At 73.2% G+C, this 57,671-nt stretch carries 42 protein-coding genes (1 of these 42 running past the window's edge); 31 read left to right on the top strand and 11 right to left on the bottom strand.

All coding sequences use genetic code 11. The annotated features are described in order from the left end of the window. From BMW99_RS13075 to BMW99_RS13030, 10 genes are all read left to right on the top strand, one after another. On the top strand, positions 1-248 hold the 3' portion of the coding sequence (locus BMW99_RS13075) for a hypothetical protein (protein ID WP_069466132.1). It extends 712 nt beyond the left edge of the window; only the last 248 of its 960 coding nucleotides appear in the window; its start codon lies off the left edge, out of view; its stop codon occupies positions 246-248. 40 nt (positions 249-288) lie between these two features. Beyond that, complete coding sequence (locus BMW99_RS13070; protein WP_069466131.1) at positions 289-1,851, top strand: APC family permease; 1,563 nt, start codon at positions 289-291, stop codon at positions 1,849-1,851. A 345-nt stretch (positions 1,852-2,196) separates the two neighbouring features. After that, entirely contained in the window at positions 2,197-3,339 is a 1,143-nt protein-coding gene (locus BMW99_RS13065; RefSeq protein ID WP_069466130.1) for a CaiB/BaiF CoA transferase family protein, read from the top strand. 34 nt (positions 3,340-3,373) lie between these two features. Continuing rightward, positions 3,374-4,588, top strand: a complete 1,215-nt coding sequence (locus BMW99_RS13060; RefSeq protein ID WP_069466129.1) for an acetyl-CoA C-acetyltransferase — start codon at positions 3,374-3,376, stop codon at positions 4,586-4,588. A 25-nt stretch (positions 4,589-4,613) separates the two neighbouring features. Next, a complete protein-coding gene (locus tag BMW99_RS13055) occupies positions 4,614-6,794 on the top strand; it encodes a 3-hydroxyacyl-CoA dehydrogenase NAD-binding domain-containing protein (protein WP_069466128.1) in 2,181 nt (726 codons plus the stop codon). A 317-nt stretch (positions 6,795-7,111) separates the two neighbouring features. Beyond that, positions 7,112-11,488, top strand: a complete 4,377-nt coding sequence (locus BMW99_RS13050; RefSeq protein WP_079176034.1) for a LamG-like jellyroll fold domain-containing protein — start codon at positions 7,112-7,114, stop codon at positions 11,486-11,488. 240 nt (positions 11,489-11,728) lie between these two features. Continuing rightward, positions 11,729-18,655, top strand: a complete 6,927-nt coding sequence (locus tag BMW99_RS13045) for an RHS repeat-associated core domain-containing protein (protein ID WP_075016837.1) — start codon at positions 11,729-11,731, stop codon at positions 18,653-18,655. 34 nt (positions 18,656-18,689) lie between these two features. Beyond that, complete coding sequence (locus BMW99_RS13040; protein WP_143080531.1) at positions 18,690-18,992, top strand: hypothetical protein; 303 nt, start codon at positions 18,690-18,692, stop codon at positions 18,990-18,992. A gap of 179 nt (positions 18,993-19,171) precedes the next feature. Then, positions 19,172-20,584, top strand: coding sequence for a M1 family metallopeptidase (locus tag BMW99_RS13035; protein WP_245791417.1), 1,413 nt, complete (start codon positions 19,172-19,174; stop codon positions 20,582-20,584). A 45-nt stretch (positions 20,585-20,629) separates the two neighbouring features. Further along, the gene (locus BMW99_RS13030) at positions 20,630-21,109 is read left to right on the top strand and encodes a macro domain-containing protein (RefSeq protein ID WP_075016836.1); all 480 of its coding nucleotides are present in this window, start codon (positions 20,630-20,632) and stop codon (positions 21,107-21,109) included. Between the two features lie 27 nt (positions 21,110-21,136). Here BMW99_RS13030 and BMW99_RS13025 read toward each other — a convergent pair whose 3' ends face one another. Next, a complete protein-coding gene (locus tag BMW99_RS13025) occupies positions 21,137-22,207 on the bottom strand; it encodes a fatty acid desaturase family protein (protein ID WP_075016835.1) in 1,071 nt (356 codons plus the stop codon). A gap of 200 nt (positions 22,208-22,407) precedes the next feature. Between BMW99_RS13025 and BMW99_RS13020 the strand changes: the two genes are divergently transcribed. From BMW99_RS13020 to BMW99_RS12985, 8 genes are all read left to right on the top strand, one after another. After that, the gene (locus tag BMW99_RS13020) at positions 22,408-22,914 is read left to right on the top strand and encodes a GNAT family N-acetyltransferase (RefSeq protein WP_245791416.1); all 507 of its coding nucleotides are present in this window, start codon (positions 22,408-22,410) and stop codon (positions 22,912-22,914) included. A gap of 188 nt (positions 22,915-23,102) precedes the next feature. Beyond that, positions 23,103-25,475: a Tex family protein gene (locus BMW99_RS13015; protein ID WP_407640288.1), complete on the top strand. Its 2,373-nt coding sequence runs from the start codon at positions 23,103-23,105 to the stop codon at positions 25,473-25,475. A gap of 103 nt (positions 25,476-25,578) precedes the next feature. After that, entirely contained in the window at positions 25,579-27,552 is a 1,974-nt protein-coding gene (locus BMW99_RS13010) for a Xaa-Pro dipeptidyl-peptidase (RefSeq protein WP_075016834.1), read from the top strand. Positions 27,553-27,653: 101 nt separating this feature from the next. After that, positions 27,654-27,836, top strand: a complete 183-nt coding sequence (locus tag BMW99_RS13005; RefSeq protein ID WP_069463527.1) for a hypothetical protein — start codon at positions 27,654-27,656, stop codon at positions 27,834-27,836. A gap of 66 nt (positions 27,837-27,902) precedes the next feature. After that, positions 27,903-28,448 (top strand): MOSC domain-containing protein, encoded by a 546-nt coding sequence (locus tag BMW99_RS13000; protein WP_069463528.1) that lies wholly within the window; start codon positions 27,903-27,905, stop codon positions 28,446-28,448. A gap of 131 nt (positions 28,449-28,579) precedes the next feature. Continuing rightward, positions 28,580-29,143, top strand: a complete 564-nt coding sequence (locus tag BMW99_RS12995; protein ID WP_245791431.1) for an NADAR family protein — start codon at positions 28,580-28,582, stop codon at positions 29,141-29,143. A 140-nt stretch (positions 29,144-29,283) separates the two neighbouring features. Beyond that, positions 29,284-30,339 carry an isopenicillin N synthase family dioxygenase gene (locus BMW99_RS12990; RefSeq protein WP_075016832.1) on the top strand — a complete coding sequence of 352 codons (1,056 nt, stop codon included), beginning with the start codon at positions 29,284-29,286 and terminating at the stop codon, positions 30,337-30,339. Positions 30,340-30,600: 261 nt separating this feature from the next. Then, positions 30,601-31,980, top strand: coding sequence for an FAD-dependent oxidoreductase (locus BMW99_RS12985; RefSeq protein ID WP_069465784.1), 1,380 nt, complete (start codon positions 30,601-30,603; stop codon positions 31,978-31,980). A 54-nt stretch (positions 31,981-32,034) separates the two neighbouring features. Here the strand turns inward: BMW99_RS12985 and BMW99_RS12980 are convergent, their stop codons facing one another. Next, positions 32,035-33,027: a hypothetical protein gene (locus tag BMW99_RS12980; RefSeq protein WP_069465785.1), complete on the bottom strand. Its 993-nt coding sequence runs from the start codon at positions 33,025-33,027 to the stop codon at positions 32,035-32,037. Between the two features lie 459 nt (positions 33,028-33,486). Further along, positions 33,487-34,017 carry a PadR family transcriptional regulator gene (locus BMW99_RS12970; protein WP_069465786.1) on the bottom strand — a complete coding sequence of 177 codons (531 nt, stop codon included), beginning with the start codon at positions 34,015-34,017 and terminating at the stop codon, positions 33,487-33,489. Between the two features lie 135 nt (positions 34,018-34,152). Here BMW99_RS12970 and BMW99_RS12965 point away from each other — a divergent pair, with 135 nt between their 5' ends. Next, positions 34,153-34,938, top strand: a complete 786-nt coding sequence (locus BMW99_RS12965) for an alpha/beta fold hydrolase (protein WP_075016831.1) — start codon at positions 34,153-34,155, stop codon at positions 34,936-34,938. 183 nt (positions 34,939-35,121) lie between these two features. Here the strand turns inward: BMW99_RS12965 and BMW99_RS12960 are convergent, their stop codons facing one another. Beyond that, positions 35,122-35,730 (bottom strand): class I SAM-dependent methyltransferase, encoded by a 609-nt coding sequence (locus BMW99_RS12960; protein ID WP_069466510.1) that lies wholly within the window; start codon positions 35,728-35,730, stop codon positions 35,122-35,124. A 13-nt stretch (positions 35,731-35,743) separates the two neighbouring features. On the opposite strand from BMW99_RS12960, the gene BMW99_RS12955 reads away from it, so the two are divergent. The 3 genes from BMW99_RS12955 to BMW99_RS12945 all read left to right on the top strand — a co-directional run bounded on the left by BMW99_RS12955 (position 35,744) and on the right by BMW99_RS12945 (position 37,902). Further along, complete coding sequence (locus BMW99_RS12955) at positions 35,744-36,079, top strand: YnfA family protein (RefSeq protein WP_069466511.1); 336 nt, start codon at positions 35,744-35,746, stop codon at positions 36,077-36,079. A gap of 119 nt (positions 36,080-36,198) precedes the next feature. After that, on the top strand, positions 36,199-36,585 hold the full coding sequence (locus BMW99_RS12950) for a roadblock/LC7 domain-containing protein (protein WP_069466512.1): 387 nt from the start codon (positions 36,199-36,201) through the stop codon (positions 36,583-36,585). Positions 36,586-36,699: 114 nt separating this feature from the next. After that, on the top strand, positions 36,700-37,902 hold the full coding sequence (locus tag BMW99_RS12945) for a DUF6397 family protein (protein ID WP_069466513.1): 1,203 nt from the start codon (positions 36,700-36,702) through the stop codon (positions 37,900-37,902). On the opposite strand, the gene BMW99_RS12940 is transcribed toward BMW99_RS12945, so the two are convergent. Next, positions 37,809-40,322 carry a DEAD/DEAH box helicase gene (locus BMW99_RS12940; protein WP_069466514.1) on the bottom strand — a complete coding sequence of 838 codons (2,514 nt, stop codon included), beginning with the start codon at positions 40,320-40,322 and terminating at the stop codon, positions 37,809-37,811. The genes BMW99_RS12945 and BMW99_RS12940 overlap by 94 nt on opposite strands. Positions 40,323-40,457: 135 nt before the next feature. Between BMW99_RS12940 and BMW99_RS12935 the strand changes: the two genes are divergently transcribed. From BMW99_RS12935 to BMW99_RS12920, 4 genes are all read left to right on the top strand, one after another. Continuing rightward, positions 40,458-41,252 carry a metal-dependent hydrolase gene (locus tag BMW99_RS12935; protein WP_069466515.1) on the top strand — a complete coding sequence of 265 codons (795 nt, stop codon included), beginning with the start codon at positions 40,458-40,460 and terminating at the stop codon, positions 41,250-41,252. Between the two features lie 584 nt (positions 41,253-41,836). Next, positions 41,837-42,910 carry a cytochrome P450 gene (locus BMW99_RS12930; protein ID WP_079138915.1) on the top strand — a complete coding sequence of 358 codons (1,074 nt, stop codon included), beginning with the start codon at positions 41,837-41,839 and terminating at the stop codon, positions 42,908-42,910. A 98-nt stretch (positions 42,911-43,008) separates the two neighbouring features. Beyond that, positions 43,009-44,016 (top strand): JmjC domain-containing protein, encoded by a 1,008-nt coding sequence (locus BMW99_RS12925; protein WP_079176033.1) that lies wholly within the window; start codon positions 43,009-43,011, stop codon positions 44,014-44,016. 86 nt (positions 44,017-44,102) lie between these two features. Then, positions 44,103-44,984: a GNAT family N-acetyltransferase gene (locus tag BMW99_RS12920; protein ID WP_075016829.1), complete on the top strand. Its 882-nt coding sequence runs from the start codon at positions 44,103-44,105 to the stop codon at positions 44,982-44,984. Between the two features lie 75 nt (positions 44,985-45,059). Here BMW99_RS12920 and BMW99_RS12915 read toward each other — a convergent pair whose 3' ends face one another. Continuing rightward, a complete protein-coding gene (locus BMW99_RS12915) occupies positions 45,060-46,841 on the bottom strand; it encodes an ABC transporter ATP-binding protein (RefSeq protein WP_075016828.1) in 1,782 nt (593 codons plus the stop codon). Beyond that, entirely contained in the window at positions 46,838-48,760 is a 1,923-nt protein-coding gene (locus BMW99_RS12910; protein ID WP_079176032.1) for an ABC transporter transmembrane domain-containing protein, read from the bottom strand. Before BMW99_RS12910 ends, BMW99_RS12915 begins: the two co-directional genes overlap by 4 nt. Before the next feature lie 346 nt (positions 48,761-49,106). Between BMW99_RS12910 and BMW99_RS12905 the strand changes: the two genes are divergently transcribed. The 3 genes from BMW99_RS12905 to mscL all read left to right on the top strand — a co-directional run bounded on the left by BMW99_RS12905 (position 49,107) and on the right by mscL (position 52,352). Beyond that, positions 49,107-49,847 (top strand): hypothetical protein, encoded by a 741-nt coding sequence (locus BMW99_RS12905; RefSeq protein WP_069464111.1) that lies wholly within the window; start codon positions 49,107-49,109, stop codon positions 49,845-49,847. Between the two features lie 216 nt (positions 49,848-50,063). Continuing rightward, positions 50,064-51,788, top strand: a complete 1,725-nt coding sequence (locus tag BMW99_RS12900) for a carbohydrate-binding module family 20 domain-containing protein (RefSeq protein ID WP_069464110.1) — start codon at positions 50,064-50,066, stop codon at positions 51,786-51,788. A gap of 111 nt (positions 51,789-51,899) precedes the next feature. Next, positions 51,900-52,352 carry a large conductance mechanosensitive channel protein MscL gene (gene mscL / locus BMW99_RS12895; protein WP_069464109.1) on the top strand — a complete coding sequence of 151 codons (453 nt, stop codon included), beginning with the start codon at positions 51,900-51,902 and terminating at the stop codon, positions 52,350-52,352. A gap of 36 nt (positions 52,353-52,388) precedes the next feature. Here mscL and BMW99_RS12890 read toward each other — a convergent pair whose 3' ends face one another. Beyond that, a complete protein-coding gene (locus tag BMW99_RS12890; protein WP_079138505.1) occupies positions 52,389-52,901 on the bottom strand; it encodes a MarR family winged helix-turn-helix transcriptional regulator in 513 nt (170 codons plus the stop codon). 129 nt (positions 52,902-53,030) lie between these two features. Between BMW99_RS12890 and BMW99_RS12885 the strand changes: the two genes are divergently transcribed. Beyond that, entirely contained in the window at positions 53,031-54,851 is a 1,821-nt protein-coding gene (locus BMW99_RS12885; protein WP_069464108.1) for an ABC transporter ATP-binding protein, read from the top strand. 106 nt (positions 54,852-54,957) lie between these two features. Next, positions 54,958-55,338, top strand: coding sequence for a DoxX family protein (locus BMW99_RS12880; protein ID WP_079138504.1), 381 nt, complete (start codon positions 54,958-54,960; stop codon positions 55,336-55,338). Here BMW99_RS12880 and BMW99_RS12875 read toward each other — a convergent pair. The 3 genes from BMW99_RS12875 to BMW99_RS12865 form a co-directional block, all read right to left on the bottom strand. After that, positions 55,304-55,996, bottom strand: a complete 693-nt coding sequence (locus BMW99_RS12875) for a LutC/YkgG family protein (protein ID WP_075016827.1) — start codon at positions 55,994-55,996, stop codon at positions 55,304-55,306. The two genes, BMW99_RS12880 and BMW99_RS12875, sit on opposite strands and share 35 nt — an antisense overlap. After that, positions 55,993-57,465, bottom strand: coding sequence for a LutB/LldF family L-lactate oxidation iron-sulfur protein (locus BMW99_RS12870; protein ID WP_075016826.1), 1,473 nt, complete (start codon positions 57,463-57,465; stop codon positions 55,993-55,995). The genes BMW99_RS12875 and BMW99_RS12870 overlap by 4 nt, the downstream gene beginning before the upstream one ends. After that, positions 57,462-57,671 (bottom strand): heterodisulfide reductase-related iron-sulfur binding cluster (locus BMW99_RS12865; RefSeq protein WP_141726127.1); only part of this gene is annotated, 210 nt, incomplete at its 5' end. The genes BMW99_RS12865 and BMW99_RS12870, both read right to left, overlap by 4 nt.

Raw genomic sequence — 57,671 nt, 5'->3', positions numbered from 1 at the left:
CCAGCGTGCGGGCCGGGTTCGGCTGGTGGCTGGAGTGGCAGGGCGGCAGCAGCCATCCACGGCTGGCGCTCGACCTGAACTACCTGGCCTTCGGCAAGTTCCACTCCGGGGACACCGTCGAGGCCGCCGCCCTCTTCAACCGGATCGGCTCGCAGGTCACCCGCGTCCCCTGGACGTACCCCGACCGCGACCCCAAGAAGGCGTTCCGGGCCGCGCGCAACTACGCGCTCGGCTTCGGTTCTTCATGACACCCGACACCTGCATCATCTCCTGGGAAGGACCGCAGCCATGCTGACGGGGAGTTCGAACGAGATCAGCACGTTCAAGGGGGAGCAACGCGCGCTGCGCGCCAACCGCATCGGGGCCCCGGCCCTCCTGCTCTCCGTCCTGGCCGCCACCGCCCCCCTGATGGTGGTCGCCGGTGTCATCCCGACCACGTTCGGCACCATGGGCATCGTCGGCGTGCCCCTGCTGTTCGTGATCGTCGGCGCCGTGCTGGCCCTGTTCAGTTTCGGCTACGCCGAGATGAGCCGGCACGTGCACAACGCCGGTGCGCTGTACGCGTACATCTCCCGCGGCCTGGGCGGCACGGCCGGCGCCGGCGCCTCCTACGTGGCGCTGTTCGCGTACAGCATCATGCAGATCGGCACCTACGGGATCTTCGGCTTCGAGATCTCCGGGCAGATATTCCAGCACTGGCACCACAACGTCGACTGGTGGATCCCGGCGCTCGCCGGCGTCGTCCTCACCGCGGTGTTCGGTGCGCTGAAGATCGACCTCAACGCCCGGACGCTGGGCGTGCTGCTGCTCATCGAGACGGTGCTGACGCTGGTCTTCGACTTCAGCTTCGTCACCGACCCGGGCCCGCAGGGCGTGTCCCTGCACGCGTTCGACCCGGGCACGCTCAGCGGCGCCGGCCTCGGCACCGCCCTGTGCTTCGTGATCGCCGGCTTCGTCGGCTTCGAACAGGCCCCGGTCTACGCCGAGGAGACCAGCGACCCGCAGCGCGTCGTGTCCAAGGTGATGTTCCTGGCGATCGGCTTCGCCACGGTCTTCTTCGCGTTCAGCTCCTGGGCGATCACCGTGGCGACCGGTCCCTCGCACGTGGTGGGCCAGTCGCAGCAGCAGTCCGCGAACCTCATCTTCGCCCTGAACCAGGACCGGTTGGGCAACGGGTTCACCGACCTGCTGAACGTCTTCTTCATCACCGGCATCTTCGCCTCGATGCTGAGCTTCCACAACGTGGTCGCCCGGTACGCGTTCGCGATGGGCCGTGACGGCCTGCTGCCGTCCGCGGTCGGCCGCACCTCCAAGACCAGCGGCGCGCCGGCGGTCGGCTCCTTCCTGCAGTCGGCCGTGTCGCTGATCGTCGTCGTGGGCTTCGCCGTCACCGACAACGGGCACTTCGACAAGCAGATGGGGCCGGACCCGACGGCGCCGGTGCTGCGCCTGTTCACCTGGGCCGGCAACGTCGGCGCGCTCGGCGTGGTGCTGCTGATGGCCACCGCGGCGGTGGCGGTCATCGTGTTCTTCGTCAAGCGCGGTGCCGCCGGGGTGCAGGCGTGGCGGCTGGTGACCTCCGGGCTCGCCGCGGTCGCCCTGATGGTGATCTTCGTGTACTCCGTCAAGGACTTCGCGGTCCTGCTCGGCGCCAACCCCGGTCACGGCCTGCGCTGGGTCCTGCCCGGCATCATCGCGCTGGCCGCGGTGATCGGCCTCGTCGTCGGCCTGGTGCTGCACTCCAGGAAGCCCGAGGTGCACGCCAGGATCGGGCAGGGCAACGAGGCGTTCCAGCTGCAGAAGGCCGCGGACGCGGCGGACGCCGCCCGCGCCGGGGACGCCACGGCCTGACCGCCCGCACCGCACGACGGCCCGCCTCCGCCCGTCCGGGCGGGGAGCGGGCCGTCCGGCATTTCCCCCGGGGCGTGGTGCGGGCGCGGCTTCGGCGGCGGCCGGCCGCCGGCCGGCCGGGGTGGTCGGTGGCGTGCCCGGTCCACCGGCCGGTGGCGGGTTGCCCGCGCGGTTCCTCGCGCCCTGAGGGGCTGGTGTGGCTGGTCGAGTGACGGCGCCCCGCGGCGGGGCCGGAGTGCGGCGTTCCAGGGGCAGGCGTGAGGGGCGCGGGGAGACCGCGGTGGAGCTGAGCGAGCGCTCAGTCAGCTCTTGCCAAAACTGGAACACGTTCCTACGATCCATGATGTGACCTCAGACGCGGCGAAGCACGAGGGCGGGGCCGGGCCGCTCGACGGAGTGCGGGTCGTCGAGCTGGCGGGCATCGGCCCCGGGCCGTTCGCCGCCATGGTGCTGGCCGACCTCGGCGCCGACGTCGTCCGCGTCGACCGGCCCGGCGGCCCGGGCCTCGGCGTGGACCCCGCCGTCGACCTGACCAACCGCAACAAGCGGTCCGTCGTGGTCGACCTCAAGGACGACGCGGGCCGCGCCGCCGTCCTGGACCTCGCCGCCCGCGCCGACGTCCTCATCGAGGGCTACCGCCCCGGCGTGGCCGAGCGGCTCGGCGTCGGCCCCGACGCGTGCCTGGCCCGCAACCCCCGTCTGGTCTACGGGCGGATGACCGGCTGGGGCCAGGACGGCCCCCTCGCGGCCACCGCGGGCCACGACATCGGCTACATCGCCGTCACCGGCGCCCTCGACCTCACCGGACCGGCCGCGGGACCGCCCGCCGCCCCCGCGAACCTCCTCGGCGACTACGCGGGCGGCTCGCTCTACCTGGTCACCGGCGTCCTCGCGGCCCTGCACCACGCCCGTGCGCACGGCCGCGGCCAGGTCGTCGACGCCGCGATCGTCGACGGCACCGCCCACCTCACCACGATGATCCACGCGCTGCGCGCGGCCGGCGCCTGGCAGGACCGCCGCGAGGGCAACCTGCTCGACGGCGGCGCCCCGTTCTACGGCGTGTACGCCACCTCCGACGGCGCCCACATGGCCGTCGGCGCGCTGGAGCAGCGCTTCTACGACTCCTTCGCCGCGCTGCTGGGCCTCGCCCCGGACGAGGCCGCGCTGCGCGCCGACCCGGCCCGCTGGCCCGAGCTGCGCGCGGCCGTCGCCGCCCGGTTCCGCACCCGCACCCGCGAGGAGTGGACGGCCGTGTTCGACGGCACCGACGCCTGCGTCTCCCCGGTCCTCACCCTCGGCGAGGCACCCGACCACCCCCACCTGGCGGCCCGCGGCACGTTCACCGAGGACGCCGGGATCGTGCAGCCCGCACCCGCTCCCAGGTTCAGCGCCACGCCCACCGCGGTGCGGCGCCCGCCGGCCCGTCCTGGCGCGCACACCGCGGATGTCGCAGCAGACTGGGACGTACCCGCGCTCGCCACCGACTGACCGCCCGCCCCCACCCTCACCGAAAGGCACGACGTTGAGCACCGACGCCTACGTCTACGACGCCGTACGCACCCCGCGCGGGCGCGGAAAGGCGAACGGGTCGCTGCACGCGACCAAGCCGATCGACCTCGTCGTCGGCCTCATCCACGAGCTCCGCCGCCGCTTCCCCGGCCTGGACCCCGCCGCGATCGACGACATCGTGCTCGGCGTCGTCAGCCCGATCGGCGACCAGGGCTCGGACATCGCGCGGATCGCCGCCGTCGCGGCCGGACTGCCCGACACCGTCGCCGGCGTGCAGGAGAACCGCTTCTGTGCCTCCGGCCTCGAGGCCGTCAACCTCGCCGCGGCCAAGATCCGCTCCGGCTGGGAGGACCTGGTCCTGGCCGGCGGCGTGGAGTCCATGTCGCGTGTCGCCATGGGCTCCGACGGCGGCGCCTGGGCGATGGACCCGATGACGTCCTTCCAGGTCGGCTTCGTGCCGCAGGGCATCGGCGCCGACCTGATCGCCACCCTCGGCGGCTGGACGCGGCACGACGTCGACGCGTACGCCTCGCTCTCCCAGGAGCGCGCCGCCGAGGCGTGGAAGGACGGCCGGTTCGCCCGCTCGGTGGTCCCGGTCCTGGACCGCAACGGCCTGACCGTCCTCGACCACGACGAGCACATGCGGCCCGGCACCACGCCCGACTCGCTCGCCAAGCTCAAGCCGTCCTTCGCCGACATCGGCGACCTCGGCGGCTTCGACGCGGTCGCGCTGCAGAAGTACCACTGGGTGGAGAGGATCGACCACGTCCACCACGCCGGCAACTCCTCCGGCATCGTGGACGGCGCTGCCCTGGTGGCCGTCGGCAGCCGCGAGGTCGGCGAGCGCTACGGCATGACCCCGCGGGCCCGGATCGTCTCCGCCGCGGTCTCCGGCTCCGAGCCGACCATCATGCTCACCGGCCCCGCGCCCGCCTCCCGCAAGGCCCTGGCCAAGGCCGGGCTGACCATCGACGACATCGACCTCATCGAGATGAACGAGGCGTTCGCCGCGGTCGTGCTGCGGTTCGCCTCCGACATGGGCGTCAGCATCGACAAGGTCAACGTCAACGGCGGCGCCATCGCCCTCGGCCACCCCCTGGGCGCGACCGGGGCCATGCTGATCGGCACCCTCGTCGACGAACTGGAGCGCCGCGACCTGCGGTACGGACTCGCCACCCTCTGCGTCGGCGGCGGCATGGGCGTCGCCACCGTCGTCGAACGCATCTGACCCCGCCACCCTGGAGCCCACCGACATGAGCGAGTCCACCACCATCCGCTGGGAGCAGGACGGCGACGGCATCGTCACCCTCGTCCTCGACGACCCGAACCAGTCCGCCAACACCATGAACGCGGCGTTCGCCGACTCCCTCGACGCGGTCCTGGACCGCCTGGAGGCCGAGGTCGAGCAGGTCCGCGGCGTCATCATCACCTCGGCGAAGAAGACCTTCTTCGCCGGCGGCGACCTGCGCGACCTGATCCGCGCCACGCCCGAGACCGCCGAGCAGGTGTACTCCGGCTCGCTGCGCATCAAGCGCCGGCTGCGCCGCTTGGAGACCCTCGGCCGTCCCGTCGTCGCCGCGATCAACGGCGCGGCGCTGGGCGGCGGTTACGAGATCGCGCTGGCCTGCCACCACCGCGTCGCCCTCGACGCGCCCGGCAGCAAGATCGGCCTGCCCGAGGTGACCCTCGGCCTGCTGCCCGGCGGCGGAGGCGTGGTGCGCACCGTGCGGCTGCTGGGCATCGCCGACGCGCTGCTGAAGGTGCTGCTGCAGGGCCGCCAGTACACCCCGGACCGGGCCCTGGCGGCGGGCCTGATCCACGAGGTCGTCGCCGACCGCGAGGCCATGACGGCCGCCGCCCGCGCCTTCATCGAGGCCAACCCGGACGCCCGGCAGCCCTGGGACGTGCCGGGCTACAAGATCCCCGGTGGCACGCCCAAGAGCCCGGCGTTCGCCGCGAACCTGCCGGCGTTCCCCGCGAACCTCGCCAAGCAGCTGGCCGGCGCCCCGTACCCGGCGCCGCGCAGCATCCTCGCCGCGGCCGTCGAGGGCTCGCAGGTCGACATCGACAACGCGGCGGTCATCGAGGCCCGTTACTTCACGGAGCTGGCCTGCGGCCCGATCTCGAAGAACATGACGCAGGCGTTCTTCTTCGACATGCAGGCCGTCAACTCCGGTGCCAGCCGCCCCAAGGACGTGCCCGCCCGGCAGGTCGCGAAGGTCGCGGTGCTGGGCGCCGGCATGATGGGCGCCGGCATCGCCTACTCGTGCGCCCGGGCCGGGATCGACGTGGTCCTCAAGGACGTCTCGCAGGAGGCCGCGGAGCGCGGCAAGGCGTACTCGGCGGGGCTGCTGGACAAGGCGCTCGCCAAGGGCCGCACCACGCCGGAGAAGCGCGACGCGCTGCTGGCCCGGATCACGCCGACCGCCGACCCGGCCGACCTGGCAGGCTGCGACGCCGTGATCGAGGCGGTGTTCGAGGACGCCGCGCTCAAGCACAAGGTCTTCCAGGAGATCCAGGACGTCGTGGCTCCGGACGCGCTGCTGTGCTCCAACACCTCGACGCTGCCGATCGGCCTGCTCGCCGAAGGCGTGGAGCGCCAGGCCGACTTCGTGGGGCTGCACTTCTTCTCGCCGGTGGACCGCATGCCGCTCGTGGAGATCATCCGCGGCGAGCGCACCGGTGACGAGGCGCTGGCCCGCGCCTTCGACCTGGTCCGGCAGATCCGCAAGACCCCGATCGTCGTCAACGACTCGCGCGGCTTCTTCACCTCGCGGGTGATCGGCCACTTCATCAACGAGGGTGTCGCGATGGTCGGCGAGGGCCTGCCCGCGGCGTCCGTCGAGCAGGCCGCGGCCCAGGCCGGCTATCCCGCGAAGGTGCTGTCGCTGCTGGACGAGCTGACGCTCACCCTGCCGCGCAAGATCCGCCGCGAGGCGCGGGCGGCCGTCGAGACGGCCGGCGGGACCTGGCAGGAGCACCCGGCGGAGCGGGTGATCGACCGCATGGTCGACGAGTTCGAGCGCCCCGGCCGCAGCGGCGGCGCCGGCTTCTACGACTACGAGGACGGCCGCAGGACCGTGCTGTGGCCCGGCCTCGCCGAGCACTTCGCCAAGCCCGGCGCTCAGATCCCGTTCCGCGACATGCGGGAGCGGATGCTGTTCGCCGAGTCGCTGGACACCGTCCGGCTGCTGGAGGAGGGCGTCCTCACCTCGGTCGCCGACGCCAACATCGGCTCGGTGCTGGGCATCGGCTTCCCCGCCTGGACCGGCGGCGTCCTCCAGTACATCAACGGCTACGAGGGCGGCGTCGCCGGATTCACCGCCCGCGCCCGCGAGTTGGCGACGGCCTACGGCGAGCGGTTCAACCCGCCCGCGCTGCTGGTCGAGAAGGCCGAGCGCGGCGAGCGCTTCACCGACACGCCGGCCTCCTGAGGCACGTCTGCCGGAAGCACGTCTTCCCGAGGCACGGCGCAGGACCGCGGAGTGCGGGCCGGCGGGACACCCCCGAAGGCCCGCACTCCGTTTTCCGTCTCCGTGACGTGGTGTCAGGTTCACGGAATGTTCATGGGTGACCTCGATGGGTGACGTTCCTCACAGGCGGCCGCGCGCCCGGTTGCCCGATGAGGCCGCTACGTCCCTTTCCTGTGGCTGGACATGACAGAGCGTCAACCCCTTGACTGCACCAGCAATCGTCATGATCGCCCTGGGGAGGGGTTGTGCGAGGGGTTGTACGGGGGACGGGACGTCCCATGTCCAGACGCCGCAGTGCGGCGGTGGGGGCGGCCACGGGGCTGGCACTGCTGGTCGGTGCCGCGGGGCCGGTGACGGGCGCGGCGGCGGTCACGCCGGCCGGTGCGCGGGCGACGACGCAGGCCGCGCCGGGGAAGGACGCCACGAAGCCGGCCGCCGCCACGTCGGCGGTGACCGAGGACGTGGCCGCCGCGCAGGCTGCCCGCACGGGCAGGAGGACCGAGGTCACCTCGCTGCGCGGGGAGGCCACCGAGACCTACGCGCTGCCGGGCGGTCACCTGGAGACCGTCGAGCACCTGCGTCCGGTGCGGACCCGGGTCGACGGCCGCTGGGAGGACATCGACACCGCGCTGGTCAAGCGCGCCGACGGCACGGTGGGACCCCGCGTGGCGTCCCTCGACGTCAGCCTGTCGGCGGGTGGCGGCACTCCGCTCATCACGCTGCGCCGCGCGGGCCGGACGCTGAGCCTGTCGTGGCCCGGAACACTGCCGGCGCCCGTGCTCGACGGCAGCACCGCGACGTACCCGGGCGTGCTGCCCGGAGTCGACCTCCAGGTGCGCGCCGAGGCGGACAGCGTCTCCGAGGTGCTGGTGGTCAGGACCGCCGCCGCCGCGGCCGACCCGAGGCTCACCCGGCTCCAACTGGGCATGAAGGCGGCCGGGCTGACGGTCCGCCCGACCGCCGACGGCGGCCTGGCCGCCGTCGACGCCGGCGCGGGCGGCACCGTCTTCGAGGCGCCGAAGCCGCTGATGTGGGACTCCGGAAGCAGCACCGCCGGCGCCGCGGCCGCGCCGGACACGCGGACGGCGAACGGCGGTCCGGCCGTCAGGGGCGGCGCCGCCGATCCCGCCGCCGACCCGGCCGCGGGGCCCGCCGACGACTCCCGGACCGCGCCGATCGGCGTGTCCGTGCCCGCCGGCGGCCACCACCTCCTGCTGACCCCGGACCAGGGCCTGCTCAAGAGCGCCCACTACCCGGTGTTCATCGACCCCCAGTGGTCCTCGCCCAAGGCCACCAGCTGGACGATGGTCTCCCGCTACTGGGCGTCGTCCCCGCAGTGGAAGTTCAACGGCGAGTCCGACGCGGGCGTCGGCTACTGCTCGGGCGACACGCGCTGCGCCCCCGAGGATCTCAAGCGGCTGTTCTTCTCGGTGCCCACCGCGGCCTTCTCCGGCAAGGACATCCTCAGCGCCACGTTCGTGGCCCACGAGACGCACTCCTACAGCTGCTCCGCCCGCGACGTCGAGCTCTGGCGCACCAAGGGCATCAACTCCTCGACCACCTGGAACACCCAGCTCGCCTCCGGCTTCTGGATCGACAAGCTGAAGACGGTCAGCGCCGCGCACGGCTACGACAGCTCGTGCGCCGCCGGCGACATCGAGTTCTGGGCCGACCGCGCCGTCCAGCAGGCCGCGGCGGCGGGCTGGTCCACCACCACCTTCGGCATCCGGGCCAGCGACGAGGGCGATGCCTACAGCTGGAAGCGGTTCTCCGACGACGCGTACCTGCGGGTGGAGTACAACCGGCCGCCGAAGCAGATCGCCATGTCGCAGCTGACGATGGACCCCGGCGGCGCCTGCGTGAGCTCCTCCACGCCCAAGCGGGTCCGCATCCTGCCGCGGCTGATCGCCAACAACGTCACCGACCCCGACGGCGACAACGTCCGCGTGCAGTTCGGGGCCAGCTGGGACACCGGTGACGGCAAGGGCTTCGTCCTGCGCTGGAGTTCGAGCCTGCTGGCGGCGAAGAAGTCCGGCTCCGACTTCAGCGTCACCATGCCGTCGACCATCCCGAAGAACAGGATGATCGGCTGGTACGCCCGCTCCTACGACGGGGCGGAGTACTCGCCCTGGTCGTACGACGGGGCCGCGGTGACCTGCGCCATGGTCTACGACACGTCCGTGCCGGACGGCCCGGCCGTCACCTCGGGCCAGTTCCCGAAGTCCGACCCCGACAACCCGGACGACCCCTGGGTCGACGGCGTGGGCCGCTACGGCACGTTCACCCTGGACTCCACCGCCACGGACGTCGTGAAGTACTGGTACGGCGTCAACGGCGACCCCACCAGCGCCCACAGCGTGACCACCACGTCCGGCGGCGCGGTGAGCTTCAAGGTGATGCCGACCAAGCCCGGCGTCAACAAGATCACCGCGCAGGCCTTCGACGCGGCCGGCAACGGCAGCCAGATCACCACGTACCAGTTCCGGGTGCGGGCCGGGCAGCCCGAACGGCTGACCCTGCCGCTCGACGAACCCGCGGGCTCCACCACGGTCAGCGGCAGCGGCGGTGACTGGAGCGCCGACCTGCACGGCGACGCCGCCACCGCCGGCGACGGCACCAGCGGCGACCGGTGGCTGCACCTGGACGGCACCGGCGACTACGCGTCCACCGACTCGCCGGTGACCAACACCGCGAAGAGCTTCTCCGTGTCGGTGTGGGCGCGCCTGCCCGGAACCGAGCCCACCCACCCGATGGAGGCCCTGTCGGAGAACGGCGCCTACTCCAGCGGGTTCCAGCTCTACTACTCCTCGGCCAGCCACGGCTGGGTCTTCGCCCGCTTCGCCTCCGACAGCTCCACCGGCAGCGGCTTCACGATCGCCGCGCAGCCGGCCTGCCCGGCCGGCGACACCGCCTGCGCGACCGCCCGCGTCAGCGACTGGACGCACGTCACCGGCGTGTTCGACAACCCGTCCGGGCTCATCAAGCTGTACGTGAACGGCGCCCTGGTGGCCAGCACGCCGTTCACCACCCCGTGGGACGCCCGCGGCCAGACCCTGATCGGCGCCTCGGCGCAGAACGGCACGCTGGGCAGCTTCTTCGCCGGCGACCTCAACGACGCCGAGATGTACGACTACCAGCTCACCGACGCCGAGGTCGGGCAGCTGGCCGTCCACCACCCGATCACCACGGTCGGGCGCCCCGCCAAGGTGGTGTGGTCCTTCGACGACCCGAACGCCGGGGGCAGCGACCCGAACGCCGCCACCACGGTGGCCGGCCGCGCCCAGCAGGTCGACCTGTCCGTGCACGGCTCCGCCGTGCTCGGCGGCGACGGCGTGGAGAGGACCGCGCTGAACTTCGACGGCGTCGACGACTACGCGCAGACCACGCAGCCCCTCCTGGACGACTACCAGAGCTTCACGGTGTCCCTGTGGGCGCGCGCCGCCAACGAGGACCGCACCGCGGTCGCCGTCCACCAGGCCGGCGTGGCCAACCGCGGCTTCGAGATCTACCACAACGCGACCGGCTGGGTCTTCCAGCGGGCGACCGCCGACACCGCCGACGCCACCCTGGCCCGCGCCCAGCAGAACGCCTGCCCGGGGGGCCAGCCGACCTGTGCCGCCGCCCATCTGGGCCAGTGGACCCACGTGGTCGCCGTCTACGACATCGACGTGGCCCTGATGCGCCTCTACGTCGACGGCGTGGAGGTGGCCAGCACGCCGTTCACCACCCCGTGGCTCGCCACCGGCGTGCTCACCCTCGGCGCGTCCAACTACCCGTCGGGGCTGGCCAACCGCTTCAAGGGCGACCTGGACGACGTGCGGTTCTACGACCGCGCGCTGTCCCCCGACGAGATCGTCACCCTGCTCAACCAGCACCCGGTGGTCAAGGGCCGCTGGCAGCTCGAGTCGGCCGCCGGCACCCCGGCGGCCTCGCCCGACGCCTCCACCGGCAACCGGCCGCTGACCCTGGCCAACGGTGCCGCGGTCGGCGCCGACGGCTGGGTGGACACGGGCGCGCTCGATCTGGACGGCGTCGACGACTACGCGGCCACCTCCAGCGTGCCGATCGACACCAGCCGCAGCTTCACCGTCAGCGCCTGGGCGCTGGCCGGCGCGGGGCGGCCCGCCGCCACCGAGGCGGTCCTCAGCCAGGAGGGCGCGGTCAACAGCGCCTTCACCGTCCGCTACGTGCCCAGCGCCACCTCGCCCAGCACCTCCGGGCGATGGCAGATCGTGATGCCCGACTCCGACACCGCGTCGGCCTCGGACGCCACGGCCGACAACGTCCTCTACGACGACTACGGCTCCGGCGGCTGGAACCACCTGGCGCTGGTCTACGACGCCTTCGCTGGCCAGATGCGGCTGTACGTCAACGGCGAACTGCAGCAGACCGTGTGCACGGACACCGACGGCGACGGCACGCCGGACGACCCCGCCTGCACCGACCTCGTCTCCTGGGCGTCGAACACGATCGGCTTCAACGCCACGAAGACGCTGCAGCTCGGCCGGGCCAAGGACGGCGGCACCTGGGGTCAGTACTGGTCCGGGTCGATCGACGACGTGTGGGCCTTCCAGGGCGTGCTGACCCAGAGCCAGATCCAGCAACTGGCGTCCGGCACGGCCGGCCTGCCGACGGCGGTACCCGCGGACAGCTGAGGGTCCGCGACGAGGGCGTCCCCGACCCGGGACGCCCTCGTCCCGCGGAACGGGCGCGCCGTGGCCCCCGCGTGCGCTCCCGCTCCGCCGCCCCTTCCTTCCCCCTCACCTCACTTCACTTCACTTCCTTCTCCGCACCTTTCTCCTCAGCCTTCTCCGCACCCTTCTCCTTCTTCTTCCGTGCGCTGCCCCGGAGTGGGTCGACGCTGCCCGCCCGCGGGCCGACAAGGAGCGAACGACATGACGCAGATGAGACGGGGCCGGCCACGGCCCTGGCACGGCGGGCTGCGCCGCCGCGTGGCGATGGTGGCGTCGGCGGTGCTGCTGGGCGCGCTGCTGCCGGCGGGTGTCGCCGAGGCACTCGACCCGTCCGCGCAACGGCCGCAGGTGACCGAGGCCGACCGGCCGGTCGCGGGCCACCCCGTCAAGGGGACCCCGCGGCCCTCCGCCGCCCCGGTGACCGGCCCCAAGGGCGGCCCCGCGGCCGCCTGGCCGACCGCCGGATCGGCCTCGGGCACGGTACCCGCGGCCGGCGCGCGGACCGCGCTGCACGGCCTGCCGATGGCGCTGCGCGCCCCGGCCCGCACGGGAGCCGCCGCCCGGACGGCGCCCGCCGCTTCCGCCGCCGCCTCCGCCGTCGGATCGGCCCAGGTGACCGTGCAGAGCCGGTCCGCGGCTCAGCGGGCCGGCGTCGACGGCATGCTGTTCACCGCCCGGCGCGCCGACGCCCGGGCTACCGCCGGCCGGGTCGGCCTCGAAGTGGACTACGGCGGCTACGCGCAGGGCTACGGCGGCGACTACGGCGCCCGGCTGCGCCTCGTACGGCTGCCGGCGTGCGCGCTGACGACACCCGGCGTCGCGTCCTGCCGGGTGCAGACCCCGGTCGCCGCCGTCAACGACAGCGCCCACCAGCGGCTGACGGCCGCCGCCGTGCCGCTCCCGGCCGCCGCCGCCCCGTCGGCCCTGTCGAGCGCCGCCGCCCCGCAGGCCACCGTGCTCGCCGTGACCGCGGGGGCCTCCAGCGACGCCGGCGACTACCAGGCCACCTCCCTGTCCCCGTCGGCGAGCTGGCAGACCAACCTCAACTCCGGCTCGTACACGTGGTCCTACGACATGTCGGTGCCGCCGGTGCCCGGCGGCCTCGCCCCGCAGGTGGGCCTGACGTACGACTCCGGCCAGATCGACGGCCGCACCTCCGACACCAACAACCAGGCGTCCTGGGCCGGCGACGGCTTCGACCTGTGGCCCGGCTACATCGAGCGCAGCTACAAGTCCTGCGCCGACGACGGGGTCGCGGCCGACGCCGACGGCGTCAAGCCCGGTGACGAGTGCTGGGGCTACGACAACGCCACCCTCAGCCTCAACGGCAAGGGCGGCCAGCTCGTCCCGGCCGGCACCAACGTCTGGAAACTGAAGAACGACGACGGCACCCGCGTCGAGCACCTCAACGGCTCGGCGTCCGACGTGCGCGACAACGGCGACAACGACCAGGAGTACTGGCGGGTCACCACGACCGACGGCACCCAGTACTACTTCGGCTACAACAAGCTCCCCGGGTGGGCGAGCGGCAACGAGACGACCGACTCCACCTGGACGGTCCCGGTGTTCGGCAACGACACCGGCGAGCCGTGCCACGACACGACGTTCGCCTCCTCGTGGTGCCAGCAGGCCTACCGGTGGAACCTCGACTACGTCGTGAACACCCACGGGGACGCCGTCGCCTACTACTACGACAAGGAGACCAACTACTACGGCCGCGACCTCAAGGCGAGCGACGGCACCGCCTACACCCGCGGCGGCTCCCTCGACCGCATCGAGTACGGGCTGCGCAGCTCCACGGTGTACACCGCCAAGCCGCTGGCCAAGGTGACGTTCGGCTCCTCCGAGCGGTGCCTCCCGCAGAGCGGTGTCACCTGCGCCGCCGACACCATCGGCAGCCAGTCCTTCTCCTGGTACGACACCCCCTGGGACGAGAACTGCGACCAGGGCAAGGACTGCACCTCCCTGTCACCCACGTTCTGGACGCGCAAGCGCCTGACGTCGGTCACCACGTCGGTGCTCAACTCCTCGGGCACGTACTCCGACGTCGACAGCTGGGCCCTGGACCACTCGTGGGGCATGGCCGACATCGACTACCAGCTGCTGCTGAACTCCGTGCAGCACACCGGCAAGTCGGCGACTCCCTCGATCAGCCTGCCCAAGGTGCAGTTCTCCTACGAGCAGGACGCCAACCGGCTGGACAAGGACGGCGACGGCACCGCGCCCTTCATCAAGGACCGGCTGCACACCGTCATCGACGAGTCCAACGGCCAGACCGACGTCAACTACAGCGCGCCGGACTGCGACTGGAACCACCTGCCCACACCGGAGACCAACACCACGCGCTGCTTCCCGCAGTACAGCGTCGCCTCCGGTGACGCCAACCCGTCGCTCCAGTGGTTCAACAAGTACGTCGTCACCTCGGTGACGCAGACCGACCGCACCAACTCCTCGCCGGACATGGTCACGACGTACGACTACCTCGGGGACGCCGCCTGGCACTACGCGGACGACGACGGGCTGACCAAGGAGAAGTACAAGACCTGGTCGCAGTGGCGCGGCTACCGCCAGGTGCGGGTGGACACCGGCGACACCACGGCCATGGCCTCGCAGACCGACCACTGGTTCCTGCGCGGCATGAACGGCGACCGCCTCAACGGCTCCGGCGGCACCAAGACCGTCACCCTGGACAACGGGGAGGGCGCCACGCTCTCCGACTGGGAGGCGCTCGCCGGCTTCGAGTACCGGACCGAGGCCTACTCCGCGCCCGGCGGCAGCATCCTGTCCAAGACCGTCAACCACGGCTGGTTCCACCAGAGCGCGAGCGAGACGCACAGCTGGGGCACCGTCACCGCGAACGTCAGCGGGACCGACCGGACCGACACCTACACCTCCCTCGACGACGGCGCCGGCGCCAAGTGGCGGCAGACCACCGTCAAGAACACGATGGAGAACACCGCCGGCCGCATCACCCAGACCGAGGACCTGGGGCAGACCGACCTCGGCGGTGACGACCACTGCACCCGCACCACGTTCGCGGAGAACACCGCCGAGAACCTGCTGACGCTGCCCGCCCGGGTCGAGACCGTCGCCGTCGACTGCTCGACCACGCCGGACCGCAGGACGCAGGTGATCTCCGACGTCCGGACCGCGTACGACGGCACGAGCTACACCGCCTCGCCCACCAAGGGCGACGCCCTCTACAGCGCCACGCTGAAGTCGCACGACGGCACCACGGGCACCTACCTGGAGTCCGGCGCCACCTACGACCAGTACGGCCGGCAGCTCACCGCGACCGACCTGACGGCCAACGTCACCGCGACCAACACCGGTACGCCGGCCCGCACTCCGCGGACCGACGGCCTGACCAGCACCACCGCGTACACGCCCACCACCGGCATCCCCACCGGGATGACGCTCACCACGCCACCGCTGGTGAAGGGCACGCCCTCCACCGCGATGACCACCACCACGACGCTGGAGCCGCTGCGCGGCCTGCAGACCTCCGTGTCGGACACCAACAGCCACCACACCGACTCCACCTACGACGCGCTCGGCCGGACGCTGAAGACCTGGCTGGCCGACCGCTCGGCCAACCACGCGCAGACGCCCAACTACGAGTACACGTACACCATCACGCCGGACTCCCCGATGGCGGTGGCGACGCGGACCGTCGACAACGACGGCAGCCAGGACACGTCGTACACCCTCTACGACGGCTTCCTGCGGCCCCGCCAGGTGCAGACGCCCGGAACCGGCGGGGGCATGCTCGCCGCGGACACCTTCTACGACGGACGCGGCCTGGTGGCCAAGGAGTTCGCGCCCTACTTCGTGCAGACCGCGCCCTCGCCGGTGCTGTCCGGCGTGGACAAGGCACTGTCGGTCGAGACCCAGACCTGGCACACCTACGACGGCCTGGGCCGCGAGACGCTGCTCAAGCACGTGGCCGGCAACGGCGACGGCGGGCAGGTGCTCGACACCACGACCACCGTCTACGGCGGCGACCGCACCACGGTGATCCCGCCCACCGGCGGCACCACCACCACGACCCTCACCGACGCGCGCGGCCAGCAGTCCGCGGTGTGGCAGTACCGGACCGCCCTGCCGACCGGGACGCCCGACAAGACCCTGTACACGTACACCCCTTCGGGCAAGCCGTACACCGTCACCGACGCGGACGGCAACACGTGGTCGTACACCTACGACCAACTCGGCCGGATGACGCGGAGCTCGGACCCCGACAAGGGTGTCACCACGATCGCCTACGACGACCGTGACCGGGTTCTCACCAGCACCGACTCCCGGGCGAGCGGCAACACGCTGGCCTTCGTCTACGACACCCTCGGCCGGCAGCTGGAGGAGCACTCCGGCTCCACCACCGGCCCGATGCTGGCCAGTTGGGCCTACGACGGGGTGGCCGGCGCCAAGGGGCAGCTCAGCTCGTCCACCCGCTACGACAGCGGCAACCAGTACACGACCACGGTCAACGCCTATGACGCCCTGTACCGGGTGACGCGGTCGACCACCGTCATCCCGGCGGCCGAGGGCGCGCTGGCCGGCAGCTACCAGCAGAACACCAGGTACAACCCGGACGGCACCGTCATCGGCACCAGCTTCCCGGCCGAGGGCTCGCTGCCCGCCGAGTCGATGGTGACGACGTACGACGCCCAGCACCGGCCGGTCGCCGTCTCGGGCACCGGCACCTACCTCACCGGCGTCAGCTACTCCGACACCGGCAAGCCGGAGCAGTACGAGCTGGGCACCACCGGCGGCGACAAGTCCTGGGTCACCGACACCTACGAGTGGGGCACCCAGCGGCTGCAGACCTCCCGGGTCGACCGGTACGGCATCGCGGGCGTCGACCGCTACACCACCTACGGCTACGACCAGGAGGGCAACGTCCTCTCGGTGTCGGACACCTCGCGTGACGGCACCGACAACCAGTGCTTCAGCTACGACGGCCTGCAGCGGCTGACGGAGGCCTGGGCGCAGGGCACCACGACCTGCGCGGCCACCCCGTCGGCGGGCGTGCTCGGCGGCCCGGCGCCGTACTGGCAGTCCTTCACCTACAAGCCGTCAGGCCTGCGGGACACCGAGACCGACCACGACCCCGGCGGCAACACCGCCTCGGACGTCGGCAAGACGTACCACTACCCGGCCCCCGGCCAGCCGCGGGCCCACACCCTGACCGGCGTGGACACCACCGGACCCGGTGGCGCCACCGCGAAGGACAGCTACGTCTACGACGAGATCGGCGACACCACCACCCGTGACGTCGGCGGCGACTCGCAGTCGCTGAAGTGGGACGCCGAAGGACACCTGCAGTCGGTCACCGGCACGTCCGGCACCACCTCCTACCTCTACGACACCCACGGCAACCGGCTGATCCAGCGGGCGCCCGGCGCCACCACGCTCTACCTGGGCAGCGCCGAGATCACCCTGCCCACGGGCGCGGCCAAGCCCAAGGCCACCCGGTACTACGACCTGACGGGCGGCATCCAGGCGGTCCGGACCGACGACAACAAGGTCTCCTTCGTCGTCCCGGACCACCAGGGCACCGGCCAACTCGCCATCGACGGCTCCACGCTGGCACTGCAGCAACGGCGGACCACGCCGTTCGGCTCGGTGCGCGGCACCGCGCCCACGGCATGGCCGGGCGACAAGGGCTTCGTCGGCGGCACCGACGACGCCACCGGCCTGACCCACCTGGGGGCCCGCGAGTACGACCCGGAGACCGGCCGGTTCCTCAGCGTCGACCCCGTGCTCGACACCACCGACCCGCAGTCCCTCACGGGCTACGCCTACTCCGACAACAACCCGGTGCGGTTCTCCGACCCGGCGGGCACCGAGATCGGCTCCAAGCCGAACTCCTGCCAGTACGACCTGAAGTACTGCGACAAGAAGACGCAGAAGGCCGTCGGCTACGACCCCAAGACCGGTACCGCGACCCCGCCCCCACCCCCGGCGCCCACCCCGGCCCAGGTGCAGAAGGCGTGGATCAAGAAGATGACCCCCAGCACCAGGAAGGAGGGCAAGCTCCTCTCGTGGTGGTCCGGGTTCACCGGCCTCAACACCACGGGCCCGTACTGGGATCCGCAGATCGACGGCAAGGGCGCGGGACACCTGTGCTTCGGCCTGCTCGGCTGCAGCAAGGCGATGGACTACCTCCAGTCCCATCCCGGAAAGGTCGACAAGGCCAAGGAGATCGCGGCCACCTACTGCGTCGACCACCTGCACGAGTGCGAGAACGACGCGCGGGGCTACCAGATCGGCCAGGATCTGTGGGGCTCGGTCACCGACATCATCCTCGCGCGTGAGGGCATGAAGGGCCGGACGGCCGGCGAGACGGTGTGCAGCTTCACCGGCACCACCAAGGTGCTGCTCGCGGACGGCACGACCAAGCGGATCAGGGACGTCACCACCGCCGACCGGGTCGCCGCCGGCGACACGCAGGACGACTCCGGCCGGCACGCCCGGGCCGTCGTCGGGACGACCGTCCACCGCGACGACGACCTGCTCGACGTCGCGGTACGCGGGCCCGACGGCGTGATCACCACCCTGCACACCACGCAGGGCCACCCGTTCTGGGACGCCACCAGGAACAGCTGGGTGTCCGCGGGCGACCTGCTCCCCGGCCACCTGCTCGACACGCCGACCGGACAGCACGCCACGGTGGCCGGACTGAAGCCGGTGAGCGGCGCAGCCGACATGTACAACCTCACCGTCGACGGGCTGCACACCTACTACGTGCTGACCGGCACGACGCCGGTGCTCGTCCACAACGACGGCGGCTACCAGGTGCCGGACGACTTCATCATCGCCCGCGGCGGCACCAAGCCGATGCCGGGACCGGGCGAGACGTTCTCCGGCAACATGGGCTCCGACGAGCTGGAGGCGGGCGGGGGCCTGCCGCACGGACAGATCCGGGTCACCACCGCCGGAGCCATCCGCGCGGCCGGCGGTACGGTGGACTACCTGCCGGAGCCCGTCGCGGACGGAAGCGCCATCAACTACAACCACGTCGACGTCACGATGGGCGACGCCGACCCGTTCAGCGAGCTCCAGCCCAACCCGGTGCCCAAGGCCATGCGGCTGTCGCCGGAAGCACTCGGAGGGCCGCGATGCTGACAGCGGTGCCCTGCCGCGGGAGAGGCGAGCCACGATGAGGAGCAGAACGGTGCCCTGGGGGCCGGACGACACGGTCCCCGGGCCCGTGGACGAGGTCTTCGCGACGGTCCGCACGGCGTTTCCCGACGTCGAGATCGCGCGCCTGGCCGTGACGCACGCCGCCGACGACGACAACCTCTGGTACTTCACCAGGCGGGAAGGCGCCGTGGAGGTGCAGATGGACTGTTTGCCGGGCGGTGCGGCACCGTTCCTGCTCGAGTCCGACACCGCCGCGCACCGGGCGCCCGACGTCGGGTCCGCCGTCGCCACGCTGACCGACTGGCTGCGCGGCGGCTGACCGCACCGGCCGGACCGCTGCCGTGTGTCCCCGGCCCCGCCCTCGGGCGGGCCGGGGACACACGCGTGTTCGGGGCGCACGGCGGGTACGGCGTCTACGCTGCCCTGATGCGCCTGCGCCTTCCCCGCCCGCCGCGGTCACGGTCATCGCGGAACCGCCTGCCGGTGTCGGTGCGGGCCGTGCCGCGCACGGCCGCCCTGCCCCGCGTCGCCCTGCCCGCCGCGCTGCTCGCCTGCTGCCTGTCGTGCACGGGTGGCGGCGGCGCGCCGCCGGCCGCCGCCGGTGCCCCGGGCGCCGGCGACCGGCTGTTCCCGCAGGCGGGCAACGGCGGGTACGACGTCACGCACTACGGGCTGGACCTGTCGTACGACCCCGCGACCGGGCGGCTGTCCGGCACCGCCGACGTCACGGCGACCGCCACCGAGCGGCTCGGCCGGTTCAACCTGGACCTGTCCGGGCTGACCGTCGGCTCGGTGGCCGTCGGCGGGCATCCCGCCGGCTTCTCCCGGTCCGGGGACGAGCTGACCGTGCGGCCGGCCGGCCCGCTCGCGCGCGGCGCGCAGTTCACCGCCACCGTCGCGTACGCGGGCGTGCCCCGCACCCTCACCGACCCGGACGGGTCGAAGGAGGGGTGGCTGCGCACCGACGACGGCGCCGTCGCCCTCGGCGAGCCCGTCGGCGCGATGGCGTGGTTCCCGTGCGACAACCACCCGTCGGACAAGGCCGCGTACGACCTGACGATGTCCGTGCCGGACGGTCTGACCGCGGTCTCCAACGGCGACCTGGCCGGCACCACGCACTCCGGCGGCCGTACGGCCTTCCACTGGCGGACCAGCCGGCCCATGGCCACCTACCTCGCCACCGTGGCCATCGGCCGCTTCACCGTGACGCGTTCGGCGCCCCCCGGCGGGCCGCCCCAGTACACGGCCGTCGACCCGCGCTCCGACGATCCCGGCACCGCGGCGTCGCTGCGCCGCATCCCGGAGATCCTGCGGTGGGAGAGCGGCCTGTTCGGGCCCTACCCGTTCGCGTCCGCCGGCGCGATCGTCGCTCATCTGGCACGCGGCCAGGGCGGATACGCGCTGGAGACGCAGAACCGGCCGTTCTTCCCGGGCGCCTCCGACCCGCCCGCCGTGCCGCTGAACACGCTGGTCCACGAGCTGTCGCACCAGTGGGTCGGGGACTCGGTGACCCCGCGGTCCTGGCAGGACATCTGGCTCAACGAGGGCTTCGCCACCTACACCGAGTGGCTGTGGGCCGCGCACGAGGGCGGCGACTCCGTCGACACCAGTGCGGCCGCGGCCTTCGACGACCCCGCCTCCTGGACGTTCCCGCCCGCGTCCCCGCCGACCGCCGCCGACCTCTTCGCCACCCCCGTCTACCGCCGCGGCGCCCTGGTCCTGTACGAACTGCGCCGCGCGCTGGGGGATGCCGAGTTCCTCCGCCTGCTCCGTGCCTGGCCCGCCCAGCACGCCTACGGCAATGCCTCCACCGCCGACTTCACCGCCTTCTGCGCCCACTTCACCGGCCGCGACCTGACCCCGCTCTTCCACACGTGGCTCTACGACGCCGCCAAGCCCGCCCATCTGTGAGGAATCGCAGCTGCGGCTGTCGGTGCCCTCGCCTACCGTGAGGGCATGGGGGAGATCGTCCATGTACGGGGTGACGCCACCGCACCGCAGGGCAAGGGCGTCAAGGTGATCGCGCACGTCTGCAACGACCTCGGGGGATGGGGCAAGGGCTTCGTGCTCGCGGTCTCCCGCCGATGGCCCGAGCCCGAGGCCGCGTACCGCCGGTGGCACCGCGAGCGGAACCGCAACGACTTCGGCCTGGGCGCGGCACAGTTCGTCCAGGTCGGCGAACGCCTGTGGGTCGCCAACATGGTCGGGCAGCGGGGCATGCGCACCGGCAGCAAAGGCGTCCCGGTGCGCTACCCGGCGATCGACACCGCACTCGGCCTGCTCGGCGACCGGGCGCTGGAGCTCGGCGCCTCCGTGCACATGCCGCGGATCGGCTGCGGGCTGGCCGGCGGCAGCTGGTCGCGCGTCGAGCCCCTGATCACCGCGCGGCTCGTCGAACGCGGCGTCGCCGTCACGGTCTACGACCACGACGGCTGAGCCGATGCCGGCCGCGAGCGGGCCGGTTCAGCGCAGCGGGGCGCCGACCTCGTGCATGTGGGTCAGGGCCTGACGGTAGGAGTCGAGCAGGCCGGTCTCGGTGTAGGGGACGCCGAGGCGGGCGCAGTGGGCGCGGACCAGCGGCTGGGCCAGGCGGAGATGGGGGCGGGGCAGGCTCGGCATCAGGTGGTGCTCGATCTGGTAGTTGAGGCCGCCGAGCATGAAGTCCGTCACCGGGTTGCCCCGGACGTTGCGCGAGGTGAGCACCTGGCGGCGCAGGTGGCCCCAGCGCGCGCCCTCCTCCGGCATGGCCATGCCCTTGTGGTTCGGCGCGAACGCGCAGCCGAGGTGCACGCCGAGGAGCGCGTGGTGCAGCAGCGCGAACACCAGCGCCTGCGCGGGCGACATGGCGGCCAGCAGCAGCGCGGTGTACCCGGCCAGGTGCGCCACCAGCAGGCCGCCCTCCACCAGCCGGTCCCGGCCGGTGAGCCGCCGCAGGTCCTGGAAGCTCGCCACCTTCAGGGCCAGGCCCTCCAGCGTGAGCATCGGGAAGAACAGCCCGGCCTGATGGCGTGTCAGCCACCGTGCGAACCCCTCGCGTTCCACCGCCTGCGCCCGCGTCCACACGAGCGCGCCCACCTCCACGTCCGGGTCCTTGCCGACGTGGTTGGGGTTGGCGTGGTGCCGGTTGTGCTTGTCGGTCCACCAGGCCGCCCCCATGCCCAGCAGCAGGTTGCCGTGGACGAGCGCCAGCACGCGGTTGGTGCGCCGGTCCGCCGCGATCTGCTGGTGGCCCGCGTCGTGCCCGAGGAAGCCGGAGCGTGCCGACAGCACCGCGGCCGGCAGCGCCAGCGCGAGGACCCACCACGACCCCGTGCCGCCGGCCAGCACCACGGCGGTCCACACCGCGCCCAGCGCCAGCGCGTTCACGGTGATCGTCGCGGCGTACCATCCGGTCCTGTGACGCAGCAGCCCGGCGTCCCTGACCTGCCGCAGCAGAGGGGCGAACTCGCTGCCCGCCTCCTGCCCGGGCGGGCCGGGCGGCGCGGGCGGCGGGGCCGCGGACGTGGCGGCGAGGGTGCTGCTGGCTGCGGGCATGGCTGCTCCAGGGACGGTCTCGGGGGTGGGGGCGCTGATCGTTCGTGGCGTCGAGGGGGCGGACCGGGGTCCGGACCGCTCCCTCGACGCTACGAACCGGCGCCCGCTCCCGGCCATGACGCCTCCACCCGGCCGGTGCGGGGGGCCACCGGCCGGAAAACCGGGGGAAAACCCCACCCGTCCTTTGCCACGATGGCCGCGTGACGATCCACGACCCGCGCGCGGCCGGCTGGACCGCGGGCGCCCACCCCGTGTCCGGCCCCGAGTCCGCCGCGCTGCTGCGCGCGTACTACACCGAGCTGATCGAGCGGTACTACGGCCGCCCGACGGACGACGAGGAGCTCGCGGCCGTCCTCGCCGAGGAGCCCAGCGACGATCTCACGCCGCCCACCGGCGAGTTCCTGGTCGCCCGGCGCGACGGGAGGCCCGGCGGGTGTGTCGGCGTGCGCGTCCTCGACGGGGCGACGAGCGAGCTGACGCGGATGTACGTGGCGCCGCCGGCGCGCGGACTCGGCGTGGCGGCCCTGCTGGTCGGCGCCGCGGAACGGGTCGCCCGCGAGGAGTTCGGCGCCGTCCGCATGCGGCTGGACACCCGCAAGGACCTGGTGGAGGCCCGGGCCCTGTACGCCCGCCTCGGCTACACCGAGATCGCGCCGTACAACGACAGCCCGTACGCCGACCACTGGTTCGAGAAGCCGCTGCGCTGATCCCCGGCCCGCGCCCGCCCCCGGGTGCCCGCTCCCCGCCCTCGGCCGGGGTGCCGCCGCGGCGGTCACGGGATTCCACGGCCACCGCCGTCTACGATGCAGGGACAGGCAAGCGGGCAGCGGATCTGAGGAGCGGAACCATCAGCGGCAACGTAACGGTCGAGGCCAGGATCGCCGGGGAACTCGGTGTGCGCGAGGGGCAGGTGCGGGCAGCCGTCGACCTGCTCGACGGCGGGGCGACCGTGCCGTTCATCGCCCGCTACCGCAAGGAGGCCACCGGCACCCTGGACGACGAGCAGCTGCGCACCCTGGAGGAGCGGCTGCGCTACCTGCGGGAGCTGGACGAGCGGCGTGCCGCCGTCCTGGAGTCCATCGAGTCCCAGGGCAAGCTGGACGACGCGCTCAGGGCGCAGATCGAGGCGGCCGACTCCAAGGCCCGACTGGAGGACATCTACCTGCCCTTCAAGCCCAAGCGGCGCACCAAGGCGCAGATCGCCAGGGAGGCCGGTCTCGAACCGCTGGCCGACGCGCTGCTCGGCGACCCGGGCCTGGACCCGCAGGCCACCGCCGGCCCGTACGTCGACGCCGACAAGGGCGTCGCGGACGCGGCGGCCGCCCTGGACGGCGCCCGCGCCATCCTCACCGAGCGGTTCTCCGAGGACGCCGACCTCGTCGGCGAGCTGCGTACCCGGATGTGGAGCCGCGGCCGGCTGCTGGCGAAGGTCCGGGAGGGCAAGGAGGAGAGCGGCGCGAAGTTCGCCGACTACTTCGACTTCGCCGAGCCGTTCACCAAGCTGCCGTCGCACCGCGTGCTGGCCATGCTGCGGGGCGAGAAGGAGGAGGTGCTCGACCTCACCCTCGAACCGGAGGAGCCCGCCGAGGGCCCCACCAGCTACGAGCGGCGCATCGCCCAGCAGTTCGGCATCTCCGTGTCCGGCGACCCCGGCCGCCCCGGCGAGCGCTGGCTGGCCGACACCGTCCGCTGGGCCTGGCGCACCCGCTTCCTGGTCCGCCTCGGCATCGACCTGCGCGTGCAGCTGCGGCAGGGGGCCGAGGACGAGGCCGTGCGGGTCTTCGCCGCCAACCTGCGCGACCTGCTGCTCGCCGCGCCCGCCGGCACCCGCGCCACCATGGGTCTCGACCCGGGCCTGCGCACCGGTGTGAAGGTCGCCGTGGTCGACGGCACCGGCAAGGTCGTGGCCACCGACACCATCTACCCGCACGCCCCGCGCAACCGGTGGGACGAGTCGCTCGCGACCCTGGCCCGGCTGGCCGCCGCGCACCGCGTGGACCTGATCGCGATCGGCAACGGCACCGCGTCCCGCGAGACCGACAAGCTCGCCGGTGACCTCATCAAGGCGCACCCCGACCTGAAGCTCACCAAGGCCGTGGTGTCCGAGGCCGGCGCGTCGGTGTACTCCGCGTCCGCCTACGCGTCGGCCGAACTGCCGGGCATGGACGTCTCGTTGCGCGGCGCGGTGTCCATCGCCCGCCGCCTCCAGGACCCGCTGGCCGAGCTGGTGAAGATCGACCCGCGCTCGATCGGCGTCGGCCAGTACCAGCACGACCTGTCCGAGGTGAAGCTGTCCCGCTCGCTGGACGCGGTCGTGGAGGACTGCGTGAACGGCGTGGGCGTCGACGTGAACACCGCGTCGGTGCCGCTGCTGCGCCGCGTGTCGGGCATCACCGAGGGCCTCGCCGCCAACATCGTGTCGCACCGCGACGCCAACGGCCCGTTCCGCACCCGCAAGGACCTCAAGGACGTCGCCAGGCTCGGCCCGAAGGCGTACGAGCAGTGCGCCGGCTTCCTGCGCATCCAGGGCGGCGACGACCCGCTGGACGCCTCCAGCGTGCACCCCGAGGCGTACCCGGTGGTGCGCCGGATCAGCAGCAGCGCGGGCACCGACATCCGCTCCCTGATCGGCAACGGCGCGGTGCTGCGCACCCTGAAGCCGCAGCAGTTCGTGGACGAGTCGTTCGGCCTGCCGACCGTCACCGACATCCTCGCCGAGCTGGAGAAGCCCGGCCGCGACCCGCGTCCCGCCTTCAAGACCGCGACCTTCAAGGAAGGCGTGGAGGAGATGAAGGACCTGCGGCCCGGGATGCTGCTGGAGGGCGTGGTCACCAACGTCGCCGCGTTCGGCGCGTTCGTGGACGTCGGCGTCCACCAGGACGGCCTGGTGCACGTCTCCGCGCTGTCCGACTCGTTCGTCTCCGACCCGCGTGACGTCGTCAAGCCCGGCGACATCGTGCGGGTGAAGGTGCTCGACGTCGACCTGCCGCGCAAGCGCATCTCGCTCACGCTGCGGCTCGACGACGAGGCGCGACCGGCCCGCGGCGACCAGCAGCGCGGCGGCGAGCGTCGCGGCAACCCGCCCCGGCAGGGCGGCAACCGCGGCGGCCAGGGCACCCAGGGCGCCAAGGGCACCCAGGGCGGGCAGGGGGGCCAGGGTGGCAACCGCGGCGGCCAGGGCGGCCGGCGCGGCGGTCAGGACCGGCCCGCCCCCGGCGGCGCGATGGCCGACGCGCTGCGGCGCGCGGGTCTGACCGGCGGAAAGTAGCCGTGGCGCGGGGCAGTTGGGGCGGCCGGTACGGTCCTGCCGCCCCAACCGCCCCGCGGTTCACCCCTGTTGACCGTGATCTGTCAGGCGCTAATCTCGCGGGATGCGCTCACTGACGCGGGCTTCCCGCCTCTCGTGGATATCCGTGGTCGCGGCGGTCCTCGCCGCACTCGCCGCCGTGCTCACCGCCCCCGCGGCCGCCCACGCGGCCGGAGGCGGTTCCGTTCGCAACGGCCTCAGCCAGCCTGTCTACTCCTACGCCGACGCGGTCCGCGAGGCGGTGTGGGTGGACACCGGGCTCGACGGCGACGGCGACGGCCGCACCGACCGTGTGGCCGTCGACATCGTCCGGCCCTCCGAGCCCGCCCGGCAGGGACGCCGGGTCCCCGTCATCATGGACGCGAGCCCGTACTACTCGTGCTGCGGCCGCGGCAACGAGAGCCAGCTGAAGACCTACGACGCCGCCGGGAACATCGTCCAGGCGCCGCTGTTCTACGACAACTACTTCGTCCCCCGCGGCTACGCCACCGTGCTCGTGGACCTCGCCGGCACCAACCGCTCCGACGGCTGCGTCGACGTCGGCGGACCGTCCGACGTCCAGTCCGCCAAGGCCGTCGTCGACTGGCTCAACGGACGCGCCCACGGCTACAGCGCCCGCTCCGGTGGCACCGCGGTCAAGGCCACCTGGGCCACCGGCGCGGTCGGCATGATCGGCAAGAGCTGGGACGGCACCATCGCCAACGGCGTCGCCGCCACCGGCGTGGCCGGCCTCAAGACCATCGTGCCGATCAGCGCCATCTCCTCCTGGTACGACTACTACTTCCACCAGGGCGCCCCGCTGCAGGACGGCCCCGAGTGGCTGTCCGACTACGTCGAGAGCGACAGCGCGCACGCCGACTGCGCCGCGGAACAGCAGAAGATCGCCGCCGGTTCGCCGCGCACCGGCGACTGGACGCCGTTCTGGACCGACCGGGACTACGTCAAGGACGCCGGCAAGGTGACGGCGAGCGTGTTCGCCGCCCAGGGCATGCAGGACCTGAACGTGCGCACCAAGCACTTCGGCCAATGGTGGACCGCCCTCGCGCAGCACGGCGTGGAACGCAAGGTGTGGCTGTCGCAGACCGGCCACGTCGACCCGTTCGACTACCGGCGCTCCGCGTGGGTGCCGACCCTGCAGCGCTGGTTCGACCACTACCTGCTCGGCGTGGACAACGGCATCCAGCGCGAGCCCATGGCCGACATCGAGCGCAGCGTCGACCACTGGACCACCGACCGCGTCTGGCCCCCGGCGGGCACCCGCACCAGCGACCTCTCCCTCGGCTCGACCGGCGTGAACGGCCTCGGCACGCTCGGCAAGGGCCACGCGACGGGCACCGAGTCGTTCACCGACGACCCGAACCTGTGGGAGGAGGACTGGGCCGCCGCGGCCGACAGCGCCACCCCGGCCAAGACCGCGTTCACCACCGGCGTCCTCGCCAAGGACCTGCGGATCTCCGGCGGCGGCACCGTCACCGTGACCGCGACGTCCACCACCACCAGCGCCCACCTGTCGGCGGTCCTGGTCGACCTCGGCCCGGCGACCATCCGGAACTTCCTCGGCGACGGCGAGGGCATCACCACCGGGACCACCCGCTCCTGCTACGGCGAGAGCACCGCGGGCGACAGCGCCTGCTTCCTGGACACCTCCGCCGACACCGAGACCGTCGACCACACGGTCTTCAGCCGCGGCTGGGCCGACCTCGGCCACTACCGGTCGCTCGACCACGGCGTGCCGCTCGTCCCCGGCAAGCCCTACACGATGACCATCCAGCTGGCCGCCACCGACCACGTGGTGCCCGCCGGGCACCGCCTGGCGCTCATCGTGGCCGGTACCGACAACGGGCTGATCCTGCCGGCGTCCACCACGCCCACCGTGTCGGTCGACCTGTCCCGCTCGGTCCTGCGGCTGCCGCTCGCCGGCGGCACCGGCGCGCTCGCCACCCGGCCCGGCGCCCCGGCCACGGCCCCGGCCCGCACTCCGGCGTCGCGGCAGGCCTCGCCCGCGCCGCTCTTCACCCCGGCGGCCGAGCTGGGGTGAGCCGACGGGCTCACAGCGGGAACCGGACCGGCCCGCGGCGCGTTCCACTGGGTAGTACGGTGAGGGCGCGGCGCGGGCCGCCGTGGACGGGAGGCGGGGTCATGTCCAACAGAACCAAGGTCATCGTCGGCGGCGTGGCGGTGGGGCTGATCCTCCTCATCTGGGTCCCCTGGTGGGTCACGTTCCTGATCGTCATCGGCATCCCCGCGGCGGCGTACCTGACGCTCGACCGTTCCCAGCGGCGCCGGCTGCGCCGCGCGACCCGGCGGCAAATCAATCGCTGACCAGGCACGTCCCCGATAAGGTGAGGCATCGGGTCAGGGCATCCGATCGAGGGGACGACGTTTCCTATGCGCAGCGGTACGGTCATCGCGGTCAGCCGCGACACCACCCACCGGTTCAGCAAGACCAACCAGGACAGCATCCGGCTCCTCGCCGGCCTCGGCGTCGAGGGTGACGCCCACCTGGGCGTCACCGTCCAGCACCTGTCCCGAGTCGCCCAGGACCCCACGCAGCCCAACCTGCGCCAGGTCCACCTGATCCACGCCGAGCTCTTCGACGACCTGCGCCTCGCCGGCTACGACATCGCCCCCGGCGACCTGGGGGAGAACGTCACCACCCGCGGTATCGACCTGCTGGGCCTCCCGGCCGGCACCCGGCTGCGGCTGGGGCCCGACGCGGTCGTCGAGGTCACCGGCCTGCGCAACCCCTGCCTGCAGATCGACGCGTTCCGCGGCGGCCTGCTCAAGCAGGTCGTCGGCCGCGACGAGCACGGCGCGGTCGTCCGCAAGGGCGGGATCATGGGCGTCGTCCTCGACGGCGGCGACATCCGCCCCGGCGACACCGTCGACGCCGAGCTGCCCGCCGAACCCCACCGCCCGCTCGAGCGGGTCTGATCCCGCACGACCCCTGGCCCATTCCCGTTGCGGGGGTCCGCCAGGGCCGGGTCCGGGCCCGTACACGACGCACGACCGACAGAGGACCAGGTGGGGACCAGGTGACCGCGACCGCCGAGCCGTCCGGGGCGATCCGCAGCGTGGCGGACGTGCTCGCCCGCACCGCCACCGGGCAGCGCGTGAAGTACCTGCACTTCTGGGGGCACCGCCCGCAGCGCGACGGCAGCGTGGGCGCGGGCTGCCTCAGCCAGTGGTGGCCGTCGCCGTTCACCGTCGACGGCAGCGTCTACGCCACCGCCGAGCACTGGATGATGGCCGGCAAGGCCCGTCTCTTCGGCGACGCCGAGGCCGAACGCCGGGCGATCGCCGCCGGCCACCCCAGGGACGCCAAGAGCGCCGGCCGATCCGTGCGCGACTTCGACGAGGACGTCTGGCGGCGTGAGCGGTTCGGTCTGGTCGTGGAGGGCAGCACGCACAAGTTCCGGCAGCACCCGGACCTGCGGGACTTCCTGCTCGGCACCGGCTCCCGGGTCCTGGTCGAGGCGAGCCCGCTGGACCGGGTGTGGGGCATCGGACTGGCCGCCGGCGACCCGGCGGCCGGGGACCCGGCGCGCTGGCGCGGGCTCAACCTGCTCGGCTTCGCGCTGATGGAGGCCCGCGCGCGGCTCGCGTCGGAGGCGCCCGCCGCGAGCTGACCGGCAGACGGCGGGTGGACCGCCGGTGCCGGCAGAACGGTAGGGCACGGTTGCCGGTGGGGGCCGGTGGCGGCCGGTGGCGGGCGGCCGGCGGGCGGGACGGGCCCGCCCGGACGTACGCTGGTCGTGGCGGTGTCCCGATGTCCCACGGGACCGCCGGACGAGAGATGGCCAGCGCGCAGCAGCTCCCCGTGATCGACCTCTCCGCGGCCGCGGCCGGCGGCAGCACGGAGTCCCGGAAGGACCTGCGCAGGCGGCTGCACACCGCCGCGCACGAGACCGGCTTCTTCCAGCTCGTCGGCCACGGCGTGAGCGCCGAGCAGACCTACGCGCTGATGACTCTGGCCAGGGACTTCTTCGCGCTGCCTGAGGCGGAGCGGCTCGACCTGTCGAACCTCCGCTCGCCGCACTTCCGCGGCTACACCCGCACCGGCGACGAGCACACCCGCGGGCGCAGCGACTGGCGCGACCAGCTGGACATCGGCGCCGAGCGCCCGGCCCGCGTTCCCGGGCCCGGAGAGCCCGCGTTCTGGTGGCTGCAGGGCCCGAACCTGTGGCCCGCCCGCCTGCCCGAGCTGCGGCGGGCCGCCCTGGACTGGATGGACCGGCTCAGCCGGGTCGCGCGGCTGCTGCTGCGAGAGCTCCTCGCCGCGATCGGCGCCAGCCCCGACTTCTACGACCCGATCTTCGCCCCGGCACCGCACCTCCAGCTGAAGCTGGTGCGGTACCCGGGCAGCCCGCCGGGACAGGAACGCGGCGGGGGCCAGGGTGTCGGCGCCCACAAGGACTACGGCTTCCTGACCCTGCTGCTGCAGGACTCCGTCGGCGGCCTCCAGGTGCAGCGCGAGGACGGCGCGTTCCATGAAGTGCCGCCGATGCAGGGCGCGTTCGTGGTCAACCTGGGAGAGCTGCTGGAAGTCGCCACCGACGGCTACCTGAAGGCCACCAACCACCGGGTGGTCTCCCCGCCCGGCGCCCGGGAGCGCTTCTCCGTGCCGTTCTTCTACAACCCGCGGCTCGACGGCCGGGTCACCGCCCTGGACTTCCCGTACGCCGACCGGGCCCCCGGGGTCACCCAGGACACCGACAACCCGCTCTTCGACGAGTACGGCCGCAACGCGCTCAAGGGCTGGCTGCGCGCCCATCCGGAAGCGGCCCGCCGCCAGCACCCCGAACTCCTCGCGGCCGCCCGATGACGGCGGGGTCGCCCGCGAGCGCCCGCCGGCGTCGGACGTCGCCCGCTCGCGCCGGACGACGCGCTCGTACCCGCTGCGGGAGTGCGGACGCTTCGGGGTCCCGCCGGATTCGCCCCTTCGGGCCAACGGCCGCATGTCTTCCGCACGTTGACGGACGCGCCTTCGCAGGGGGCACCCGGACACGCGTGAAGGGGCGCCGCACGGCCGGTTGCCGCGTCGCGCATAGAGTGCGTGACCAGGAGTCGAAGGGAGCCGCAGGACATGACGGAACGTCTGGTGGTCATCGGTGGCGACGCCGCCGGGATGTCGGCCGCCTCGCAGGCACGCCGCCGCAGGTCCGAGGACGACCTGGAGATCGTCGCGTTCGAACGCGGCCGCCACACCTCGTACTCCGCGTGCGGCATCCCGTACTGGATCGGCGGCGCCGTCACCGGCCCCGAGGACCTGATCGCTCGGACGGCCGACGAGCACCGCGCCCGCGGCATCGACCTGCGGCTGGGCACCGAGGTGACCGAGGTCGACACCGAGCGCGGCCGGGTGCGCAGCCGCGACCCCTACGGCCAGGAGGAGTGGGTCTCCTACGACCATCTGGTCTTCGGCACGGGCGCGGTGCCCCTGCGGCCGCCGCTGCCCGGCATCGACGCCCCCGGCGTGCACGGCGTGCAGACGCTCGACGACGCGGAGGCGGCCCTGGCCGCGCTCGACCGCGGCGAGGTCCGGCGGGCCGTGGTGGTCGGCGGCGGCTACATCGGCGTGGAGATGGCCGAGGCGATGCTGCGCCACGGCCTGGAGGTCACCCTCGTCGACCGCAACCTCGAGCCGATGAACACCCTCGACCCCGACATGGGCCGGCTGGTGCGCGGCGAACTGGAGGGCCTGGGCGTGCGCGTGGCCTCCGGCGCCCCCGTCCGCGAGGTACTGACCGGCCGGGACGGCCGGGTCCGGGCCGTCAGCACCGACGACGACGAGTACCCGGCCGACATCGTCGTGCTGGGCCTGGGCGTCCGGCCCGCGACCGACCTGGCCCGCGCCGCCGGGCTGCCGCTCGGCGCGTCCGGCGGCCTGCTCACCGACCGGGCGATGCGCGTGCGCGGCGCGGAGCGGCTGTGGGCCGGGGGCGACTGCGTGGAGGTGCTGAACCTGGTGTCCGGCGCCGAGCAGCACGTGCCGCTGGGCACCCACGCCAACAAGCACGGGCGGATCATCGGCACCAACATCGGCGGCGGGTACGAGACCTTCCCCGGTGTGGTCGGCACCGCGGTGAGCAAGGTCTGCGAGGTCGAGATCGCGAGGACCGGACTGAAGGAGTCCCAGGCCCGTGCCGCGGGGCTGCAGTTCGTGACCGCCGTCATCGAGTCGACCAGCCGTGCCGGCTACTACCCCGACAGCGCGCCGATGACCGTGAAGATGACGGCGGAACGCGTCACCGGCCGGCTGCTCGGCGTGCAGATCGTCGGCCGGGAGGGCGCGGCCAAGCGGGTCGACATCGGTGCGGTCGCCCTCACCGCGGGCATGACGGTGGACCAGATGATCGACCTGGACCTCGGCTACGCGCCGCCGTTCTCGCCCGTCTGGGACCCGGTGCTGGTCGCCGCGCGCAAGGTCGCGGACGCGGTGGCCGCGGACCTGCGGAAGGGCTGAGCCCGGGGATCCCGGCGGCGGGACCGCCTGTTCGGCGGCGGGACCGTGAGACCGTCAGGAGGCCGCGGCGGCCGTCGTGCTGGGCGCCGAGGCGAGGCGGCCGAGGGCTTCCATGAGGATCGGCAGGGACGGCCCGCGGCCGACCGGCAGGATCTCTCCGGGTGCCTCGTCGAGCAGTACGAACGCCATGTCGTCGGCCCTGCCGACCAGGCTCCAGCCGGGCCCGTCGGCCCGCAGCGAGCCGTAGGCCAGGCGCACCCGGCCGGGCGGCGGGGGAGTGCGGACGTACTCCTCGGCGGCCTCCAGCACGCCGCGCACGCCGGAGTGCGAGATGGGCGCGTCGCCGGCGGGCGCGTCCGCCGTCCCAGGTTCCGGCCCCTCTCCCGACGCCTCCGCCGCGGTCTCCGCGCCCGCGGGCCCGGCGCCGGGCTCCTCCGGCTCGGTGTCATCCGCGTCACCGGCCGCGCCGGCCTGATCGTCCGTGGCTGCCGCCTCGGAGGTCGTGGCCTGGGTCCCGGCGCCGGCAGGCGCGGTCCCGGTCGCCTCCGCGTCCTCGGCGGGCGCGTCGAGTTCGTCGCGCCACTCGCGCCAGTGGATCGCGATCTCGTCCGCGCCGAGCCGGCGTTGGGCCGGCCCCCACTGGGTGGGGTCGGGCGGCGCGAGCGGGGGGCCGCCGCCGGTCTCCTCGTCGGGGTCGAACGGTGCGGGGACGCCCGGGGCCGCCACCGCGACCGGCAGCGGCCACCCCGGCAGCGACGCGGCGATGCTGTGGTCGTCCGGCGAGAGCTCGTACTCCAGGCCGCAGTCCCACGCCGCCAGCGCGCAGGCCACCATCCACGTGTCGGTGGTCGCCACCGTCCATCGCGCACCGGTGCCGTCCTGCCCGAAGACCAGCCCGTAGCCGGCCTCCGCGGGCACCAGGCCGAGTCCGGCGCACGCCGACGGGTAGTCGTCGCCGAGCACGCCCGGGTACTGGCCGGGCGTCAGCAGCGCCGCGGTCAGCACGAACAGCGCATCGTCGTCCTGCGGGGTCTCGGCCGCGGCCATCCGTCGTCTCCCTGTCATCTCGGTCCGCGGCACCTTAACCAGCGGGTAACCGGTACGTCGAGAGTCTGCGGACCGCGGAAATCCCGGGGGTCCGGCCTTCACCGCACCTCTACGCTCTCTCCATGGTCTCCGTGCGGCGCTCCCACCACGTCTGCGTGTCGTGCAGGGTGTCGTGGAAGAAGGCCGCCGCCCGGGAACCGCGACGGCGTCTGCCCTCGCGGTGCGGGGCCGCTCGTCGACGTCGGCACGCGGTTCGCCGCGCCGCGCAGGCGTGACACGGCGTCGTGGCGCGCGCTCACCGCGGTGTTCGCGGCGGGGCTGCGCATCCGGCCGACGTGCCCGAGCTGCGGGGACGGCCCCGGCTTCCGTCCGCGAACGCCGCGCGAGGTCCGCGAGCGGCTCGCTCACGCGGCGGTCACCGGAGAGCCCGTCGCCCGGGCCCTGGGCTGCCCGGACCCGTCACACGGCGGCGTCCAGCCCCGCCAGCGTCTCGCGTAGCCACGCCAGTTCGGCGGTGCTGGTGGCCCGCGCGATGATCAGGACGCCCCTGCGGAAGGGGTCGTCCACCTCCTCCGCCCGCACGGGGCGCTCGCCCTCGTAGAAGAAGCTCGACGGCTCCTCCAGGAACGCGAGCCTGCGCCGCAGCACCGCCGCCTGGGCGGCTGGGTCCGCGAGATGCCGCAGGAAGGCGAGCACCGTGAACCAGCGGTTCTCGTCGCTGATGTCGTTCTCCGCCGGGTCGCCCAGCCGGCGGCGCAGTTCGGCGCGCCCCTCGTCGGTGAGGCTCAGCATGTGCCGGGGCGCCGCCGCCGCGCCCGGCTGCGGCTCGCGGGCCAGCAGCCCGGCGTTCTCCAGCCGCTTGATCGCCGGATAGAGCGTGCTCTCCGCCACGGGCTTGATGTGCCCGCTCAGCGCGGCGATCCGCCGTCGCAGCTCGTAGCCGTGCAGGGGTGCCTCGTGGAGGAAGCCGAGGATCGCGAGTTCCAGCATGCGCCCATTGTGGCGCAGCTTCGCAGTATATCGCTGGCGTAGTACATCGGCACCGATGTATGGTCCGTGGCGAGCCGGATCCGGAGGGACGGAAACGGGCCGGCACCCCGGGAACCACGGCGAAGGACGGCAGGCATGCAGCAGACGGAGTTCGGCCCCGCAGGCGCGTACATCCGCTGGACGGAGGCGGCGGGCGACGGCCCGGCACGGGTCCACATCCACGGGCTCGGCGCCGCCTCGGGCCCGTACACGGCGCACCTGAGCGCCGATCCGCGTCTCGCGGGGCGCCGCACCCTGTTCGTGGACCTGCCGGGTTTCGGCATCAGCGACCGCCCCGCGGACTTCGGCTACTCGCTGGAGGAGCACGCGGCCGCGGTCGCGGCCGTGCTGGACGCCGCCGGGGTGCGCGGCGCCGAGGTGGTGGGCCACAGCATGGGCGGCGCGGTGGCCATCGTGCTGGCGTACCGCAGACCGGAACTGGTGGAACGGCTGGTGCTCGCCGAGGCCAACCTCGACCCCGACCCGCCGCTGACGGCCGACAGCAGCGCCATCGCGACCTGGACGGAGGAGGAGTTCGTGGACGGCGGCGGCTTCGCGGCCACGCTGGAGCGGGCGGGCTGGCGCTGGGCGGCCACCATGCGGTGCGCGGATCCGCTGGCGCTGCACCGGTCCGCCACCGGGCTGGTGCGCGGCACGGAGCCCACGATGCGCGCCATGGTCACGTCGCTGGCGATTCCCCGCACCTATGTGCTGGGGGAGTTGAGCGGCGAGGACGGTCTCGGCCGCACGGACCTGGAGGCGGCGGGCGTCGAGATCGTGACCGTGCCGGACGCGGGGCACTGCATGATGTTCGACAACCCGGACGCCTATGTGCGGGCGATCGCCGGGCGGCCCGCGCCGGCGCGGGCGGACGCGGCCTGAGGGGTACCGGACGGACGTCGGGGACGGGCGGCCTGACGCGTGGCGTGGTGTGGGGCGCGCGCATGGTGTGAGGGGGCGCGCGGCGCGGTCCGAGTCGCGCGGCGCGGTGAACGGGGAGCGGGGGCGCGCGGGGCGGGGCCCGGGCCGGCGCGAGCCGGGGCACGGGCTGCGGTGGTGCGCTGCTCAGCGGCCCCGGACGGCCACCGCCAGGTACCGCTCGTCGGAGTCGTCGAACAGCTCCAGCTCCCAGCCGCCGGCCGCGAGGATCCGGCCGATCTGCGGCTGCGCCCTGACGTCGCCGGGCTCCAGTTCGTAGCCGCGGCGGGCGGCGAGGACCGCCCGGCCCACGGGATGGAAGAGCGCGAGCCGCCCGCCGGCCCGCGTCACCCGGGCGAGTTCGCGCAGCCCGTCCGACGGGTCGGCGAGGTGGTTGACCAGGCCCGCGGCGAAGACCGCGTCGAACGCGCCGTCGCGCAAGGGCAGTCGCTCGGCCTCGGCCTCCAGGAGTGTGGCGTCGGCGTCGCGTCCCAGGGCCACCGCCTCGTGCAGCATCTGCGGGGTGACGTCGACACCGACGACGGTTCCGGCCGGGCCGACCTCCGCGCGCAGCAGCGGTACCGCACGTGCCGTCCCGCAGCCCGCGTCGAGCGCGCGGCCCCCGCCGGTCAGGCCCAGTTCGCGGACCGCCGCCGCGTACACGGGGGTGTCGTCGGGGTAGCGGGTCTCCCAGCCGACCGCCCTGGCGGCGAAGAACTCCCTGGTCTGCCGGCGATCGCGCTGTGTCCTGGCCATGCATCATGGTCGCATGCCGACCTTGCGTTCCGTCGCCCTCTTCGTCCTCGCCGCGATCCTGGAGATCGGCGGGGCCTGGCTCATCTGGCAGGGTGTGCGGGAGCATCGCGGGTTCGCCTGGATCGGCGCGGGCGTGGTCGCGCTCGGCCTCTACGGATTCGTCGCCACGCTCCAGCCGGACGCCGCGTTCGGCCGCATCCTCGCCGCCTACGGCGGGGTGTTCGTGGCCGGGTCGCTGCTGTGGGGTGTGGTGGCGGACGGTTACCGGCCGGACCGTTTCGACCTCATCGGTGCGGGCATCTGCATTGCCGGGGTAGGGGTGATCATGTACGCCCCGCGCGGCGGCTGAAAACCGCCTCTTGCGCCCTCGCCGCCGGTGCGCGTGCCGGTGGGGGTGGGCAGGAGGGGGTTGCAGTGGCGCCGACGACGTACAAGGCTGCCTAGCGCAGCGGAAAGCGGAGGTAGGCGATGACGGTGAGCAACGGGCTCGCGTGGTTGCTCGACGATCTGACCCGGCGCGTGCCGCACGTCAAGCACGCGCTCGTGCTGTCGAACGACGGGCTGGTCACCGGGGCGAGCGCCGAGCTCGACCGCTCGACGGCGGAGCACCTGGCGGCGGTGTCCTCCGGCTTCCACAGCCTCGCGAAGGGCGCCGGGCGCCAGTTCGGGACCGGCGGCGTCCGGCAGACGATGGTCGAGTTCGACGAGGGATTCCTCTTCGTCACCGCCGCGGGCAACGGCAGTTGCCTGTCCGTGCTCAGCGGCATGGAGGCGGACATCGGCCAGGTCGCCTACGAGATGACGCGCCTCGTCCACCAGGTCGGCGAGCACCTGGGCGTCGCCCCGCGCGCCTAGGGTCCCACCCGTCCGCGTCCGGCCGGGAGTTATCCACAGGGTCCCCGACGGCTGTCGTCCACCCGCGCTACATTCGTCACTGTCAGTGAGGGATGCGTGCGGGGAGTGAGTGTCATGAGGACGGTCAAGGAGTCGGCGAAGGCGCGCGAAGCGGAGCGGGCGCGGCGCGGGGATACGGCCCCCGGCGTGGCGGAGCTGCTTCCTCTGAGCCGCGTGCGGGACGAACTGGGTCTGGAATATGACGAGTTCGACGTCGCCCTGCAGGTGGGCGAGGTGCGGACGGTGGTCTGCGGGCCAGGCGTGTGGAAGGTGCCGCGATCGGAACTGGCCCGGTTGCGCGCCCTGGAGGGGCCTGAGGACGGTCTGCTGAAGCGCCTGCGCCTGGTCAGCAGCGGCGGCGCGGCGGAGGCGATGGGTATCGGCCGGGACCGCTTCACCCGGCTGGCCAGAGCGGGCTGCGTCCGGCCGGTGCGCTGGTACGTCAACCAGTACCGGGCCGTGGTGTGGCTGTATCTGGCGCGCGAGGCCGCCGAGTTCGCCGACCTGAATCCCGCGGTGCTGACCGGGCGCCTGCCCGGGCCGCTGCGTGAGACCGGTGACGGCGGCACGGACCTGAGGGCTCGCGGCTGGCGCGCCCGCCGCGCCGGGCAACTGGTCCGGGACGCCGCGGACGCCTGGGAGGAGGCCGCGGTCTGGGCCGCGCTGCTCGGGCCGCAGATCGCCGGAGAGGCCGTCCCCGACCCCTACGAGCGGGCACATCTGTACCGGCTCCGGGCCACGCTGCCTGCGGGGCGCCCCGGCCGTGCGACGCCGGAGCAGGTCCGGTCGCTGACCACGGCCGACGCGCCCGACGAGATCGCGGCCGCCCTGTTCGCGCTGGCCGAGGCGCTCGGCCGGGCCCGCCGAGGACAGCCCGTGCCGCGGCCCTCACCCGGGTCGCACGCTCCCGCACTGCCCGCACTGCCCGCACTGCCCGCACCGCCCGCACCGCCCGCGCCGCATGCATCACCCGCGCTGCCCGCACCGCATGCACCGGAGCCGCCCGGGCTGCCCGAGGTCACCGCCGTCCCGCCGCGGCCCGAGGTGCCGCCGGGCCAGGAGGCGGCGCCGTCCGGGGCACGGCCGGCCGCCGCACGGCGTGGTCTGCGGCGGCTGCTGGGCCGGCGACCGCACACCGGGACCGGGACCGGGCAGGGGGCACCCGCCGGACCCGGGCGGGACGGTCAGAGCTCGCCGACGTCCGTCACGCGGACGACGGCCCGGCCCTCCTCGTCCGAGGCGGCCAGGTCGACCTCGGCGGAAATGCCCCAGCCATGATCGCCCTCGGGGTCGGCGAAGGTCTGCCGGACCTTCCACAGGCCGTGCTGCGGCTGCTCCTCGATCTGCAGGAGCTTGGGCCCCCGCGCGTCGGGCCCGGTGCCGAGGTCGTCGTACTCGTCCCAGTACGCGTCCATGGCGTCGGCCCAGGCGTCCGCGTCCCACCCGGAATCGCCGTCGAGCTCGCCGAGCTCCGCGTACTTCTCCAGCGCGGCCAGCTCGACCCGGCGGAACATCGCGTTGCGCACCAGGACCCGGAAGGCGCGGGCGTTGGTCGTGACCGGCTTGACCTGGTCGGCCCGCTCGGCGGCCTGCTCGGCGCTCTCCTCCTCGGGGTTGGCCAGCTGCTCCCACTCGTCGAGCAGGCTGGAGTCGACCTGCCGGACCAGCTCGCCGAGCCAGGCCGTGAGGTCCTGGTAGTCCTCGGACTTCAGGTCGTCGGGCACGGTGTGCTCCAGCGCCTTGTACGCGCTGGCCAGGTAGCGCAGCACGATGCCCTCGGTCCTGGCGAGCTCGTAGAAGGACACGAACTCCGTGAAGGTCATGGCGCGTTCGTACATGTCCCGCACCACGGACTTCGGCGACACCGGATGGTCGCCGACCCACGGGTGGCTCTTGCGGTACACGCCGTAGGCGTGCAGCAGCAGGTCCTCCAGCGGCTTGGGGTAGGAGACGTCCTGGAGGCGCTCCATGCGCTCCTCGTACTCCACGCCGTCGGCCTTCATCGCCGCCACGGCCTCACCGCGGGCCTTGTTCTCCTGGGCGCCGAGAATCTGCCGCGGGTCGTCCAGGGTGGACTCCACGACGGAGACCATGTCCAGCGCATAGGACGGGGAGTCGGGGTCGAGCAGGTCGAAGGAGGCCAGCGCGAAGGTCGACAGCGGCTGGTTCAGTGCGAAGTCCTGCTGGAGGTCGACGGTCAGCCGCACGATCCGGCCCTCGGCGTCGGGCTCGTCGAGCCGCTCCACGACGCCGCCGTCCAGCAGCGAGCGGTAGATCGCGATGGCCCGGCGGATGTGCCGCAGCTGGGAGCGGCGGTCCTCGTGGTTGTCCTCCAGCAGCCGGCGCATCGCCACGAAGGCGTTGCCCGGTCGGGCGATCACCGAGAGCAGCATCGTGTGGGTCACGCGGAAACGCGAGGTCAGCGGCTCCGGATCGGAGGTGATCAGCTTCTCGAAGGTGTTCTGCCCCCAGCTGACGAACCCCTCGGGCGCCTTCTTGCGCACGACCTTGCGGCGCTTCTTGGGGTCGTCGCCGGCCTTCGCGAGCGCGCGCTCGTTCTCGATGACGTACTCGGGGGCCTGTGCCACCACGAACCCGGCGGTGTCGAACCCGGCCCGCCCGGCGCGCCCGGCGATCTGGTGGAACTCGCGGGCCCGCAGCACCCGCACCCGCTGCCCGTCGTACTTGGTGAGCGCGGTGAACAGCACCGTGCGGATGGGCACGTTGACGCCCACGCCCAGGGTGTCGGTGCCGCAGATGACCTTCAGCATGCCCGCCTGCGCGAGCTTCTCCACCAGGCGCCGGTACTTCGGCAGCATGCCCGCGTGGTGCACGCCGATCCCGTGGCGCACGAACCGCGAGAGGTTGCGGCCGAAGGCGGTGGTGAAGCGGAAGTTGCCGATCAGCTCGGCGATGGCGTCCTTCTCGGCGCGCGTGCACATGTTGATGCTCATCAGCGCCTGTGCCCGCTCCACCGCGGCCGCCTGCGTGAAGTGCACGATGTAGACGGGGGACTGGCGCGTCTCGAGCAGTTCGGTGAGGGTCTCGGTCATCGGGGTCGTGCGGTACTCGTAGCTCAGCGGCACCGGCCGGGTCGCCGACCGGACCACGGCGGTGGGCCGTCCGGTGCGCCGCGTGAGGTCCTCCTCGAACCGGGAGACGTCACCGAGCGTGGCCGACATCAGCAGGAACTGGGCCTGCGGCAGCTCCAGCAGCGGGATCTGCCAGGCCCATCCGCGGTCCGGTTCGGCATAGAAGTGGAACTCGTCCATGACGACCTGGCCGACGTCGGCGTTCCGGCCGTCGCGCAGCGCGATCGAGGCCAGCACCTCCGCGGTGCAGCAGATCACCGGCGCGTCCGGGTTGACCGACGCGTCGCCGGTGAGCATGCCGACGTTCTCGGTGCCGAAGAGCTTGCACAGGTCGAAGAACTTCTCCGAGACCAGCGCCTTGATCGGGGCCGTGTAGAAGGTGACCTCGTCCCGGGCCAGCGCGGCGAAGTGCGCACCGGCCGCGACCAGGCTCTTTCCCGATCCGGTGGGCGTGGAAAGGATCACGTTCGCGCCCGAGACGACCTCGATCAGCGCCTCCTCCTGGGCCGGGTACAGGGTGATGCCCTGCCCTTCGGCCCACGTCGAGAACGCTTCGAAGAGGGCATCGGGGTCGGCGTCGGAAGGCAGCTGATCGATAAGGGTCACCCCTCCATCTTGCCTGCCTTCCGGCCGGGCGGCGGAACCGGCGGACGAGGCCGTTGATCATCAACGGTAAGGTGTGCGCTCAACGACGTGTCAACTCCGCCTGACCAGGGCGGACAAGGGGGGCTGGGCAGCACCATGATGGGACCCGCGCACTCACTGTCGGGAGCCGCCGCCTGGATGGCGACGGGCGCCGTGGCCGCCGGCCTGGGCGACCCGATGCCGTGGCCGACGCTCGTGGTCGGCGCGCTGATCTGCGCGGGAGCGGCCCTCGCCCCCGATCTGGACCACCACGCGGCCACGATCTCGCGGTCCTTCGGGCCGCTGTCCAAGGCCGCGTGCAAGATCATCGACGGCATCGCGCACGCCACGTACAACGCGACCCGCGGCAAGCGCGACCCGCGCCGCACCGGCGGGCACCGCACGCTGACCCACACCGCCGTGTGGGCCGCGCTGATCGGCGTCGGCTGCTCGGCCGCGGCCGTCTACGGCGGGCGCTGGGCGGTGCTGGCCATCCTCTTCGTCCACATGGTGCTGGCCGTGGAAGGCCTGCTGTGGCGGGCGGCCCGGGTGTCCAGCGACGTCCTGGTCTGGCTCCTCGGCGCGACGAGTGCCTGGGTGCTCGCCGACGCGCTCGACAACCCCGGCAACGGCAAGGACTGGCTGTTCACGCAGCCCGGCCAGCACTACATGTGGATCGGCCTGCCGATCATCCTCGGCGCCCTCGTCCACTGCGTCGGCGACGCCATCACCATCTCCGGCTGCCCGATCCTCTGGCCGATCCCGATAGGCCGCAAGCGCTGGTACCCGATCGGCCCGCCGAAGTTCATGCGCTTCCGGGCCGGCAGCTGGGTCGAGCTGAAGCTGCTGACCCCGGTCTTCTTCCTCGCGGGCGGCGTCTGCGCGCTCGGCGCCGTGGGCGTGCTCGGCTGACGCCGAGCCGCCGGCCCCTTTTCTCCGCCCCCCGCATCCCCCTCCGGTTCTTCCCTCTCTCCGCCTCCGCTCTCCGCCGTCGACGGGGCAGGCGCGCTCCGCGCGCCTGCCCCGTCGTGCCGTTCCGGGACCTTCCGCGACGGCCTCGTCCTGGCAGCGTCAGCGGGTCGCCAAGAGGAGGCCGCCGCCCGTCAAGGGGGCATCAGTAGGGCTCGATTCCGGTTCCGGCCCGGGATGTGATGAGAGCCGTCCGCCTCCCGGCCGGGAGGCGGACTCTGATGATGGTGCGGGCGCTCTCCTGCGACGAGTGCTGCCCGCACCCGTGCGAACGGAGCAAGCCATGAAGATGATCAAGGCGATCGTGAAGAGGTTCAAGCAGGACGAGGACCTGGCCGCCAACGCCTGGCCGCTGCACGTCATCTGACGCGCCGCCACCGGTGGGGGCGCAGCCACGCCCGCCCCCACCGGCGGTACCCGCCGCCCGAGGGCTCGCCGGCCCGACGGCCGCTGCCCCACCGTCCCGAACGCTCCGCGCCGTGCGCGGGGATCGCACGTCATCGCCATGTCATGGAGGCGGAATTCTCGTGGAAGAGCTGGCGCAGGCACAGGTGCGCGACCACGGCGTCGTGTACGCGCCGCGGATCCAGGACCTGCTGGCCCGCGAGGAGAAGGTCTTCCGGATCGACGCGACCACGGTCGGCGTCTCCGACCCCCGCCTGGTCTCCGACATCGTCGCGGCACGTCCCGTCCTGCCGGCGGAGCGCTCGGTCTACAAGCCCGCCGCGGGCGCCGACATCGGCCACGACAGCGCGACCCGGACGATCCGCGCGCTGGGGCAGGACGTCATGACGGGCATCGGGACGCCACCGCCACCCGCGAGCCGGCTGTCCGGCACCTGGCCCGACGTGGCCACCTCCTACCTGCGCGCGTGGCTCTTCTCCGCCGACCCGCTGCCGGTGTCCCTGCTGGCCAGGCGCGGCGTCACCCGCTCCGGCACGCTGTCCCGGATCGTCGACCACGCCGTCGCCGTCCGGCCGGGGTCCGGGGCCGGAGACGGCGGCACCGCGCTGGCCGGCCGGATCCGCGCGGCATCCGGCCCCCAGGACAGACGCCAGGCCGTCGCCCTCTACCGGCGTGCCACCGCCACCCTCTGCGACGGCGTGGCCGCGCTCGCCGCCAACGCCCTCTGGCTGACGGGTCCCGCCGCCCGATCCACGGCCCGCGCGACGTCCCCGGCATCGCCGACCGGCCTCACCGAGGTCCTGTGGGAGACGCTGCGGCTGCTCCCGCCCGCGTGGATGCTCTTCCGCAAGGGCGGAGACGCGTACGCCGGACTCCACCCGGCCATCCGGCCCGGCGACGACCTCGCGCTCTTCCCGCTCCTGATGCACCGCGACCCGGACCACTGGTCCGATCCGGCGGAGTTCCGGCCGGAGCGGTGGTCGGGGGTCGCGGACCCGGAGGGGACGCCCGCGTTCATGCCGTTCGGATTCGACGGCGCCCGCTGCTGGGCGAAGCACCTGGTGGTACCCCTGGCCGAGCGACTCGTGACGGTCGCCCTCGACCACCGGCTCACCGTCCGCGGCCCCGGGCAGGAGACGCGGGTCCCCCTGCGCTCCCTGCTCTCCGTGCGGTTCGAGGCCGCGGTCACGCCATGAGCGCGGGTCCCGCCCGCGCGGGCCCGCTCCCCGATCGCGACCAGCGGCGACGCGCGCTGGACAGCGAGCCGGAACACCCAGACACCACAGGACGCACCATGGAATCACCGACATTGGCCGCATGGGTCGGCGACATCGAGAGCTTCGCCGGCGGGCAGTGGCAGCACAAGCCCGCCGTGTTCACCCCGGGCAGCCTCAGCTCGCCGTTCGGCCTCGACGCGCTGGACGCCGCCTTCGACTCGGGGCTGCTGCGCACGCCCTACCTGGAGATGGTCCGTTCCCAGAAGGTCGTCGTCCCGCCCGACGCGTACACCGTGTCCCGCGTCGTCGGCGGCACCGCGCACCCCGGCTTCGCCGACCGGACGAAGGTCGTCTCCCTCCTGCGCGGCGGGGCGACCCTGCTCCTGCGGTACGTCGACCAGTGGCACGCTCCCACGGCCGACCTGACGGCGCGACTGTCCGCCGAACTCGGCCGCCGGGTCGAGGCGTTCTTCTTCCTCACGCCCGCCGGCGGCCAGGGACTCGCGGTCCACCGCGACGACGCGGACGTGTTCGTCCTCCAGGTCGCGGGCCGGAAGACCTGGTACGTGCACGACGCCCCGTCGGCCGCGGACTGGTCGCCCGGGGAACTGCCGGACGACGAGCACTCCCCGCGGCTCCTGCACGGCGTCCTGGAACCCGGCAGCGTGCTGTACGTGCCCCGGGGCTTCGCGCACCGCGCGGTCGGCGCCGCCGGGCTGTCCGCCCACCTGTCGCTGACGATCCGCGACGTCGGGCTGGACGACCTGCGGTCCGCCCTCGGACAGCTGCTGGCCGAAGGGCTGGAGCTGCCCGCCCGCCCGCTCGGCGAGGCCGCGATCGACGACGTCTGCGCCACGCTGCTCGGCCACGTCCGCGCGAGACTCGGCACGATCGAGCCGGCCGACCTGCGGCGCGCCGCGAGGGCCGGCCAGGCGCGACGGCCCGCCACGCCCGCCCACGCCGAGACGTTCGCCGAGACGGCCAGGGCGTGGGAGACCCACGGGTCCGGCGACGGACGGTCCGCGCGGGGGCCCGCCGGCCACACCTGGCGCAGGCTGCTGGACACCGCGCGCACCTCCCGCTGAGGACCGCCCCACACGCCCCGCCACCGGGTCCGGCCGCCCTCCGGGCGCCGGCCCTGCGCATCCGCCACCCCGAGCACGGAGCCGCCATGCCCACCCGCCTCGTCGCGCTGACCGACCCCGTCGCCGGTCCCGCGGGCCACCGCCTCGCCTGGCTCGCGTCCGACACCACCGGCCTGCCCGTCGGATCGGCGTTCCTCTTCGTCTTCACCCGGAGCGGGCAGGAGCACCTCGCGGGACTCGACCTGCACGTGCACCCGGCCGAGGCCCGCGGGGACGCCGGCCCGCGCCTCCTGGACGCGGCGCTGGCGGCCGCGCGCGAGCACGACCGCCGCCGCGTCGTCGCGCACGCGGTGGCCGGCTCACCGGCCGAACGCTTCCTGGCGGCACGGGACTTCCACCCGGTGCTGACCCTCGTGGCCGCCCGGCTTCCCCTGGCCGGCACGGACGCGGCGGCGCTGACCGGGATCATCGACGCGCCGCACCCCGGATACCGCCTCGCCTCCTGGGACGGCATGGTCCCGGACGCGCTCGCCGGCGGCTTCGTCGCCGCGCGCCGCGCCATGGACGACACCCCCTCCGGCGGCGTCGACTTCCGCGCGGTCCCCTGGGACCTGGACCGCCTGCGGGCCGCTGTGGCCGCCGTCGGCCGGCAGGGCGACCGGCTGCACACCGTCGCCGCCGTCAGCGAGGAGGACGGCACGATCGCCGGATACACCGAACTGGCCCTGCCGGGCGACGGCCGGGGCGACGCCCGGCACCACGGCACCGCCGTCCTCCTCGGCCACCGCGGGCGCGGCCTCGGCCTGTGGATGAAGGCCGCGTCCGTCCGGCACGCCCGCGAGCACCATCCGCTCCTCGACGGCCTGCTGACGGACACGGCCGACACCAACGCCCCCATCCGGCGGATCAACGATGCGCTCGGCTACCGGCCCGCGCACACCACCCGCCAGTACCAGCGCGACCTGTGACCGTGACCCGCCCCGCCGGACCTGCCGTTGCCCTGCCCCGCCCGGCCCGCCGGCCCCGTCCCGCGCCCGGCGCGGCTACCCGTGCCAGGAACGCCACAGGGCCGCGTAGGCGCCGTCCGCGGCGACCAGTTGGTGGTGGCTGCCCAGTTCGCTGATGCGCCCGTCCTCGACCACCGCGATGACGTCCGCGTCGTGCGCGGTGTGCAGGCGGTGCGCGATCGCGACGACCGTGCGGCCGTCCAGGACGCGTGACAGGGAGCGCTCCAGGTGGCGGGCCGCCCGCGGGTCGAGCAGCGACGTCGCCTCGTCCAGGACCAGGGTGTGCGGGTCGGCCAGCACCAGGCGGGCCAGCGCGAGCTGCTGCGCCTGGGCCGGCGTCAGCACCGAACCCCCGGAGCCGACCTCGGTGTCGAGCCCGCCGTCCAGCGCCCGCGCCCAGCCGTCCGCGTCGACCGCGGCCAGCGCCTCCCACAGCTCGTCGTCGCCCGCGGTGGCCCGCGCCAGCCGCAGGTTGTCGCGCAGCGAGCCGACGAACACGTGGTGCTCCTGGTTGACCAGCGCCACATGGGAGCGGACGTGCTCGGCGGGCATCCGGGCCAGCTCCGCTCCGCCGAGGGTGACCTCGCCGGTCCGCGGGGCGTAGATGCCGGCGAGCAGCCGCCCGAGCGTGGACTTGCCCGCGCCCGACGGCCCGACCAGGGCCAGCCGGGTGCCCGGCGCGACGCTGAGCGTCACGTCGTGGAGCACGTCGGAGCCCGCCCGGTAGCCGAACCGCACGTTGTCCGCGGCCACTTCGCGGCCGTCCGGCGCGATCGAGGCGTCGCCGTCGTCCTCGGCGACCTCGCGCACCCCGACCAGCCGGGCCAGCGACACCTGGGCCACCTGCAACTCGTCGTACCAGCGCAGGATCAGGTTCACCGGGTCGACGAGCATCTGCGCGTACAGGGCGCCGGTGGTCAACTCGCCCGCGGTCACCCAGCCGTTGAGGGCGAACGCGCCGCCGATCATCAGCACCGCCGTGAGGATCACCGTGTGGGTCAGGTTGATCACCGGGAACAGCACGCTCCGCAGCCACATCGTGTAGCGCTCCCACGCCACCCACTGGCCGATGCGCAGCCGCGACAGGTCCTCGCGGCGGGCGCCCAGCCCGTGGGCCTCGATGGTGCGGCCCGCGTCCACGGACTCGGCGAGCACCGCGGCCACCGCCGCGTAGCCGGCGGCCTCCGAGCGGTACGCCTGCGGGGCGCGCCGGAAGTACCAGCGGCAGCCCGCCACCAGCAGCGGCACCGCGACCAGCACCGACAGCGCGAGCGGCGGCGAGGTGAGGGTCAGCGCGCCCAGCAGCAGCGTCGCCCACACCACGGCGATCACCAGTTGCGGCACGGCCTCGCGCATCGCGTTCGACAGCCGGTCCACGTCGGTGGTGATCCGGGACAGCAGGTCGCCGGTGCCGGCGCGCTCCAGCACGCCGGGCGGCAGTGCCACCGAGCGCACCAGGAAGTCCTCGCGCAGGTCGGCGAGCATCCGCTCGCCCAGCACGGCGCCGCGCAGCTGCTCCAGCCGCACGAACACCGCCTGCACGACCAGTGCCGCCAGGAACAGCCAGACGACGGGGGCCAGATGGATGTGGCGGTGCCCGGTCGACAGGTCCTGGACCATGCCGCCCAGCAGGTAGGGGCCGACCATCGACGCCACCACGGCGACGGTGTTCGCGCCCATCAGCAGGGCGAAGTCGCGCCGGTGCCGCCGGACCAGGTCGCGCACGTAGGCGCGGACGGTGGCCGGCGACCCCACCGGCAGGGTGGTGCTCTGCTGCGGTGCGGCCGGGTCGTACTCCGGCGGTCGCACGCCGATCATGCGGACTCCTTCTGGGTCGATCCGGACTGCGGCGGCACGTGTTCGCCGGCCGGCGCGCCGTCCCGGTCCTCGGCCGAGGCGTGGCCGTCGTTCCCTTCCCCGGCCCTGGCCCCGGCTGCGGCTCCGGCCCCGGCCCCGGCTCCGTCCCCGTCGTCGGTGTCGCGGGTCACCACGGCCCGGTAGCGGGGGTCGGTCCGCAGCAGGTCGAGATGGCGGCCGCTGGCCGCGGCCCTGCCGCCGTCGACGAACACCACGAGGTCGGCGCGGTCCAGCACCAGCGGGCTGGAGGTGAGGACGACCGTCGTCCGGCCGGCCCTGATCTCGTGCAGGCCGCGCGCGATCCGCGCCTCGGTGTGCGCGTCGACCGCCGACGTCGGCTCGTCGAGGACCAGCACCTCGGGGTCGGTGACCAGGGAGCGGGCCAGTGCCAGCCGCTGCCGCTGCCCGCCGGACAGGGAACGGCCGCGCTCGGTGATCCGCGCCCGCATCGGGTCGCCGGACTCCGCGTCAGGGCCCACGAGCGACTGCACCAGCGCGTCGAGCACGTCCTGGCACTGGGCGGCCGCCAGCGCCTCGGCCGGCGCGACCCGGCCCGACGAGGGCACGTCCAGCAGCTCTGCCAGGGTGCCGGACAGCAGCACCGGGTCCTTGTCCTGGACCAGCACGGCGGACCTGGCGACGGCCAGCGGCAGCGCGTCGAGCGCCCAGCCGCCCAGTTCGGCCGACACCTCGCCGCCCACGGCCTGCGGGCTGTGCCCGCCGAGACGGTCGGCGAGCACGCCCGCGGCGTCCGGGTCCCCGCACACCACGGCCGTCAGCAGCCCGGCCTGCACCCTCAACCCCGTGGCCGGGTCGTGGAGTTCGCCGGACAGCGGGCCGGTACCGGCGGCGTCCGGGCCGCCGGGCACGGTGTCCGCCACGGTCCGCCGCAGGCCCAGCACCCGCGCCGCCCGCTTCGCGGAGGGCCGCGAGAACGACCAGGCCATCGCGATCTCCTGGAAGTTGCGCAGCGGCAGCATCAGGAACCCCACCGCGCCGTAGACGGTGACCAGTTCACCCACCGAGATGCGGCCGTCGAGCGCGAGCCGCACCCCGTACCAGGCCACGCCGACCAGGAGCAGGCCCGGGAGCGCGACCTGCACGGCGGAGATCAGCGCCCACATCCGGGCGCTGTGCACGGCGGCGGTCCGCACCTCCTGGGAGGCGCTGCGGTAGCGGTCGAGGAACAGCTCCTCGCCGCCGATGCCGCGCAGCACCCGCAGCCCGGCCACGGTGTCGGAGGCCAGTTCGGTCGCCTTGCCGGCCTTCTCCCGCTGCAGGTCGGCGCGCCGCGTCGCCGACGGCAGCAGCGGCAGCACCGCCAGGGCCAGCACCGGCACCGCGGCCGCCACGAGCAGCCCGAGCCGGGGCTCGTAGAAGAGCAGCGCGACCGCGAGGCCGACGGTCGCCAGCAGGGCGGAGGTGAAGCGGGCGAGCGCCTCCACGAACCAGCCGATCTTCTCGACGTCGCCGGTGCTGACCGCCACCACCTCGCCGGCCGCGACCCGCCGGGTGAGCACGGCGCCCAGCTCGACGGTCTTGCGGGCGAGCAGCTGCTGCACGCGTGCGGCGGCGCTGATCCAGTTGGTGACGGCCGTGCGGTGCAGCATCGTGTCGCCCAGCGCGGTGAGGACGCCGAGCAGCAGCATCAGGGCGCCGGCGAGGGCCAGCCGCGACCCCGAGCCGTCGATGACGGCCTGGACGGCCATGCCGACGGCGGCCGGGAAACAGGCCACGGCCGCGAGGTGGAGGGTGCCCCACGCGGCGGCGACCGCCTGCCCGCGCCACTGGCGGATCTCCATCCAGAGCAGGAAGCGGAACCCTGAGCGCACGTCGGGCACACCCGGGTCGGGGAACGGAAGACTGCGGAGGGACGGCATGGGGTCCTGGAATCTGAGCGGGGGAGCGGGCACGGGGAGCCGTGCCGCGGGGATGAGGCAGGCGAATCGGGATCATCCGTGCAGTACGCGCATATACGGATGAACCCTGCCGGGAGTGGTCAGGAGCCGTGCAAGGTTCGCGCGTCGAGCACAGGGGGTCAACAGGTTTTCCGGTGTCCCGGTCAGGAACGCGCCACCTCACGCGGTACGTTCGTGTGACGGAAGGGACGGTCCGGGATCGTGACCGGGATCGGGATCGGGATCGGGACCGGGTCCGGTGACGGACCGCGGGACGGTCCGGGCGCCGGGATCGCGAACGGGGATCGGGAACGTGGGAGGGGTACGGATGCGGCGAACGGTCGGCACCGCGCGGACGGCGGTGTTCGCGGCCGCGGCGGCGTGCGCGCTGCTGGTGAGCGGTTGCGGTGGCTCGGGCCGGGCGGCCGGTGACCCCGCCGCGTCCCAGGCCGGGAAGGCGCCGAGCCCGCACACGACTCCCACCGACACCCGCACCCTGCCGGGGGTGGGTCCCCGGCTGACCGCCGAGGTCCCGGCCTCGGCGCGGCAGGCGCTGGTCGTGTACGGCGCGAGCCCGACCACGTCGAAGTCGAGCGTGACGCTCTTCACCCGCAGCGGCGGCGTCTGGCACCGCGGTCCCAGCTGGGCGTCGCACAACGCGATCCACGGCTGGACCCTCCAGCACCACGAGGGCGACCTCAGGAGCCCGGTCGGCGTGTTCTCCCTGCACGACGCCGGCGGCCTGCTGCCCGACCCCGGCTCGCGGCTGCCGTACCACCGGTCGACCGCGTTCACCACGCCGTCGTCCTGGCCGGCGAGCTACCACCACGACTTCGACTACGTGATCGCGATCGACTACAACCGGGTGGTCGGCACCTCGCCGAGCGACCCCACCCGCCCGCAGGGCCAGTCCCGGGGTGGCGGGATCTGGATCCACCTGGACCACGGCCAGGGAACGTCGGCCTGCGTGACCGTGTCCAAGGACGCCCTCCGGTACCTGCTGCACACCCTGCAGCCGTCCGCCCACCCCGTGGTCGTCATGGGCGACACCGCGGATCTCGCGAGCTGACGGGACGTCACCCGCCGTGCCCTGGGCGGCGGGTGGAAGAAAGGACTTTCAGCAAGAGACGGAAAGTTCCTTCGCCGACGTATTGACGCGTACGCGTCCACGGCGGGAAGCTCCTCGGCGGAGCCCGAGGGACCGGGCTCCCTTCCCCCACCCGGCGGCCAGGCGCGTGGCTGCCTTCGAGGGCAGCACGCTGCCCGCTTCCCGAAGGAGCCGCCCATGAGATCCCGCGTCCTCAACGGCGCCCTCGCCGCGGTCGTCGCCGCGGCCGGCCTGATCGCCGTCTCGGCCACGCACCCGGCGCAGGCCGCCCCGCCCGGCACCAAGGACGTCACCGCGACGCTCTTCGAGTGGTCCTTCGCCTCGGTCGCCCAGGCGTGCACCAGCACCCTCGGCCCCGACGGCTACGGCTACGTCGAGGTGTCGCCTCCCGAGGAGCACATCCAGGGCTCCCAGTGGTGGACGTCGTACCAGCCGGTCAGCTACAAGATCGCCGGCCGGCTCGGCGACGCCACGGCGTACCAGAACATGGTGAACACCTGCCACGCCGCGGGCGTCAAGGTCATCGCCGACGCCGTGATCAACCACATGTCCGCGGGCTCCGGCACCGGTACCGGCGGCAGCAGCTACACCAAGTACGACTACCCCGGCTACTACCAGGACCAGGACTTCCACTCCTGCCGGACGAACATCACCGACTACACCAACCGCGACAACGTGCAGAACTGCGAGCTGAGCGGTCTCGCGGACCTGAACACCGGCAGCGACTACGTGCGGAGCACGATCGCCGGCTACCTCAACCACCTCATCGCCCTGGGCACCGACGGCTTCCGCATCGACGCCGCCAAGCACATCGCCGCGTCCGACCTGTCCGCGATCAAGGCCAAGCTCACCAACCCGGGGGTCTTCTGGGCGCAGGAGGTCATCTACGGCGCAGGTGAGGCCGTCCAGCCGGGCGAGTACACCGGCACCGGAGACGTCGACCTGTTCCAGGGCGCGTACGACCTCAAGCGGATCTTCTCCAGCGAGAAACTCGCCTACCTGAACAACTGGGGGGCCTCCTGGGGTGCGGGCTACCTGCCCAGCGCCAACGCCCGTACCTTCGTGGACAACTGGGACACCGAACGGAACGGCTCCACCCTCAACTACACGTACGGCAACACCTACACCCTGGCCAACGTCTACCTGCTGGCCTGGCCCTACGGCTCGCCGAACGTCTACTCCGGCTACGAGTTCTCGGACACCGACGCCGGCCCGCCCAACGGCGGCACCGTCAACGCCTGCTACAGCGACGGCTGGAAGTGCCAGCACGCCTGGCCGCAGATCGCCGGCATGGTCGGCTTCCACAACGCCGTGGCCGGCACCGCCGTGACGAACTGGTGGGACAACGGCAACAACGCCATCGCGTTCGGCCGCGGCAGCAAGGGCTACGTGGCGATCAACCACGAGAGCGGCGCGATCACCCAGACCTTCGCCACCTCGCTGCCCGCCGGCACCTACTGCGACGTGCAGCACGCCGGCGCCACCTACAGCGTCGGCTCCGACGGCCGGTTCACGGCCACCGTCGGCGCGGGCGACGCCGTCGCCCTCTACGCCGGCGCTCCCTGCTCCGGCACGTCGTCCAGCGGCGGCACCGGCACTCCCGACCCGTCGGCCGGCGCCTCCTTCGCGGTCAACGCCACGACCGTCGTCGGGCAGAACATCTTCGTGGCCGGGGACGCCGCCGCGCTCGGCGGCTGGGACACCTCCAAGGCGGTTCCGCTGTCCTCGGCGAGCTACCCGGTGTGGAAGGCCGACGTGACGATCCCGGCCGGAACGGCGATTCAGTACAAGTACATCCGGAAGGACTCCAGTGGTGCCGTCACCTGGGAATCAGGGGCAAACCGGACGGCTACCGTACCCGTTTCGGGCAAGATCGTCCTGAACGACGCATGGCGTAACTGAGGTGAATCAGCACAACGCGTGAGGCGGGGAACGCGGATTGGCCCCTCTGTGGCGAAGTTGGCATGCTGGTGCCCGCCCAAAGAATCTTGACCACAGAGGGGACCCCCACCCATGAAGGGCTTCAGGGCATTTCTGCTCCGCGGCAACGTCGTCGACCTCGCCGTCGGCATCGTCATCGGCGCGGCCTTCACCACGCTGGTCACCGCCTTCGTCAAGGCGTTCCTGACGCCCGTCGTCGGCCTCGCCAGCGGTGCCACCGGCAACTTCAGCGCCAAGACGTTCCGTGCGTCCGGGGTGACCTTCCCGTACGGGTTGTTCATCGACGCGGTGATCAGCTTCGTGATCGTCGCCGCGGTGATCTACTTCCTCGTCGTCATGCCGATGAACAAGATGCAGGAGCGGTTCTTCCCCAAGGCCGCGAACGCCTCGGTACGCGAGTGCCCGGAGTGCCTGACCGCGATCCCGGCCGCCGCCAGGCGCTGCAGCGCCTGCACCGTGCAGCTCTCCCCGACGGTCGTCGCCCAGGGCGGCCCCGCGGACGAGGGTGCCAGGCTCACCAAGTAGCACCCCGCGGCACGGGGAGCCGTCGACCCGCGGGCGTCAGCCACGGGCCGGGTGCGGCTCCTCCTCGTCGAGTACGGCCAGCAGCGCGGTGAGCGCCGCCCGCTGGCCGTCGTCGAGCGGCGCCAGCAGGTCGGCCGCCGCGGTGCGGCGGGCCTGCCGCAGCTCCATCAGCACCCGGGCGCCCTCGTCCCGCAGCTCGATGCGGATCACGCGGCGGTTGTGCGGATCGGGTACCCGGCGTACCAGGCCGCCCGCCTCCAGCGCGTCCACCAGCGTCGTCACCGCGCGCGGCACCACCTCCAGGCGCTGCGCGACGTCAGCCATCCGCGGGGGCTCCGAGCAGTGCGACAGCACCCGCAGCAGCCGGGACTGCGCGGGCGTCACGCCGATCGGCTCCATCAGCCGCCGCTGGGCCCGGTGCAGCCGCCGGCTCAGCCCGAGCAGCTGGTCGGCGAGCCGGCCCGTCAGCTCGTCGGGACGCTCCGTGACCTGCGCGGCTGCCTCGTCGGGGGCGGGCGCGACATCGAGCGGAACGGTGCGGGACTCCATGGTCCGAGGGTATCAGGATCAGCATTCATTGTGAGTATAGGTAACAATGAACTACACTCCCAATGTCCTGACCCCGCCGTGCCCCGACCCCGGCGCGCGGCAGGGACCCCGAAACCCGCAAGGAGTCCTTTGCGCCCCGAAAACGATCTCGTCTCCCGGTGGACGCCACCGAAGAAGAAGAAACCGGCCACCCCCAACGACGTCCGCCGCATCACGCGGCTGTTCCGCCCCTACCGCGGCCGGCTCGCCGTCGTCGGCGTGCTCGTCGCCCTGTCCTCCCTGGTCTCGGTCGCCTCGCCCTTCATGCTGCGCGCGATCCTCGACACCGCCATCCCCCAGGGCCGCACCGGGCTGCTCAGCCTGCTCGCCCTCGGCATGATCGCCACCGCCGTCGCGAACGGCGTCTTCGGCGTCCTGCAGACCCTGATCTCCACCACGGTGGGTCAGCGCGTCATGCACGACCTGCGGACCGCCGTCTACGAGCGGCTGCAACGCATGTCCCTGGCCTTCTTCACCAGGACCCGCACCGGTGAGGTCCAGTCCAGGATCGCCAACGACATCGGCGGCATGCAGGCCACCGTCACGTCCACCGCGACCTCGCTGGTCTCCAACGCCACCGCGGTCATCGCCTCCGTCGTCGCCATGCTCGCCCTCGACTGGCGGCTCACCGTGGTCTCCCTGCTGCTACTCCCGGTCTTCGTGTGGGTGGCCCGCAAGGTCGGCCGCGAGCGCAAGAAGATCACCAGCGAGCGGCAGAAGCAGATGGCCGCGATGTCCGCGATCGTCACCGAGTCCCTCTCGGTCAGCGGCATCCTGCTCGGCCGCACCATGGGCCGCGGCGAGTCCCTGGCCCGCGGCTTCTCCGACGAGTCCGAGCGCCTGGTCGACCTGGAGGTCCGCTCCAACATGCAGGGCCGCTGGCGGATGGCCGTGATCGGCATCGTCATGTCGGCGATGCCCGCGCTGCTCTACTGGGCGGCCGGCCTGACCACCGGGCACGACGGCCCGGCGATCTCCATCGGCACCCTCGTCGCCTTCGTCTCGCTCCAGCAGGGCATGTTCCGGCCCACCGTCTCGCTGCTGGCCACCGGCGTGCAGGTGCAGACCTCGCTCGCGCTGTTCCAGCGCATCTTCGAGTACCTCGACCTGCCCGTGGACATCACCGAGAAGCCGGACGCCGTGCGGCTCGACCACGTCCGCGGCGACGTCCGCTTCGAGAACGTCGACTTCTCCTACGACGAGGAGGGCGGCGCCCCGACCCTGCGCGCCGTCGACCTCGACGTGCCCGCCGGCACCAGCCTCGCCGTCGTCGGCGCGACCGGCGCGGGCAAGAGCACGCTCAGCTACCTGGTCCCGCGGCTCTACGACGTGACCGGCGGCCGCGTGACGCTGGACGGCACCGACGTCCGCGACCTCACCTTCGACACCCTGGCCTCCGCGGTCGGCGTGGTCTCCCAGGAGACCTACCTGTTCCACGCCTCGGTCGCCGAGAACCTGCGCTTCGCCAAGCCGGACGCCACCGACGAGGAGATCCGCGCCGCCGCGGAGGCCGCGCAGATCCACGACCACATCGCGTCCCTGCCGGACGGCTACGACACCCTCGTCGGCGAGCGCGGCTACCGCTTCTCCGGCGGTGAGAAGCAGCGGCTGGCCATCGCCCGCACGATCCTGCGCGACCCGCCCGTCCTCATCCTCGACGAGGCAACCAGTGCGCTCGACACGCGCACCGAGGCCGCGGTCCAGGACGCCATCGACGCCCTGTCCGAGGGACGCACGACCCTCACCATCGCGCACCGGCTGTCGACCATCCGCGACGCCGACCAGATCGCCGTCCTCGACGCGGGCCGTGTCGTGGAACGCGGCACCCACGACGAACTCGTCGCGCTCGACGGCCGGTACGCCGCCCTGGTCCGCCGCGACAGCCGGCTCACCAGCACCGCGACCACGTAGCGGAGGCCCGCGTCCGGGACCGTGAGGGATGCGCCCCGCCCGCTTCTTACCGGCCAGTAGGGTTGGGGCATCGGCGGGAGCCGCCCGCCCGCCCCTGGAGGTCCCGGTGCCCGCACGATCCGCCCGCCTGCTCGCAGGACTCCTCGCCACCGCCGGCACGGCCCACTTCCTGGCACCGCGGCCCTTCGACGCGACCGTGCCCCGATCGCTGCCCGGGCACCCCCGCACCTGGACCAGAGCCAGCGGCGTCGCCGAACTCGCCCTCGCCGCGGCCGTGGCGCTCCCCGCCACGCGCCGCAAGGGCGCGCTGCTCACCGCGGGCTTCTTCGTCGCCGTCTTCCCCGCCAACGTCAAGATGGCGTACGACTGGCGCCACCGCCCCACTCCGCTCAGGGCGGCCGCCTACGGCCGGCTGCCCGTCCAGGTGCCGCTCGTGCTCTGGGCGTTGAAGGTCAGCCGCTCGGCGGTGACGAACTCACCAGGATGACGTCGAGGGTGCGCGGGCCGTGGACGCCTTCGACGCGGTCGAGTTCGATGTCGCTGGTGGCGGAGGGGCCGGAGATCCAGGTCATGGGGCGCCGCGGGTCGAGCCTGGGCAGTGCCCGGGGCAGTGAGGTGACGACCTGCTCCGGCGCTTCGACGACGCAGATGTGGTGGTCGGGGACGAGGCTGAGGATGCGCCGGCCCTGGCCGGGTCCCGCGTCGAGGACGACGGTGCCGGTCTCCGCGACGGCCAGGGCGCATCCGGTGACGACGCTGTCGACGGTGTCGAGGCGGTGGGCGGTCAGCGTGCCGTCGTCGTGGACCACTTGTGTGCCGGTGACCGCGTCGAGCCAGTGCGGCGGCAGCCCGGGGGGAACGACCGCGGTGGCCGCGCCCCGGTCGGCCAGGAGCCGGGCGATCACGGCCGGGAGGTCGCCGGCGGTGCAGTGGTGGACCCCTGCCCGGTAGTCGGCGAGGTTGTGCGCCAGGAGCGCCAGGACCGACGCGGGGTCGTCGGGAACGTGGCTCTCCTTGTACGTGCGGACGGCCGGGTCGAGCCGTGGTGTGCCGGAAGCGGCGCCGCCCCCGAGGGCGGCCCGGACGCGGCCGAGGACCCGCTCGCGTGACGTGGCGGGGACGGGCGCCTCGTCGGCGGGGGTCATCGCTGGGTGTCCTCTCCCGCGGGCGGCGTGTGGGGTCCCTGTCCGGCAGGGCGTTTCTTCCACCAGGTGCGGAACGGTTGCTGGGGAAGGGCGGGCAGGTCGCGGCTGTTGCTCCACGCCTTCGCCGGTCCCGGGAGGGGGAGTTCGGTGGGGTGGAGCCGGCGGGTGGCGGTGGCGCCCTGCCCTGCCAGCGCGTAGGCGCCGGGGTGGTCGAGCATCCAGGCCGCGGCTTTCATGACCGCGCTTTCCAAGGGGTGGCTGCGCGGTTGGTCGGTGATGCGTTCGCGGAGGTGGATGAGGATGTCGGGGATGTTGATGGCGACGGGGCAGACGTCGTAGCAGGCGCCGCAGAGGGTGGAGGCGTAGGGGAGGGAGGCGTGGAGTGGGGTGGTGGTGCCGTGGAGTTGGGGGGTGAGGATGGCGCCGATGGGGCCGGGGTAGGGGGAGCCGTAGGTGTGGCCGCCGGTGCGTTCGTAGACGGGGCAGACGTTGAGGCAGGCGGAGCAGCGGATGCAGCGGAGGGCTTGGCGTCCGGTGGGGTCGGCGAGGGTGTTGGTGCGGCCGTTGTCGAGGAGGACGAGGTGGAAGTTTTGGGGGCCGTCGTGGGGGGTGGTGCCGGTCCAGGTGGTGGTGTAGGGGTTCATGCGTTCGGCGGTGGAGGAGCGGGGGAGGGTTTGGAGGAAGACTTCGAGGTCTTGCCAGGTGGGGAGGATTTTCTCGATGCCGGCGAGGGTGATGAGGGTGTCGGGCAGGGTCAGGCACATGCGGCCGTTGCCTTCGGATTCCAGGACGACGATGGTGCCGGTTTCGGCGATCATGAAGTTGGCGCCGGAGATGGCGACTTTCGCGCGGAGGAATTTTTCGCGGAGGTGGAGGCGGGCGGCTTCGGCGAGGTCGGCGGGGGTGTCGGTGAGGTTGTCGGGGGCGGGTCGGCCCCAGTGGTGCATGTGGTGGGTGAAGATGTCGCGGATCTGGGCCCGGTTCTTGTGGATGGCGGGGACCAGGATGTGGGAGGGCAGGTCGTCGTCGAGTTGGACGATGAGTTCGGCGAGGTCGGTTTCGACGGCGGTGATGCCGGCTTGTTCCAGGGCGTGGTTGAGGCCGATTTCCTGGGTGGCCATGGATTTGACTTTGACGACTTCGGTGTGGCCGGTGGCGTGGACGAGGTCGGTGATGATGCGGTTGGCGTCGTCGGCGTCGGTGGCCCAGTGGACGGTTCCGCCGGCGGTGGTGACGGCTGCTTCGAGTTGCAGGAGGTAGGTGTCCAGGTGGGCCAGGGTGTGGTCTTTGATCTGTTTTCCGGCTTCGCGCAGGTCGTTCCAGTCGTCGAGTTCGGCGACGGCGGTGGCGCGTTTGGTGCGGATGGTGTGGGTGGCGTGGGTGAGGTTGGCGCGTAGTCGGGTGTCGGCGAGTGCGGCTTTCGCGGCTTGGGGGAAGGCGGGCATGCCCATGAAGGTTCCACCGCTCATGTCCAGGGCTCCTGTTCGGTGGCGGCGAGGATTTCGGCGAGGTGGACCGGTCGTTGGGGGGAGCCTTGGCGGGTGAGCAGGCCGGACAGGTGCATCAGGCAGGAGTTGTCGGCGGCGCACAGGATGTCGGCGCCGGTGGACTGGGCGTGGTGGATCTTGTCGGTGCCCATGGCGGTGGACACGTCGGGGTTCTTGAGGGCGAAGGT

Source organism: Actinacidiphila rubida (genome assembly GCF_900110255.1).
Lineage (GTDB): Bacteria > Actinomycetota > Actinomycetes > Streptomycetales > Streptomycetaceae > Actinacidiphila > Actinacidiphila rubida.
This window is presented reverse-complemented; position numbering and strand designations above follow the sequence as displayed.

Bases quoted from the DNA above. Each gene is read 5' to 3' on its own strand.
- BMW99_RS12970 (WP_069465786.1), bottom strand. From the start codon at position 34,017: ATGCTGGAACTCGCGATCCTCGGCTTCCTCCACGAGGCACCCCTGCAC.
- BMW99_RS12935 (WP_069466515.1), top strand. From the start codon at position 40,458: ATGATGGGACCCGCGCACTCACTGTCGGGAGCCGCCGCCTGGATGGCG.
- BMW99_RS13030 (WP_075016836.1), top strand. From the start codon at position 20,630: ATGGGGGAGATCGTCCATGTACGGGGTGACGCCACCGCACCGCAGGGC.
- BMW99_RS12905 (WP_069464111.1), top strand. From the start codon at position 49,107: ATGCGGCGAACGGTCGGCACCGCGCGGACGGCGGTGTTCGCGGCCGCG.
- BMW99_RS12965 (WP_075016831.1), top strand. From the start codon at position 34,153: ATGCAGCAGACGGAGTTCGGCCCCGCAGGCGCGTACATCCGCTGGACG.
- BMW99_RS12910 (WP_079176032.1), bottom strand. From the start codon at position 48,760: ATGCCGTCCCTCCGCAGTCTTCCGTTCCCCGACCCGGGTGTGCCCGAC.
- BMW99_RS12870 (WP_075016826.1), bottom strand. From the start codon at position 57,465: ATGAGCGGTGGAACCTTCATGGGCATGCCCGCCTTCCCCCAAGCCGCG.
- BMW99_RS13000 (WP_069463528.1), top strand. From the start codon at position 27,903: ATGCGCAGCGGTACGGTCATCGCGGTCAGCCGCGACACCACCCACCGG.
- BMW99_RS13010 (WP_075016834.1), top strand. From the start codon at position 25,579: ATGCGCTCACTGACGCGGGCTTCCCGCCTCTCGTGGATATCCGTGGTC.
- BMW99_RS13050 (WP_079176034.1), top strand. From the start codon at position 7,112: ATGTCCAGACGCCGCAGTGCGGCGGTGGGGGCGGCCACGGGGCTGGCA.
- BMW99_RS12890 (WP_079138505.1), bottom strand. From the start codon at position 52,901: ATGGAGTCCCGCACCGTTCCGCTCGATGTCGCGCCCGCCCCCGACGAG.
- BMW99_RS12925 (WP_079176033.1), top strand. From the start codon at position 43,009: ATGGAATCACCGACATTGGCCGCATGGGTCGGCGACATCGAGAGCTTC.
- BMW99_RS13025 (WP_075016835.1), bottom strand. From the start codon at position 22,207: ATGCCCGCAGCCAGCAGCACCCTCGCCGCCACGTCCGCGGCCCCGCCG.
- BMW99_RS12945 (WP_069466513.1), top strand. From the start codon at position 36,700: ATGAGGACGGTCAAGGAGTCGGCGAAGGCGCGCGAAGCGGAGCGGGCG.
- BMW99_RS12990 (WP_075016832.1), top strand. From the start codon at position 29,284: ATGTCCCACGGGACCGCCGGACGAGAGATGGCCAGCGCGCAGCAGCTC.
- BMW99_RS12875 (WP_075016827.1), bottom strand. From the start codon at position 55,996: ATGACCCCCGCCGACGAGGCGCCCGTCCCCGCCACGTCACGCGAGCGG.
- BMW99_RS12960 (WP_069466510.1), bottom strand. From the start codon at position 35,730: ATGGCCAGGACACAGCGCGATCGCCGGCAGACCAGGGAGTTCTTCGCC.
- BMW99_RS12985 (WP_069465784.1), top strand. From the start codon at position 30,601: ATGACGGAACGTCTGGTGGTCATCGGTGGCGACGCCGCCGGGATGTCG.
- BMW99_RS13070 (WP_069466131.1), top strand. From the start codon at position 289: ATGCTGACGGGGAGTTCGAACGAGATCAGCACGTTCAAGGGGGAGCAA.
- BMW99_RS12950 (WP_069466512.1), top strand. From the start codon at position 36,199: ATGACGGTGAGCAACGGGCTCGCGTGGTTGCTCGACGATCTGACCCGG.
- BMW99_RS12900 (WP_069464110.1), top strand. From the start codon at position 50,064: ATGAGATCCCGCGTCCTCAACGGCGCCCTCGCCGCGGTCGTCGCCGCG.
- BMW99_RS12920 (WP_075016829.1), top strand. From the start codon at position 44,103: ATGCCCACCCGCCTCGTCGCGCTGACCGACCCCGTCGCCGGTCCCGCG.
- BMW99_RS13045 (WP_075016837.1), top strand. From the start codon at position 11,729: ATGACGCAGATGAGACGGGGCCGGCCACGGCCCTGGCACGGCGGGCTG.
- BMW99_RS13055 (WP_069466128.1), top strand. From the start codon at position 4,614: ATGAGCGAGTCCACCACCATCCGCTGGGAGCAGGACGGCGACGGCATC.
- BMW99_RS12955 (WP_069466511.1), top strand. From the start codon at position 35,744: ATGCCGACCTTGCGTTCCGTCGCCCTCTTCGTCCTCGCCGCGATCCTG.
- BMW99_RS12980 (WP_069465785.1), bottom strand. From the start codon at position 33,027: ATGGCCGCGGCCGAGACCCCGCAGGACGACGATGCGCTGTTCGTGCTG.
- mscL (WP_069464109.1), top strand. From the start codon at position 51,900: ATGAAGGGCTTCAGGGCATTTCTGCTCCGCGGCAACGTCGTCGACCTC.
- BMW99_RS12915 (WP_075016828.1), bottom strand. From the start codon at position 46,841: ATGATCGGCGTGCGACCGCCGGAGTACGACCCGGCCGCACCGCAGCAG.
- BMW99_RS13040 (WP_143080531.1), top strand. From the start codon at position 18,690: ATGAGGAGCAGAACGGTGCCCTGGGGGCCGGACGACACGGTCCCCGGG.
- BMW99_RS13005 (WP_069463527.1), top strand. From the start codon at position 27,654: ATGTCCAACAGAACCAAGGTCATCGTCGGCGGCGTGGCGGTGGGGCTG.